Raw genomic sequence first — 57,671 nt, 5'->3', positions numbered from 1 at the left:
TATCTGCCCTGTCGTCCAGATGTTCATGCGATGTGTCGTGTGCTGCGCCTATCCAGTGGAGCAGGTCATGGACCGTATGGTCCTCGAGACGGTAGCTGACCAACCGGCCAACTCGCGTGGAGGTGACCCAACCCTGCTCACGTAGCACCCGAAGCGCCTGCGAGACAGCATTTTCCGAACGACCGAGCGCGGCGGCCAGGTCCCCGACGCAAATCCCGGGTGCCCGGTGCAGCCCCAGCAGGATTTCCAGACGGTTCGGGTCCGACAGCAGATCGAAACGCTGCGTCCACCCCCTGATGTCGACATCGGACAGCGCAGAGGAGGCCTTGTCGACCTTGCCCTCGTCCCCTTGACTGTCCATACCCAGAAATCTAGTGCAGCGGTGGCGCACCCACCGGCACGATCGGCGTCGGCGTTTCCGAGATGCTGGTTGCCGGCGCTTCCTGCCCCAGGGGCAACACGATGGGAGTCGGGGCCGTGGACGGCGAAGCAGCGGCCCCACCGCCGGAACCGCCGTCAGACCCCGAATCGGCGCCGGGCGGCCAGTCCACCGCGGTCGGAGGCCAGCTGTCACCGCCGCCGGAGTCCGACGAGCCACCCGGAGGCGGGCAGCCGGAACCGGCACCGAAATCACCGGCGACCGTGCAGTCCGCCCGGGCGAGGCCCGCTGGCAACAGCGCGAAGCACGCCGCCGCGACCAGCACCGACACCATCCACCGCCACGTCATAACGTCAGGATGTCGCCGTAGGTGTTGACGCTGTCGTCGGATTTGTCGGTGTCGATCTTGGCGGTGGTGAACATCCGGATGGACACCGGACCGCCGCACGCATCGACCTTGACGTGCGCGTCGTGGACCGAGATCTCGCCGGTACGGCCCTTCAAAGATTTGGTGCCGAGTCCCACGTTGGTGATGGTCCCGGGCAGGAGGTTCACCGAGACGTTTCCGTTGATCTCGGCGTACGGACCGGTGGTGTCGTTGGTGACGACATTGCCCAGCCCGAGCCCGATGCCGGCGTCGCCACCGCCGCTGATGCTGCCGCCCTCGCTGAGGTCGATCTGACAGCCCAGCTGCAATCCGAAGACCAGCAGCCCCGAATTCACCGGGATGGCGCCGTTGCCGTCGATGGTCGCGATCGCCTTACCGCTGACGAAGCCCTCCCTGGTGAACGCGGTCGCCGCCATATTGGGCACGGAGTTGATCGTCATACTGGTCAGCGCGGCGCTCAGGTGCCAGCCGTCATCGGTGTCAGCCGACTGGCTGACGTCGGCCACGGGGAGCGGATCAGCTCCTGCCGAACCGACTCCAATGGGCAGCAACGCCAAGACCAGGGCGCCAGCCTTGAGAAGGATGCCCACGCGCCGAATGCTATTGCCGGATGCTGGAAATTCCCTGCCAGTGGCTTCAGTCGAGGAACCCGTGCAGCAGTGCGGCCGAGCCTGCGACATGCGCACGCATCGCCGCGGCGGCGGCATCGCCGTCACCGGCCAGAATGGCCATCACAATCGCCTCGTGTTGTTCGTCGGAGTGGGCGATATTGCGCGACAACAGCGGGATCTGGTCCAACAGGCTGTTGAGCCGCATCCGGTTCTCGGCGACCAGCGGCACCAGTGACGGGCAGCCGGCCGCCTCGGCGATGGCCAGATGCAGCCGAGAATCGAGGCGGCGGTAGTCGTCGAGCTTGGCATCGCGCACATCGCCCAGCCTCGACCACAGTTCCTCCCGCTCGGCGGCGGCCAACGTCCGGGTGGCCGCCATCCGTGCCGCACCGACTTCGAGGATTTCCCGTAACCGCAGCGAGTCGTCGATGGTTTCTCGACTGACCCCCTCGGCACCGTGGGTGTGCGCCGGTAGCTCCTCGGCCAGGAACGTTCCGCCGTAGCGGCCGCGACGCGCCACCAGATAGCCCGCGTCGGCCAACGACCTGATGGCCTCGCGGACAGTGTCACGACTGACCCCGAGCCGGGTGGCGAGTTCGCGTTCGGGCGGCAGAGACTCCCCGGGCCGGATCACCCCGAGCCGGATCGTCTGCAGCAACCGCTCGACGGTGTCCTCGAAGGCGTTGCCGGGCCGCACCGGACGCAGCAGGGCCGAGCTGGCTTCCGCTGAAGAAACATCGTCCGGATCGGCCGACATCGAGACCCCTTACAGCGGTGTCACGTAGGCAGAGCTGATACCGCCGTCGACCAGGAACGTCGATCCGGTGATGAACGACGAATCGTCGCTGGCCAGGAAGGCGACGCTCGCCGCCAATTCTTCGGGGTGTGCGAACCGTCCCAGCGGGATGTGCACCAGTCGTCTGGCCGCCCGCTCCGGGTCCTTGGCAAACAGTTCCTGTAGCAGCGGAGTGTTGACCGGCCCGGGGCACAGCGCGTTGACCCGGATGCCCTGGCGCGCGAACTGCACACCCAATTCCCGCGACATCGCCAGCACCCCACCTTTGGAGGCGGTGTAGGAGATCTGGGATGTCGCCGACCCCATGACCGCGACGAACGACGCGGTGTTGATGATCGACCCCTTCTGGGCGGGCACCATGTGCCGAAGCGCCGCGCGGCAGCACAGGTAGACGGACTTGAGGTTGATGTCCTGCACCCGCTGCCACGCCGGCAGTTCGGTGTTTTCGATCAGGTCGTCATCCGGAGGCGAAATGCCCGCGTTGTTGAACGCGATGTCGACCTTGCCGTAACTCTGTGCCGCCGTGTCGAACAGGTTGTCAACGGCATCCTGGTCGGATACGTCGACGGGCACGAACAACCCCTCGAGCTCCTCGGCGACAGTCTTGCCGGTGGCGGGGTCAATGTCGCCGATGACGATGGTCGCGCCCTCGGCTCGCATCCGCTTGGCCGTTGCCAGCCCGATCCCGCTGGCGCCGCCGGTGATCACCGCGACCCTGCCTGCGAGCCGCTGCGTCAGATCTACCTTGTCCACCTAATTTCCTTCCGAGATTGCAAAGAACACGTTCTTGGTTTCCGTGAAATGCAGGGGTGCATCCGGACCGAGCTCGCGCCCGAGGCCCGATTGTTTGAACCCGCCGAACGGCGTGCTGTAACGCACCGAGGAATGCGAATTCACGCTGAGGTTGCCCGATTCCACGGCCCGCGAGACCCGAAGGGCACGCGAGAGGTTGTCGGTCCAGATGGAACCGGACAGACCGTACTCGCTGTCGTTGGCCAACGTGATCGCATCAGCTTCGTCATCGAACGGCAGCACCGTCACGACGGGTCCGAAGATCTCTTCGGTGACGGTGCGATCGGTGCGCGACGGGGTCAGGACGGTGGGCGGGAACCAGTAGCCGGGGCCCGACGGCGCCGAACCGCGGAACGCGACTGGCGCGTCGTCGGGCACGTAGGACGAGACGGAATCGAAATGTCCTTTGGATACCAACGGGCCCATTTCGGTCTCGCGCGCGCCCGGGTCGCCAACCACGACGCCCTTGACGGCGGGTTCGAACAGCTCCATGAACCTGTCATAGACGTTGCGCTGCACCAGGATCCGGCTGCGTGAACAGCAATCCTGGCCGGCGTTGTCGAACACTCCGTACGGAGCCGTCGCGGCAGCCTTCTCCAGATCGCAATCGTCGAAGATGATGTTGGCGCTCTTGCCGCCGAGCTCCAGGGTGACGCGCTTGATGTTGGCGGCGGCGCCGGCCATCACCTTGATACCGACCTCGGTTGACCCGGTGAAGACGATCTTGCGGATGTCGGGATGGGTGATGAAGCGCTCCCCCACCACCGATCCCTTACCGGGCAGCACCTGGAACAGGCCGTCGGGCAGGCCGGCTGCAAGCCCGAGTTCGGCCAGGCGCATCGTCGTCAGTGGGGTGATCTCGGCCGGCTTGACCAGCACGGCGTTGCCGGCGGCCAGCGCGGGCACAAAGCCCCACGACGCGATCGTCATAGGGAAGTTCCACGGGGCGATGACCCCGACGACGCCCATCGGCTCGTTGAATGTCACGTCCAAGCCACCGGCCACCGGAATCTGCTTGCCGGACAGGCGTTCCGGGCTGGCCGAATAGTACTGCAGCACGTCGCGGACGTGCCCGGCCTCCCATTCCGCGTTGCCGATCACATGCCCGGAGTTGGCGACCTCCAGCGCTGCGAGTTCGTCGATATGGGCGTCCACCTCGGCGGCGAACGCCCGCAGTCCGGCGGCGCGTTCGGCCGGAGTCAATGCGGCCCACGCCTTCTGCGCGCCACGGGCACGAACCACCGCGTCGTCGACTGCCGGCACGTCGAGTAGCTCGACGGTCCGCAGTGTTTCCTCGGTGGCGGGATTGATGAGGGTTGAAGTACTCAAGCGTGAACCTTTCCTGATGTGTACGCCGAGGCGGCCTGCACCACGGCCGCGAACAGTCGCAGATCGTCGAGTCTTTCCTCGGGATGCCACTGCACCGCGAGAACGAACTGGTCGCCGGATTTCTCTGAGATCTTCTCGATGGCTTCGACCACACCGTCGTGGTCCCAGGCGCTGGCGATCAGCCCCTGCCCCAACTCGGCGATGGCCTGGTGGTGATAGCACTGCGCATCGGTCGACTCACCGATCAGCGACGCCAGCCGCGTGCCGGGAACCGTCTGGATGGCCGACGTGTTGAACACGGCGTTGCCGGCCTGGTGCCAGCCGTGGCCCACGATATCGGGCAGGTGCTGATGCAGTGTGCCACCCAGTGCGACGTTGAGAATCTGTGCACCACGGCAGATTCCGAGGATCGGCAACCCACGCTGCAGCGCTTCCTTGACCAGGGCGAACTCCCAGGCGTCGCGATCGCGCGCCGGTTCGTCGGTGGTCGGCAGCGCCTCCTGGCCGTAGCTGGCCGGGTCGACGTCGCGCCCGCCGGTGAGCACCAACGCATCGACGCTGCCGAGCACCCTCGCTGCGATCTCGGCATCGACAGGCTGGGGCGGCAGCAGTAGCGGAATGCCGCCGGCCAGCGTCACACCTTCGAGGTAGATCGCCGGCAGAAAACTGGCACGTACGTTCCAGACCCCGGTTTGCGCGGGCTGAAGGTAAGTGGTGAGGCCCACAACGGGCCGCCCCTGGGGGGGGAAATCAGAGCCGCTCAAAACCGCGCATCCTCTCCCAATCGGTGACCGTCGAGTTGTAGGCCGCGAGCTCGACTCGCGCATTGTTGAGGTAGTGCGCGACGACCTCGTCGCCGAAAGCTTCGCGCGCAACACTCGACGCCGCGAACAGCTCGGCCGCTTCGCCGAGGGTGGTCGGAAGGCGATCGGCGCCGCTGACATATGCGTTACCGGTGCAGGGTTCGGGCAATTCGAGTTGCTGGTCGATGCCGTGCAGGCCGCCGGCGATCAGCGCGGCGACGGCCAGATACTGGTTGACGTCACCTCCCGGCGCGCGGCACTCCATTCGCATCCCGTGACCGTGCCCGACCACCCGCAGCGCACACGTCCGATTGTCCAGCCCCCACGCCACCGCGGTCGGGGCGAAGCTACCTTCGACAAAACGCTTGTAGGAGTTGATGTTCGGGGCGTAGAACAGCGTCAGCTCGCGCAGCGTCGCCACTTGGCCCGCCACAAAGTGCTGGAACATCTTCGACATACCGAATGGCTCGCCGGAGTCGGCGAACACCGCCGAGCCGTCGGTGCCGCGGAAAGAAATGTGGATATGGCAGCTGTTGCCCTCGCGCTCATCGTATTTCGCCATGAACGTCAGGCTCTTGCCGTGTTTGTCGGCGATCTCTTTGGCGCCGTTCTTGTAAATCGAATGGTTGTCGGCGGTGACCAGTGCGTCGGCGTAGCGGAACCCGATCTCCTGCTGGCCGAGATTGCACTCGCCCTTGACCCCCTCGCAGTACATGCCGGCGCCTTCCATGCCGACACGGATATCGCGCAGCAGGGGCTCCATCCTGGTCGACGCCAACATCGCGTAGTCGATGTTGTAGTCGGTGGCCGGGGTCAGATCGCGGTATCTCTTGGCCCACGCGTCGCGGTAGCCGGTGTCGAAGACCATGAACTCGAGTTCGGTGGCGGCGACAGCGCCCATTCCACGGTCGGCCAGTCGGTCCAACTGGGTGCGCAGGATGCTGCGCGGCGCGGGTACCACGGGCCGACCGTCGTCCCAGCCGAGATCGGCCGTCACCATCGCGGTACCGGGCAGCCACGGCAGCAGGCGCAGCGTGGAGAAGTCGGGCGTCATGACCATATCGCCATAACCGGCTTCCCAGCTGGACATGGCGTAGCCGTCGACGGTGTTCATATCGACGTCGACGGCGAGCAAATAGTTACAGCACTCGGCGCCGTGTGACGCGGTGTCCTCGACGAACAGCCTGGCCGAGATCCGCTTGCCCGTGAGCCGACCCTGCATATCGGTGAACGCCACGATGACGGTGTCGATGTCGCCGGTGGCGACCAGCTGTTCGAGCTCGGACAGAGATAACATCCCGCGATTCTTACTCGGTGTCATGCGCACTCCCTCGTGGACCGATAGACGAGAAGTCAACCATTGGATATCGCACGACGGCGTCTCCCCAGGACAGATTTACACAACCGTCACTCCAAAGGTAGGACACCAGACCAATAGCACTCTATTGTCCCTATGCAGTAGGCGGCCCGTCGGTGGGGGCACCGGTTTGGGCTTTGACGGCCTTGCAGGCCCTGAAAAGAAGGGAACTACCGTGCCCGAGGGTCACGAAATTCTGGATGACGACGAGGCACATCTCGCGTCGCTCGGTTATACGCAGGAGCTGCACCGCTCCTGGTCAGGCTTCTCCAACTTCGCCATCTCGTTCTCGATCATCTCGATCCTGGCCGGCTGCTTCACCTCGTTCGGGCTGGGCTGGAACAACGGCGGCCCGGCGGCGATCGCCTGGGGCTGGCCCATCATCTCGGCCTTCATCCTGGTCATCGGGCTCTGTATGTCCGAGTTGGTCTCGGCGTTCCCGACCTCCGGCGGAATCTATTGGTGGGCAGCCAAACTCGGCGGCCCGAAGGCCGGCTTCTACACCGGCTGGCTGAACCTGGTCGGCCTGATCGCCATCCTGGCCTCCGTCGCCTACGGCAGCGCCACGTTCCTGGACCTGACGCTGGGCACCTTCAGCGAAAGCTGGCTGGCCGGCTACAGCCTGACCCGCACCTTCATCTTGTTCCTGATCATCCTGGTGATCGTCGCGGTCATCAACATCTTCTCCTCGCATCTGCTGGCCGTGATCAACAACATCTCGGTGTGGTGGCACGTCGCCGGTGCGGCAGCGGTCATCGTGATCCTGTGGGCCATCCCCGCACAGCACGCCAGCTTCTCGACGGTGTTCGCGACCACGGTCAACAACACCGGCTTTTTCGGCGGTTCGACGTCGGGCCTGACCTTCCTGCTGTTCGTTCTCCCGATGTCGGCGATTCTGACGCAGTACACGATCACCGGCTACGACGCCTCGGCGCACCTGTCCGAGGAGACCAAGAGCGCGGCCGACGGCGCCGCCAAGGGCATCTGGCGCTCGATCTTCTACTCCGCGATCGGTGGCTGGATCCTGCTGCTGACCTTCCTGTTCGCCGTCCAGGACGTCGACGGGGTGACCGCAGGCGGCGGCGCGGTGGCCACGATCTTCACTCAGGCGATGGACTCGAAGTGGGTCGCCATCGTGCTGCTGATCTCGACCGCCGGTCAGCTGTTCTGCACCACCGCATGCCAGACCAGCGCGTCGCGCATGCTGTTCGCCTTCAGCCGCGACCGCGCGGTGCCCGGCCATCAACTGTGGTCGAAGCTCAGCGCCAAACGGGTGCCGGCCAACGCGGTCATCGTGACCGCGACGATCGCCGCGATCATCACGCTGCCGGCATTGGTCGAGGTCGACATCAACGGTGCCCCGGTGCCGGTCGCCTTCTTCGCGGTTGTCTCCATCGGCGTGGTGGGCCTCTACCTGTGCTTCGCGGTACCGATCTACTACCGCTGGAAGGCCGGCGACGCGTTCCCGGTCGGCAAGTGGAACCTGCGCGGTCATCACAAGTGGATGGCCCCGGTCGCACTGATCGAGATCATCGTGACGTCGATCATCGCGATGTTCCCGACGTCGATCAGCGGCGCACCCTGGGATCCCAGTTTCGAATGGAAGTACGTGAACTACACGCCGCTGCTGGTCGGCGCCGTGTTGATCCTGCTCTTCATCTACTGGCACGTGTCGGTGAAGAACTGGTTCACGGGCCCGATCAAGCAGGTGGACGCGTCGGGCGAATCACTGGAGGGCGTCTCCTAACTCCGCCGGCTACAGGTATCAGCTATAGGTATAGGCCCGCCGCAAGGCTGGGTCCCGCGCCCCTCGTGCCCTCCGGCCGAGGGGCGCGGTCTTTTCTGTCATCAGGACTGTGACGGGCATCTCTGAACCGGCCGAAGGGTTTGACCTCTCCGCCCACGGGTAATTAACGACGGCAAAAGTCCGAACTGTCGTCGAGGGTAGGGTCGAAAACGTGTGTGGAGCTACCGGCGAGGTACGCCTCGACGGCCGAATGCCCGACGTCACCGCGGTAGCGGCGATGGTTGACGTGATGGTCCCGCGCGGGCCCGACGGTGCCGGGGTGTGGTCGCAGGGCCGGGTGGCGCTGGGGCACCGGCGGCTCAAGATCATCGATCTGTCCGAAGCAGGCTCGCAGCCGATGATCGACGCCGAGCTCGGCCTTGCGGTCTGCTGGAACGGCTGCATCTACAACTACGAAGACCTCCGCTCCGAACTGATCACCCACGGGTACCGCTTCTTCTCCCACAGCGATACCGAGGTGCTGCTCAAGGCCTATCACCGCTGGGGTGACCGATTCGTCGATCGCCTCCACGGGATGTTCGCCTTCGCCATCGTCGAGCGCGACAGCGGCCGCGTGCTGCTCGGCCGCGACCGGCTCGGCATCAAACCGCTGTACCTGACCGAGGATGCGAACCGGGTCCGCTTCGCCTCGTCGCTGCCCGCGCTGCTCGCCGGCGGAGGCGTCGATACCCGCATCGACCCAATCGCCCTCAACCATTACCTCAGCTTCCATTCGGTCGTGCCGCCGCCGCAGACCATCCTGCGCGGGGTCAAGAAGGTGCCGCCGGGTTCACTCATCGCCTTCGAACCGGATGGCCGACGCACCGAGATCACCTACTGGGCGCCGGAGTTCACCCGGCACGACGAGCGCACCGACTGGACCGAGAGCGACTGGGAGGATGCGGTTCTCGACTCGCTTCGGCGCGCGGTCGAACGTCGCCTGGTGGCCGACGTGCCCGTCGGCTGCCTTCTTTCGGGCGGCGTCGACTCCAGCCTGATCGTCGGCCTGCTCGCCGAAGCCGGACAGAGCGACCTCAAAACCTTCTCCATCGGCTTCGAGTCGGTGGGCGGCGTCGCCGGTGACGAGTTCGTTTGGTCGGACATCGTCGCCAAGGAGTTCGGCACCGATCACCATCAGATCCGCATCGACACCGCCCGCATGCTGCCTGCGCTCGACGGCGCGATCGGGGCGATGAGCGAACCCATGGTCAGCCACGATTGCGTCGCCTTCTACCTGCTCAGTGAGGAAGTCGCCAGGCACGTCAAGGTGGTGCAGTCCGGGCAGGGCGCCGACGAGGTGTTCGCCGGTTACCACTGGTATCCCCCGATGGGTGAACCGGCGGCCGCGAGCCTCGACGGCTCGGTAGCGGCATATCGCTCGGCGTTCTTCGATCGCGACCAGTCCGGTGTCGGCGCGCTCACCGGTTACGGCGCCGCCGACGACCCGAGCGGCCGCTTCGTCACCGAGCATTTCGCCCGCGCCGGCGCCGAAACCGGGGTGGACCGGGCGTTACGCCTGGACACCACGGTGATGCTGGTGGACGACCCCGTCAAACGTGTCGACAACATGACGATGGCCTGGGGCCTGGAAGGTCGCGTGCCGTTCCTCGATCACGAACTGGTGGAACTGGCCGCCACCTGCCCACCCGGGCTGAAAACCGCCTACGACGGCAAGGGTGTCCTGAAACAGGCTGCGCGCAGGGTGATTCCGTCGTCCGTCATCGACCGCCCGAAGGGCTACTTCCCGGTGCCGGCCCTGACTCACCTCGAGGGCCCCTACCTCGAACTCGTCCGCGACGCGCTGTACGCACCCGCGGCCAAGGAACGCGGCCTGTTCCGGCCGCAAGCGGTCGAGCAGCTGCTGGACGATCCGAACGGACGCCTGACCCCGTTACGCGGTAACGAACTGTGGCAGATCGCGCTGCTGGAGTTGTGGCTGCAGCGGCACGGCATCACCGGGCCGGCCGCGTGAGCGAACCGACGGAGGCCATCACCCTCAGCCTGCATGACGCGTCGCCGCAGCACCTCGTCGATGCCATGGCCAACAACGTCGAACTCGAACTCGGTTGGGGCCGACTGATTTTCGGCCAGACCTTCGCCGACCCCGTAGAGCTGGCCGAAGCCCTGCGCCGGGAGGGACCGGGCCGCCGCGATATCTGCATCTACGCCCGCGAGTCGCATGTGCTGGTCGCCATGGCACCACACGAGTTGTTCATCGACCCCAGCCACACCTACCGGCTGCGATTCACCGATGACCAGCCGCAACCGGCCAAGGCGCCGGTCGGCTTCGAGGTCCGGACCCTCAACAGTGCCGGCGACGCCGACGCCATGAACCGCGTCTACGTCCGCTGCGGGATGGTTCCCGCGCCCAGCGACGTCATCTGGGACAACCACACCACCGCCGGCGCCGTCGACTATCTGGTCGCGACCCGCGTCGATGACGGCACCGTCATCGGCACCGTCACCGGCGTCGACCACGAACTGCTCTTCGCCGATCCCGAGCAGGGCTCCAGCCTTTGGACACTCGCCGTCGACCCGGCGGCCAACCTGCCCGGTGTCGGCGAAAGCCTCACCCGGACGCTCGGTGACATCTACCGCGAGCGCGGCCGTGCCTACCTGGATCTGTCTGTCGCGCATGACAATGCGGCAGCCATCGCGCTCTACGAGAAGCTCGGCTTCGCCCGTGTCCCGGTGCTCGCGGTCAAGCGCAAGAACGCCATCAACGAGTCGCTGTTCACCCCGGTCCCCGAGACGGTCGACGATCTCAACCCGTATTCGCGGATCATCGCCGACGAGGCCCTGCGCCGCGGCATCCGGGTCGAGGTGATCGACGCCGAGACGGGTGAGATGCGGCTGTCCAACGGCGGCCGCAGCGTCATCACCCGCGAGTCGCTGTCCGAATACACCTCGGCCGTGGCGATGAGTCGCTGCGACGACAAGCGCCTGACCCGCCGCATCGTCAGCGAGGCGGGTGTCGTGGTCCCGCGCGGCCGGTTGGCCACGTTCGACGAGGGCGACCACGAATTCCTGGCCGAGGTGGGCGATGTCGTGGTCAAACCCACCCGCGGCGAACAGGGGAAGGGCATCACCGTCGGGATATCTGGGCCCGACGAGCTCGACGCCGCACTGGCCCGGGCTCGCGAGCAACACCCCCAGGTGCTGATCGAACAGCGAGCCGCCGGTGAGGATCTGCGACTGGTCGTTATCGACGGCAAGGTGGTCGCTGCCGCGCTGCGCCTGCCCGCCGAAGTCATCGGCACCGGTAAGCACACCGTCCTGGAACTCATCGAAGCCCAGAGCCGGCGCCGCTCGGCAGCCACCGGTGGTGAGTCGGTCATCCCCCTCGACGAGGTCACCGAGGGCACCGTCAAGGACGGCGGCTGGTCCTACGACGACGTGCTTCCCGAAGGTGTCCGGCTGCGCGTGCGCCGGACCGCGAATCTGCACCAGGGTGGCACCATCCACGATGTCACCGCCGATGTGAACCCTGAGTTGTGCCGGGTGGCGGTCACCGCCGCCGAGGCCATCGGGATCCCGGTGACGGGGATCGACCTACTGGTACCGGACGTTGCCGGCGAGGAGTACGTATTCATCGAGGCCAACGAACGTCCCGGCCTGGCGAATCACGAACCGCAGCCGACCGCGGCGGCCTTCGTCGATTTCCTGTTCCCCGGCCAGCCCGGCCTGGCACCTGCCTGGACTCCCGCGCAGGCGCAGGACTAGCGCAGAGCTACCAGGTGCTGGTGCGCAGCACGATCTCGCTGGCCAGCTGCGCCGTCGATTCCGCAGCGTTGCGCCGGCCGAGCAGATCCACCAACCGGAAATCACCGTAGACATACCGCTGGCTTGCTTGAGCGACCGTCCGCGCCGCCGGACTGCTGACCAGCGCGGTGGTGTTCATCTCCACCGGCGGGCAGTGCTCATCACGAACGGCGCCGTTCTGGTCGGGCACCTTCGGGTGGCCGCGGTCGACCACCACCAGCCCGGTGAACCGGTCGAGTCGGGTGGCGGCCAGGTCCCAAGCCAGCTCGGCGCCCCCGCGGTCGCCCACCAGCACCGCCCAACGCACTCCCACCGCGTCGAGCACACCGATCACCGATTTAGCGGTCAACTTGCGATCGGGCGCGATCACCACCGTCCGCAGTGACGCGGTGTGGAGCCGCTGGCATACGGACTCATACGACGCGACCGCTTGTTGTGCGGCGCCGAGCAGAACCACGGCAGGCCCCTTCTCCGGACCGGTGACGTCAATCTGGATCGGGAACCCGTCGACAGTCATCAACGTCGAAGGCATTTGGCCACGCTACAGGCATTCCCTCTGATCTCGGGGCGTGTTCGCTCAGGACGATCGAATCCGGTCGGTCTGTTTGCGAACCGTATCCAGAAAGGTTTGCGGCAGTGCCCCTTTGACTGGGATCGTCGGATTCTCGGTGGGCAACGCGATGCCGAAGACTGCCATCGTGCCCACGTTGGCGAACGACATGAAAATGCTGTTGTCCTGCTTGCCGATCGTCATCGTCTGCTGGTAGACCAGCTCCCCGTCACCGGACGGAAGTTTGGTGGTGACGATCGGGATGCCGGGCGACATCGGATCGAAGTATGTCTTGAAGGTCTCGCACCGCGCGGCCGTCGCCGCCAGTTGGTCGAGGTCGAGATGCCAGGACAGCACGGTCATCAACATCCTGGCTCCGTCATAGCTGACGCTGTATTTGGCCGCGCTGCCCGGCCCGCGCTCCGCGGATCCGGCGATGACGTCGGTGAAACCGTTGGAGCACCCTTCGGGTTTGGACAACATCGCAGGCGGTCCGGCCGCTCCGTCGGGCACGCCGGGATCTTCGGTGATCCGGTCGTACTGCACACCGGCGGGGAAATCGGCCTGCGTCAGCAGCACCTTCTCGAGGCGGGCACCCGGCCAGGTGGGAGTCCCGGAGACGATCGTCGAACACCCGGACAGGCCGAGCACAGCAACGGCGGCCAAGGCGGCAAGGACGGTGCTCTTCACTGGTCCAGGCTACCGAGCAGACCCGTGGTCACCGTCGGCCTCGACGGCGCACCATTGTCGATCAGGCCCGAAATAGCCGCCATGTCCAGGTGCGCTGCGAGCAGATCCGCCATCGCGTCGAGCTGGGTGTCGCGCCGGCGCGGGACGTCGGTGTCGGGTGCGACGACGAAACCCGCCCGGCCCGCCGCGGCGGCGGCCGCGGTCAGCCAGTCGCGGCGGAATCCGTTGTTGTCGAGCAGCCCGTGCCAATGGGTGCCGAAGCTGCTGCCGCGCACCAGACCCACCCCAGACCAGTCGCTCTCGGCGCTGCGCCGGACCTGTCCGTGGTGGATCTCATAGCCCGACAGCGGGGTTTCCCAGTGGCACAGCGTCTTTGCCGGTGCGAATTCGATATCCGCGTCGAGCATGGCAAGCCCCGCGACGCGGGCCGGACCCGCCCCGTGCTCGACAGCGTCCTCGATCTGGCGGCACATCATCTGGAATCCCCCGCAGATCCCGAGGACGGGTTTGCCCGCCTCGGCATGCGCGACGATGCCGGCGTCCAGTCCGCGATCACGCAGCCAACCGAGATCAGACACGGTCGCTTTGGTGCCGGGGATAACGACGATGTCGACGTCGGAGAGTTCGGCGGCGTCCTCGACCCAGCGCACCAACACACCCGGCTCACAGGCCAGTGCCTCGATGTCGGTGGAGTTTGAGATCCTCGGCAGCCGTACGGCGGCGACCCGCAACCACTGTTCTCCGATCGGCGGCCGGGGCACGCCGACCACCCGGTTGGCCAACACCGACACGGAATCCTCGGTGTCGAGCCACAGTTCGTCGGCGTAGGGCACCACTCCGTAGGTGGGCCGGCCCGTCAACGCTTCCAACTGTTCCAGGCCCGGTGCCAGCAGTGCGGGGTCTCCGCGGAACTTGTTCACCACGAAGCCCGCAATGAGCGCCTGGTCAGCGGGTTCTAGCACTGCCACAGTCCCGAACAGATGCGCCAGCAGACCCCCGCGGTCGATGTCCCCGACGACGATCACCGGCAGATCCGCCGCGCGGGCCAGCCCCATATTGGCCAGATCGGTTGCACGCAGGTTGATTTCGGCAGGCGAACCCGCGCCCTCGCAGACGACCACGTCGAATTCGGCACGCAGCCCGGCTAATTCGTCAGCCACCACCGCCGACAGATGCGCCCGGTGCTGCATGTAATCGGCCGCCCGGACCGTTCCGGCAACCACACCCCGCACGACGAGCTGCGAGCTGCGGTCACTGCCCGGCTTCAGCAGAATCGGGTTGAACCGGACACTGGGCGCCAGGCCGGCCGCACGCGCCTGCATTGCCTGCGCGCGCCCGATCTCACCACCATCAGCGGTCACCATCGAGTTGTTGGACATGTTCTGCGCTTTGAACGGCGCCACCCGAATTCCCTTGCGCACCAGCAGTCGGCACAAGCCGGCCACCACCATCGATTTGCCGGCGTCCGAGGTGGTCCCGGCAACCAGCAATGCACCGCCGCTCACACCAGTGTGAGGATTTCCGCACCGCTGTCGGTCACGACCAGCGTGTGCTCGAACTGCGCGGTCCACTTACGGTCCTTGGTGACGACGGTCCAGCCGTCGTCCCAGATCTGATAGTCCAGCGAGCCCAGGTTGATCATCGGCTCGATGGTGAACGTCATCCCTGGCTCGATGATGGTGTCGACCGCGGGCTGGTCGTAATGCAACACGACCAGGCCGTTGTGGAACGTAGTGCCGATGCCGTGGCCGGTGAAGTCGCGAACCACGGTGTAGCCGAACCGGTTTGCGTACGCCTCGATGACGCGGCCGACCACCGACAGGGCCCGGCCAGGCTTGACCGCCTTGATCGCGCGCATCGTGGCCTCGTGTGTGCGCTCAACGAGCAGCCGGTGCTCCTCAGAGACGTCACCTGCCAGGAACGTCGCGTTGGTGTCGCCGTGCACGCCGTCGATATAGGCCGTCACGTCGATGTTGACGATGTCTCCGTCCTGCACCACGGTCGAGTCCGGGATGCCGTGGCAGATGACCTCGTTGAGCGACGTGCAGCACGACTTCGGGAAGCCCTTGTATCCCAGTGTCGACGGGTAGGCGCCGTGGTCGAGCATGTACTCGTGCGCGACGCGGTCCAGGTGATCCGTCGTCACGCCGGGTGCCACGGCTTTACCGGCCTCTGCGAGCGCACCCGCCGCGATCCGGCCGGCGACGCGCATCTTCTCGATTACCTCGGGTGTCTGCACCCACGGTTCGGAACCTTCGGCGACCGTCGGCTTCCACGCATATTCGGGGCGGGGAATGGACTTGGGAACCGGCAGCGTCGGCGACAGCTCACCGGCGCGCAGGGCGGTGCGAACAGACATGCAGCCAGCGTAACGGGAACGTCGAGTCGTCGACGCGGCCGAGTCGACGACTCGGCCCGGGCTACTTGCTAAACCTTTTTGAGCCAGGGCTTTCGCTGCCCGCGGATTTCCACCGACCCGCACACCACCTTGCCGGTCAGGATCACGTGCGGGGTGCCTTCGGCGGGCGCATTCTTGCGGTGGTCTCGAGCGCTGCCGACGATGACCTCGACATCGTCGATGGACGCACTGGCTCCCTCGGGCAGCCGCAGCTCCAGCCCGCCGACGCGAAGATCCAGTTCGATCACGACGATCGGACCGGCGAAGCGGGCCTTCGTGAGATCCAGCTCGACCGACCCCATTCGTCGGACCAGGGCCAGCCGGGTCGGCACGATCCATTCACCGTGCCGTTTGAGTGAGCCGAGCACGCCACGCAGTTCCACCCGGTCGGTGGCTGAGGTGACGATCGCGCCTGGCCCCGGCAGGTCGCCGACCAGCGTGTCGAGCTCGGAATGCAGTCGCGCCTGCGAGACCCGCGCCGAGCGCTCCTCGAACTCGCCGATATCGATCAGACCGAGCGCGACGGCGTTATGCAGCCGGCGCAGGGTTCCGTTGCGGTCGGCATCAGATACCCGCATCGCGGCGGTCTCATCGATTCCGGTCATGGCGCTTCTCAATTTACCGCCAGGCGCGCCAATCCAGCGCCGTCAGGCGAGGTACGCGTCGGGCATGCTGTCCATCATCTGCTTGGTCATCCGGACTGCATACTCGGAACTACCGCCCCCGACGATGAGCGCGGCGAACGCCATGTCGCCGCGATAGCCGGCGAACCAGGCGTGTGAACCACCCTCGAACTCGGCCTCACCGGTCTTTCCGTGCACGTCGCCCTCGCTGGCGATGTCCTTGGCGGTGCCGTTGGTGACCACCAGCCGCATCATCGACCGGAGCCCGTCGAGCATGTCGGGGCTGATCTGCGGGCGATCACCGGTGACACCGGTCGGCTTACCGATGATGAGCTCAGGTGTCGGCGTCTTTCCCGCTGCCACCGTCGCCGCCGCCAGCGCCATGCCGAACGGACTGACCAGGACCTTGCCCTGTCCGAAGCCGTCCTCGGTGCGTTCGGCGAGGTTCACGGTAGGCGGCACCGAACCGGAGATCGTGGAGATCCCGTCGATCTGGTAGTCCGGCCCGATTCCGTACTGGGAAGCCGCGACCGTCAGCGCGGTCGGCGGCATCCGGCTGGCCAGCTCGGCAAACGTGGTGTTGCACGAATTGGCGAACGCCTTGGACATCGGGACGGTGCCCAGGTCGAAGTTGTCGTAGTTCGGGATGGTCCGCTGACCGATGTCGATGGTGCCCGGGCAGGGCAGCAGGGTGTTGGGTGATGCCATCGCGCGATCGATCGCCGCGCCTGCGGTGATGATCTTGAACGTCGACCCCGGCGGGTAGAGACCGTTGGTGGCCACCGGTCCGTCGGCATCGGCGGCCGCGTTCTGCGCGACGGCCAGGATCTCGCCGGTCGATGGCTTGATGACCACCATCATCGCCTTGCGGCCCTGGCCGTTGACTGCCATCTGAGCGGCGTTTTGCACCGTGCGGTCCAACGTGATGGACACCGATGGCGCCGCGGACGGCGCGACCTCGTTGAGGATGTCGACCTCGGCGCCGTTCTGGTTGACGCTGAGCACCCGCCAGCCAGCCTCGCCGTCCAGATCGTTGATGACCGCCTTCTTGACCTCGTTGATGATGGCGGGCGCGAAATGGTCGTCGGTGGGCAGCAGATCGGCCTGTGGGGTGACGACGACGCCGGGCAGCTCACCGATGGCGGGTGCGACGCGGTCGTTGTCGTCCTTGCGCAACGTGATGAGGTTCAGGCGCCCGTTGGCCGAACTGGCCTCCTCCGCCAGCCGTTGCGGATCGAGGGTGTCGTCGAACGGCCGCAGTGCGTCGACCACGGCCCGCGCGGTCGGCATCAGGTTCTGACCGGCCCGCGCCGCGTCGAGTTCGTAGTGGTACAGATTGCCCGGTACCAGCACGTCGCTGCCGCCCACTTCGTTCACCGATGCCCGTCGCGGCGCGTCGGCCCGCAACACCAGGGTCTGATGTTCGCCGAGGCGTGGGTGCAATCCCGTTGCGCTCCAACGGACTTCCCAATGTCCTTCCTGGCGGATCATGTTCAGCGCACCGTCGTAGGTCCAGGTGCGGTTCTTGGGCAGATGCCAGGTGTACCGATAGGCGATCGTCCCGGTGTCCTCGGCGTAGCGCGACGAGAGGATCGTCGCGTCCAGATGAGTGGCCTGCAACCCGGCCCAGGACGCGTTGAGTGCGTTGCGGGCATCCTCGGGGCGGTCGGTCAGCAGCGAAGCCGCCGACGTGTCACCGACAGTGAGGGCGGCGAAGAATTGCTCGGCCGCGGGTCCGGGGCCGTCGGGCCTGGGGGTACATGCGGAGAGGCCGACGATCAGGCTCGCGGAGGCGAGCAGAGCCGTGGCCCGTGTGACTAGTGATGCTTTTGTGACCATTGAGGCTGATGTTAGAACTGCGCCTCTTGATAACGGTTTAGGCACACCGGGATTACTACGGGTTCAGTCGAGCAGGACCGTGGCGAACGTCCCCACCTGTGAAAAGCCCACCGCCGCATAGGCAGCGCGGGCGACGGTGTTGAAACTGTTCACGTACAGGCTGGCGATCCGCCCGCTCGCGACCACCGCGGCGGACAGCGTCGCGGTACCCGCCTCGCCCAGACCGTGGCCGCGGCGCTCGGGATGCACCCAGACGCCCTGGATCTGACCCGCCAACGGCGACTGCGAACCGACCTCGGCCTTGAACACCACTTCGCCGTGTTCGAAACGCGCCCATGCCCGGCCGGCGGCGATCAGACCCGCAACGCGACGCCGATACCCGCGACCGCCGTCCCCGACTCGGGGATCGATCCCGACCTCCCCGATGAACATATCGATCGCGGCTACCAAGTAGGCGTCGAGTTCATCCACTCGGACGCGTCGAACGGCAGGGTCGATCGGACACAGCGGCGCGCTACTCAGGGCCAGCAGCGGTTGGTTCTCGCGGACGTCACGGGCGGGACCCCAACCTGTCTCGAGTCGCTGCCACAGCGGGAGCACCAGATCAGCGCGGCCGACCAGCGACGAACACCGGCGGGCCGAACTCATCGCCTTGTCGGCGAAGGCATGCAGATCCGACGTCGTGCCGCGCAGCGGAATCAGGTTGGCCCCGGCGTAACACAGGGATTCCTCGGCACGCCGGCGCGTCCACAGTTCACCACCGATGGCGTTGGGATCGATCCCGTGATCGGCAACGCGGGCCGCGACCATGCAGGACCCCACCGGGTCAGCAGCGAGCACCCGACCGACCGCGGCGCCGTCACGCACCACAGACACCCGCCGCTCGTCGACAAGACGGAAAAGTGGTGGAGCCGACATGGGGAGATCTTTCTGCGTGCTCTACCAGGAGAGCAGCCGGTGTTACCGCATATCAGCTTACGGTCACGATGGGCGAACCGCTTGCACTTGCTTCCGACACGTCGTCCAGGCCCATCTCGCTGGCGATCTTCATCGCTTCTTCGATCAGCGTCTCGACGATCATGGCCTCGGGGACGGTCTTGATGACCTCGCCCTTGACGAAGATCTGACCCTTGCCGTTACCTGAGGCGACACCGAGATCGGCCTCACGAGCTTCACCGGGACCGTTGACCACACAGCCCATGACAGCCACCCGCAGTGGCACGTCCAGGCCGTCCAGGCCCGCGCTGACCGCATTGGCCAGCGTGTAGACGTCGACCTGCGCCCGGCCGCAGGACGGGCAGGAAACGATCTCCAGACCACGCGGCCGCAGGTTGAGCGATTCCAGGATCTGGGTACCGACCTTGATCTCCTCCGCCGGGGGCGCCGACAGCGACACGCGAATGGTGTCGCCGATGCCCTTGGCCAGCAGCGCGCCGAACGCGACAGCGGATTTGATGGTGCCCTGGAACGCCGGACCGGCCTCGGTCACGCCGAGGTGCAGCGGATAGTCGCACTTCTCGGCGAGCAGTTCGTAGGCGGCCACCATCACCACGGGATCGTTGTGCTTGACGCTGATCTTGATATCGCCGAACCCGTGCTCCTCGAACAGCGAGGCCTCCCACAGCGCCGATTCGACGAGCGCCTCCGGAGTGGCCTTGCCGTACTTCTGCATCATCCGGGCATCAAGGGACCCCGCGTTGACTCCGATGCGGATCGGGATACCCGCGGCACCGGCGGCCTTCGCGACCTCTTTGACCCGGCCGTCGAACTCCTTGATATTGCCCGGGTTCACCCGGACCGCGGCGCAGCCGGCGTCGATGGCCGCGAAGATGTACTTGGGCTGGAAATGGATATCGGCGATGACCGGGATGTTCGCCTTCTTGGCGATGATCGGCAACGCGTCGGCATCCTCCTGCCGGGGGCACGCCACCCGGACGATGTCGCAACCCGACGCCGTCAGCTCCGCGATCTGCTGCAGCGTCGCGTTGATGTCGTGGGTTTTGGTGGTGCACATGGACTGCACCGAGATAGGCGAATCACTGCCTACCCCAACGTCCCCCACCTTGAGCTGGCGCGTCTTGCGCCGAGGGGAAAGCGTGGGTGGCGGCGGTGCCGGCATACCCAGACCGATGGCTGCGCTCATGATGATCTCCTACTGGAAAAGTCTGATGGGGTTGACCAGATCGGCGGTCACCGTCAGCAGCATGTACCCGCCCACGACGATCAGGATCACGTACGTGGCGGGCATCAGCTTCATGTAGTTGACGGGTGCCGCGGCCACTTTGCCGCGGGCCAACCGGAACATGTTGCGGACCTTCTCGAAGAGCGCGATGGCGATGTGGCCGCCGTCGAAGGGCAGCAGCGGCACCAAGTTGATCGCACCGAGCACGAAGTTCAGCTGGGCGAGGAAGAACCAGAACGCCACCCACAAGCCGTGGTCGACGGTGTCGCCGCCGATGATGCTGGCCCCGACGACGCTGATCGGTGTGTTCGGGTCACGCTCGCCGCCGCCGATCGAGTGCAGCAACGCCGGGACCTTCGTCGGGATCGTGGCCAGTGACTTGCCGAGCTGAACGGCGAGATCCCCCGTGAACGCGAAGGTCGCGGGCACCGCGGACAGCGGGTTGTACTGCGTCGGGCCGAAATACGCCGCCGCGACGCCGATGGCGCCGACGTTGCTCGGCTCGGTCTCGTCCTTGCCGGTGAAACGCTGGGTCTGCTCGACGTCCACGATGCTCAGGAACGTGCTGGTCTTGCCGTCCTCGGTGCGCTCCACGACGAACTGGGTGGGGCCCGAGGCCTTGCGGACGGCGGCCACCATCTCTTCGAATGTCGCCACCGAGGTGTCACCGACCTTGGTGACGACATCGCCGGGCTTGAGTCCGGCCAAGGCGGCCGGGCCGGGGCCGGCGCAGTCGCCCATCTTGTCCTTCGCCACTTGTGCTTGCACACAACTGGTTTCGCCGACCATCGCGGTGGTCGGTTGATGCAGGTTGGGCAGCCCCCACAGGATGGCGATGCCGTAGATCAGCACCAGGCCGATGACGAAGTTCATGGCGGGGCCGGCGAACAGCACCGCGACGCGCTTCCACGTCTTCTGCCGGAACATCGCATACGGGCGATCCTCCGGCGCGATTTCGTCCACCGACGTCATCCCGGCGATATCGCAGAACCCGCCGGCCGGGATCGCCTTAAGGCCGTACTCGGTGGAACCAAGCCGGTTGGGGCGACGTGTCGACCACAACGTGGGCCCGAAGCCGACGAAGTACCGGCGCACCTTCATTCCGGTGGCGCGGGCCACCCACATATGGCCGCATTCGTGCAGGGCCACCGATACGAGGATGGCCAGGGCGAACAGCGCAATACCCACTGCGAACATCATCGGGCTGGCAGAACCTCCTGTGAAACGGCAACTCCGGCCCTGTCCCGGGCCCAGCGCTGCGCGTCAAGTACATCGTCCACGGTAGCCGGTTGCGCCGCCCACTGGTCGGCGGCGTGCAGCACGTCGGCGACGGTGCGGACGATTGCGGGAAAAGAGATACGCCCGGCCAGGAAAGCCTCGGCGGCTTCTTCGTTGGCCGCGTTGTAGACGGCGGTCATGCAACCGCCGGTGGATCCCGCATACCTGGCCAAGTCCACCGCAGGGAAGACCGAGTCGTCCAGCGGCTCGAATTCCCAGGTCGAGGCGGTGGTCCAATCGCAGGCTGCGGCGGCACCAGGAACTCGGGCAGGCCAGCCGAGGGCGAGCGCAATCGGCAGTTTCATATCGGGCGGGCTGGCCTGGGCGATGGTCGACCCGTCGGTGAAGGTGACCATCGAGTGAACAATCGACTGCGGGTGGACCACCACGTCGATCCGGTCGTACGGGATGCCGAACAGCAGGTGGGTTTCGATGAGCTCCAGGCCCTTGTTGACCAGCGATGCCGAATTCAGTGTGTTCATCGGCCCCATCGACCAGGTGGGATGGGCACCCGCCTGCTCAGGGGTGACGCTTTCCAGGGCATCGGCGGTCCAGCCGCGGAATGGTCCCCCCGACGCCGTCAGCACCAGCCGGGCCACTTCGTCGGCGCTGCCGCTGCGCAGGCACTGGGCCAGTGCGGAGTGTTCGGAGTCCACCGGGACGATCTGACCCGGTGCCGCCGCCTTGAGCACGAGCGGTCCGCCGGCGATCAGCGACTCCTTGTTGGCCAGGGCCAGGCGCGCGCCGCTGTCCAGCGCCGCCAGCGTGGGTTTCAAGCCCAACGCTCCGACCAGGGCGTTGAGCACGACATCGGCCTCGGTGTCCTGAACGATCCGGGTCGCGGCCTCCGGGCCGCGGTAGCGCACGCGGCCGACCCGATCGGCGCCGGCCGGGTCGGCGACTGCGACGTTGGCGACCCCGGTGTCGGCACACTGCCGGGCCAGCAACTCGGGGTTACCGCCACCAGCGGCCAAGCCGACGACCTCGAACCGGTCAGGGTTGGCCGCGATCACCTCGAGCGCCTGGGTGCCGATCGAACCGGTGCTGCCCAGGATCAGGACCTTCAGTCGCCGGTCGGCGTTCGGTACTGCCACCTGACCATTGTGCCGCGCCCATCGGTGCGCGAATGCCAGCAACGGCAAGTCGGCCGCAAAAATGACGCAAATGTGACGTGAGCCGGCCCCGGCCAGTCCGTATCGGTCCCGAGCGCGAATCCCAGGCGCAATGACCGCGGAAGACAAAGGAGTCACCCCAGCATGAAGCCTCTTCACACCAGAGTCGTGACGGCCGGCTTTGCCACCCTTGCCGTTCTCGGCATGGCCGCCTGCTCGAAAGAGGAAGCCGCCTCCACAGCGTCCTCTGCCACGTCAGCGGTCTCCTCCGCTGTCGAGAGCGCCACCTCGACGACCACCGCTGCCGCTGCCCCCGCGTCGGACCTGATCGGAACGGGATGCGCGGCATACGCCCAGCAGGTGCCGTCCGGACCCGGGTCGGTCGCCGGAATGGCCCAGGATCCGGTGACCGTCGCCGCGTCCAACAATCCGATGCTCAAGACGCTGACCCAGGCGCTGTCCGGTCAGCTCAATCCGAACGTCAACTTGGTTGACACCCTCAACAGCGGGCAGTTCACCGTGTTCGCGCCCACCGACGACGCATTCGCCAAGCTCGACCCCGCCACCGTGGAGAAGCTCAAGACGGACGCGCCGCTGTTGAAGAGCATCTTGACCTACCACGTGGTGCCCGGCCAGGCCAGCCCTGCTCAGGTGGTCGGCGAGCACAAGACCGTCCAGGGCGGCACCGTCTCGGTGACCGGCGCAGGCAATGACCTCAAGATCAACGATGCCGGGCTGGTCTGCGGCGGGGTGCACACGGCCAACGCCACCGTGTACATGATCGACACCGTGTTGATGCCGCCAGCCGCCTGACAACCGGCCACCAAGACCGACAGGGCAGCCCGGATCCCCCGACTCCGGGCTGCCCTGTCTTTTCCTCACCAGCGCTGTGGGACAACATATTTCGCGGCCCGTAGCAGCCAATCTCAGCAACAGCACTGCCACATCGCCGATTTGCCGATCTACACCGCAGAATTCGTTTTCCGACAACGGAAATCGGCACCGGAGTTGAATTACCGCGCCAAGAGTGTTTACCTGGAGACCGGTGGCACCGCCCATGAGCGCCGTGACCTGCAGCCAATCAAGGACTGCAAGCCTTTTCATTCACCTACGGCCGACGGTATTTCGCGGCTTCGCGAGCTCTCGGAATAACTGCCAATCCGAAACTCAATCAGCACCGAATAGTTATCTGAACGACCGGGACTACCACCGCGTCCCGTCCGCACAACGAAAGTCGATAATTCCCATGAAAACTCACACCCTTTCCAGAACCTTCACCGTCACCGGCCTCACCGGACTCGCCGCAGGAGCACTGCTGGCGGGCTCGATGACCGTCGCCAATGCCGCTCCCCCGGTCGCCGCGGAAAGCCTTGTCGGTCCGGCGTGTGCAAGCTACGCCGCCCAGGTACCGACCGGACCCGGCTCCGTCGCCGGCATGGCCATGGATCCGGTCGCGGTTGCCGCGTCGAACAATCCGATGCTGACCACGCTGACCTCCGCGATCTCCGGCAAGCTGAACCCCGACGTCAATCTCGTGGACACCCTGAACAGCGGTGACTACACCGTGTTCGCCCCGACCGACGCGGCATTCGCGAAGCTCGATCCCGCCACCGTCGACAAGCTCAAGACCGACGCGCCGCTGCTGACCAGCATCTTGACCTACCACGTGGTGCCCGGTCAGTTGAGCCCGTCGCAGGTCGTCGGCACACACAAGACCGTCGAGGGCCAGGACGTGACCGTCACCGGGATGGCCAACGACCTCAAGGTCGATAACTCCTCGGTGTCCTGCGGGGGCGTTCAGACCGCCAACGCGACCGTGTACATGGTCGACACCGTCCTGATGCCGCCGGCCGGTATGTGATCTCACGTCGACGGCGGGGCGGTTCCCACACCGTGGGGACCGCCCCGCCATCCGCTACCAGGTCCGCCCCCACCACCGACGCCCCCATCAGACACCAAAAAGGCGACCACATCGGCGATTTCGTGGGGCAGAGCCGGACGCCCGAGCGGGAGGCGACCCAGCGCTGCCATCACACCCTGCAACGCAGCCGGCCGTTCGATACCACCCCGATTCAGCGATCCGGTCGATCAGCCGTTCGACTGCCGAGGTCTGGATGAACCCGGGTGACCCGGTACTGACCCGGATTCCCTTGGGCACCAGTTCATTTGCCAAGCCCTTGCGGTAGGCGCGCAGTGCGGCCTTGGCCGCTGGATAGCCCGGCGTGCGTTCGGCGCCCAGTTTCGTTCTGCTCCAGGTGGATGTCGCCCTAACGCCGAGCTCAGGCAGAAATTGGCGCACGCTGCGACAATCCGCCGCGTGCGCGCAAGCCGTCAGATACCGTGTCGACCGGACAATCCAGGCACAATCGGGGGTAACGGTGGCGGCGAAGACGAATCGATCGGGCACACGAAGCGGGTCGTCGCGGGCGGAGCGCTTCGCCGTCCGGCGCTGGCTGCAGGTAGGCGCAGCCTCTGCCGGTATGGGTGCGGCGTTGGTGGGCTGGTCACTGATCGGACCCCAGACCGGGATAGCTGCCGCGGACAGTACCGGTCAATCGTCAACATCGGCGGGTCCGGCAACCCACAGCAGCCACGCCGGCCGCTCCGGCGCTGCATCACCGAAGAGTATCCAAAAGACGGCAGCCCCGGCTACCGCCCGACCCGCCTCGACCCTCCGCAGCCGCGCCGCCATAACTGAAACACCCACGGCAACAGCGACTCTCATCCGCACCAGGACATCGTCGGGGGCCAGCTCCGGTTCGACCGCGGCGTCCGGCAGAACCACTGTGTCATCGACAACTCCCACAGTCGACCCCGACGTCAGACGTCAAGCCGTCGCCAAGGAGATCGCCGACTTCATGTCGGCTGCGCAGACCACCATCGCCGGGCTACCCGTGGACAACGGAGTCAAGGAGTTCCTGAACAGCGGACTGGTGCTGGTCCGCAACACCTTCCTCAACCAAGCCCCCACCGTCAAGCCCGTGCAGGTGACCGGAAAGATCAGCGGCCTGATCGTCGGCACCATCGGGGCCGTCGACCCCGACGGTGACAGGATCGTCTACACGCTAACCAAAGCCCCCAAAACCGGTACCGTGCAGCTCAATCCGGACGGCACCTACACCTATACGCCCGGCGCAGGCTTCACCGGCGTCGACACCTTCACCGTCTCCGCCGCCGACCCCGGACTGCACATCAACGTCCTCGACCTCTTCCGCGCCCCGAGCACCGCGGCCACCTCCGTCATCAACCAGGGCGCCATCACATTCGACTTCCGGTACGGCGACGGCTCGGAATACTGGACCCCGGAGCGCCGGCAAGCGCTCAAAGATGCGGCCAACGATCTGGTGCAGTACTTCACCGTCACCACGCCGGTCACACTCAGCTACAACATCATCGGGTTGTACGGCACCGGCTTTGCCTCGGGCGGTAGTCCGACCATCAGTTCGGCAGCCGGCTTCTACCCCACGGTAGTGCAGAACAAACTGCTCACCGGTGTCGATTCCAACGGGGCGGCAGTAGACGGCACGATCGACGTCAACTGGGCCGAGGATTGGGCGATCGGAAACACCGTGGGTGAAGATCAGTACGACTTCACCTCGACGATGATGCACGAGATCTTGCATACCTTCGGCTTCGAAACCCTGATGGATCCACCCCCGGCGGACCAAGGCGACAACTGGCCACTGTTCGCTAAACTCATCGTGACTGCCGACGGTACAAAGGTTTTCAACACCAACGGCAGCTGGAATCCCAAGTACAACTCCCTTCTGACCGGGGGCGTCGGCAGCCTGTTCTTCGGCGGGGCCAACGCAACCGCCGCCTACGGCAAGCCGGTGCCGCTGTACACACCCAAGGTCTGGTCTGGAGGTAGCTCGGTCACCCACTTGGACGACGACACGTTCACCGGCGATCAGCAGAAGCTGATGAATGCCAATACAGGTACGGGTCCGGGTGTCCGGACGCTGAGCCCGATCGAGATCGGCATCCTCACCGACCTGGGCTACACAGTGGCCGCGCCGCAGTCGCTGGCACCGGCCGCAGTCCCGCCGTCCGTCACCGCAAGCCTGATCGCCGCCTGAGCTACCGCGGCGGAAAGTGCTCCACCCAGTGTCGGGCGATGTCGACTCGACGGGTGATCCACACCTTGTCGTGTGACTGCACGTGGTCCAGGAAGCGTTCCAGGGCGGCGACGCGGGCGGGGCGCCCGACCAGTCGGCAGTGCAGACCGACGGACAGCATCTTCGGCGCGCCCGCGGCGCCCTCGGCGTAGAGGACGTCGAATGCATCCCGCAGGTAGGTGAAAAACTCTGCCCCGCTGGGAAATCCGCTGGCCGACACGTACTTCATATCGTTGGTGTCCAGCGTGTAAGGCACCACCAAGTGGTCACGGCCGCCGACAACAGTCCAGTACGGCAGGTCGTCTGCGTAGGAGTCCGAGTCGTACAGGAAGCCGCCATGCTCCACCACCAGGGCGCGGGTGTGTGGTGAATCGCGGCCGGTGTACCAGCCCAACGGCGCCGACCCGGTCAATTGGGTCAGCATCTGCACCGCCTCGGCCATGTGCTCGCGTTCGATCTGCTCGTCGACCAGCTGGTAGCTCCACCAGCGCAACCCATGGCAGGCGATCTCGTCGCCGCGTTCGAGGAATGCGTGGACGGCCTCGGGGTTGCGGGCCAGCGCCAGCGCCACCCCGAAGATGGTCAGCGGCAGTTCGCGGCGGTCGAAGACCCGCAGTACCCGCCACAGCCCGGCTCGCGAACCGTACTCGTAGAGCGATTCCATACTCAGGTGACGGTTCGGATATGGCTGCGCACCAACGATTTCCGAGAGGAAGGTCTCCGAGGCCGGATCGCCGTGCAGGACGTTGTTCTCACCACCCTCTTCGTAGTTCAGGACGAATTGCACGGCGACGTTGGCTCCCCCGGGCCAGTTCGGATGCGGCGGGTTGGGCCCGTAGCCGATCATGTCCCGCGGGTAATCCCCTGCTGTGTGGCCGAGCGTCATGGCAGGCATTGTTTCAGTCGGCGCGGAACAGGGCAGCATGGAAGCCATGACTACGGTGCTGTGGTTTCGCCGCGATCTGCGTACTGCAGACCTCCCCGCCCTGATCGACGCTGCTTCGGCTGACGGCGAGGTGCTCGGCTGTTACGTGCTCGACCCACGGTTGAAAGCCTCCTCGGGGCCGCGACGGCTGCAGTTCCTCTACGACTCGCTGCGCGAACTACGCGACGCTCTCGACGGCAGACTGCTGGTCAGCCAAGGCAGGCCGGAGACCCGGATCCCGGCGATGGCGCGGGCCATCGAGGCCACGGCCGTGCACATCTCGGCCGATTTCTCCCCGTTCGGCCGCCGCCGCGACGAGGCGGTACGAGCGGCGTTGGGCGACATCCCGCTCAATGCCACGGGCTCGGCCTACTTGGTGTCCCCTGGCCGGCTGACCAAGGACGACGGCACCCCTTACAAAGTCTTCACCCCGTACTTCCGCCGCTGGCGCGATCACGGCTGGCGCTCACCCGCGAAATCGGGGCCGGCATCGGCACGATGGATCGACCCCGCCGACGCCGCGTCGGCAGGCGCGGGCAAGAACTGGGACATCCCCGACCCCGGCACCGAACTGAGCCTGCGCGCCGGCGAGGCGGCGGCACGGCAGCGCTGGTCGGACTACGTCGACGCCGACCTGGCCGGCTACGCCGACGACCGCGACCGACCCGACCTGGACACCACTAGTCGGATGTCGGCCTACCTGCATTTCGGCAACATCCACCCGCGCACGATGGCGACCGCCCTCACCGGCGGCGACGGCCCGCAGGCGTATCTGCGCGAGCTCGCGTTCCGCGATTTCTACGCCACCGTGCTCGCCGAATGGCCCCGTAGCGCGTGGCAGAACTGGAATGACAGCTTCGACGCCATCCGGGTCGACGACGACAATGACGCCCTACAGCGGTTCGACCTGTGGAAGGCGGGTAAGACCGGTTACCCCATCGTCGACGCGGGGATGCGCCAGTTGAGCGAGACCGGTTTCATGCACAACCGGGTCCGGATGATCACCGCCTCATTCCTGGTCAAGGATCTGCACCTGCCGTGGCAGTGGGGCGCGCGGTGGTTTCTGGAGCAGCTTGTCGACGGCGATATGGCCAGCAACCAGCACGGCTGGCAGTGGGCCGCGGGCTGCGGCACCGACGCCGCCCCGTACTTCCGGGTGTTCAATCCCGACACGCAGGCCAAGAAGTTCGACCCGGACGGCGACTATGTCCGGCGCTGGGTCACCGACCTCGGCACTCCCGAATACCCGGACCCGGTCGTCGATCACCGCAGCGAACGCGAAGAGGCGTTGCGGCGCTACGGCGAGATCGGCTGAGAGCCGTATGTCAGAATTGGCGTGCATTACCCGCAGATTTCAGTCCTACCGTGAGGAGTCGCCGTGGTCAGCACCGAGGTGGAGCGCTACGACGGCGTCGACCCCGCCGACGTCCCGTCGGCCAAGTGGGGCTGGAGCAAGATCAACTACCGCACCTGGCATATCACCGGGTTCTTCGGCATCGTCTTCCTGCTCTGCATGCTCCGCGGTAACCACGTCGGGCACGTCGAGGACGTTTTCCTGATCGTGTTCGCCATCCTGGCCGCCATCGTGCTGATCCGGGACATGTGGGGCCGCAAGCGCGGCTGGATCAGGCAGTAACCGAACCCGCTAGCCTTTCTCGGCAGCCAGCTGTCCGCACGCGGCGGCCAAATCGCGTGCACTCCAGCTACCTGCCTCCTTCGTCGGCAGCCAGCTGTCCGCACGCGGCGGCGATCTCCCGCCCGCGCGTATCCCGCACCGTGCACGACACACCCTTGGCCTTGACGCGCCGGACGAATTCCCGCTCCACGGGTTTGGGACTGGCGTCCCACTCGCTGCCCGGTGTCGGGTTCAGCGGGATCAGGTTGACGTGCACAAGGGCTCCGAACGCGCCATGGAGTTTCTTGCCCAGCAGGTCCGCCCGCCACGGCTGGTCGTTGACGTCGCGGATAAGGGCGTACTCCACGGACACCCGCCGACCGGTGGTGTCGGCGTAATACCTGGCGGCGTCGAGAACTTCGGCGATATCCCATCGGTTGTTGACCGGGACCAGGGTGTTACGCAGCTCGTCGTCGGGGGCGTGCAGCGACAGTGCCAACGTGACACCGAGTCGCTCGTCGGCCAGCTTGCGGATCGCCGGGGCCAGTCCGACCGTGGACACAGTCACCGATCGCGCCGAGATGCCGAAACCGTGCGGCGGCGGTTCGATGATCCGCCGGACTGCGGCCAGCACCCGGTTGTAGTTGGCCAGCGGTTCGCCCATGCCCATGAACACCACGTTCGACAGCCGGTCATCGAAATCGTCGCGCAGTGCCGCCGCCGTGGTGCGTACCTGTTCGACGATCTCGGCCGTCGACAGATTGCGGGTCAGCCCGCCCTGGCCGGTCGCACAGAACGGGCAGGCCATACCGCAGCCGGCCTGCGACGAGACGCAGACGGTGTTGCGCTGTGGGTAGCGCATCATCACCGATTCGAACGTCGTGCCGTCCATCGCACGCCACAATGTCTTTCGCGTCTCCCCCGCATCACACTGGATCTGATGGGCGACTGTGAGCAAAGGCGGGAACAGCGCGGCGGCGACCTGCTCACGCACCGCAGCGGGCAGATCGGTCATCAGGGCCGGGTCGGCGATCAGCCGACCGTAGTACTGGTTGGCCAGCTGTTTGGCACGGAACGCCGGCAACCCCAGCTCGATGACCGCGGCGGACCGGGCCACCTCGTCGAGGTCGGCGAGGTGCCGCGGCGGCAGGCCCCGTTTCGGGGCTTCGAAAACCAGCTCTTGTTTCATGCGGACACCTTTTCGGCCGACGTTTCGGCGTTGAGCACTTCGCGGACGGCAGCGTCGACGGTGGCCAGCACCTGATCGTCCACCCCGCTGCGACCGCGGACGAAAACCGACGCCCGGTTGGCGGCGGGTAGGCCTTCGGCCAGACATAACCCATCCGGTAGCCGCCCGATCATCGGCAGCAACGCAACACCGAGACCGGAACGCACGGCTGAGATCAGACCCGACAGATCCGAGCACTCGGTGACGATCCGGTAGTCCGTCCCGAGTTTGTCCAGCGCCGCGAATGTCGGCTCACGCAGAGTGCACGGCTCGGAGTAGATCACCACGGGCAGCGGCTCAGCTGCCGACAACGCCAACCCGCGCGATGAAATCCATTTCAGCGCAACCATTCCCGAAGCATGGGAGCGATCCCAGCCGGATCCGTCGATCATCACCGCCAGGTCGATGGCGCCGTGCTCGATGGCACCGGCCAGCGCGACATTTCGGTCGAGGCGGAACCTGATCCGCCACTCGGGCAACCGCTGGCCCAACGCATCGGTCAAGCCGGGCAGCATCACGTCGGCACCGTGCTCGGTGGCACCGACCAGCAGCATTTTCTCCTCGGCAGCCCCGAGATCGGCCAGCGCGCCGTCATGGACGGCCAGGATCTTCCTGGCGTGTACCACCACTCGGTGGCCGAGTTCGGTGAACACCATGCCGCGACCGGAGCGCTCGACGATCGGCGCGCCCACCACCGCCTCGATGCGTCGCACATGTTGACTGACAGCCGACTGGGTCAGATGCAGAACCGCGGCAGCACGGTGAAATCCACCACAGTCCGCGACCGCGACCACACTGCGCAGCGGGGAGATGTCCAGCACCTGACTCACGGCGCCAACATACTCTGATCAGCAGATGGGATCAATTTCCATGCTCATCGGGCCGCGGTGCGTGCCGATCGATCGTCTTTCGTGATCAATCGATCCGACGGTTAATCGTTGGACAGCACCAGCGCACGGACGTGAGCATGGACGTCATGCAGCTGACCCGGATGCCCCTGCGGACCGCCTCGGCAGTGACGTTCTTCTATGCGCTGGGCTATCCGATCGGCAATCTCGCGGTCGGTGCCATGACGCCGATGGCCGTCCTGGTGTTCCGTTTCTCGTTGGCGGGCTTGCTGCTCGGCGCCTGGGCCGCCATCAGTCGGGTGCCATGGCCCCGCGGTCGCAAGCTCGCGCATGTGGCCGTCACCGGGCTGCTGATGCAAGCTGTCCAGTTCTGCTGCCTGTACTTGGCCGTCCAGCGCGGGGCGCCCGCGGTGCTGTGCGCCGTCGTCATCGCGATGAATCCGGTCGCTACCGCCGTACTGGGCGCACTGTTTCTGCGAGAGCGGCTGGGGCCAGCCCGAATTCTCGCGCTGGGACTCGGCGTCGCTGCGGTGCTCGCGGCCTGCGCGAGCCGGCTGGTTCACGAACACGGCGTCGACCCGGTGTTCGTGCTGCTGCTCGTCGCGCTGCTCGGGCTCGCCGCCGGCGGGGTGTATCAGCAGCGCTTCTGCGCCGACGTCGACTTCCGGGCGTCGGTCGCGGTGCAGAACACCGTGGCGCTCATCCCCGCGGCCGTGCTCGCCACCCTCACGCCGTTCGCGATCCACGATCACCTCAAGGCCGGGCTGGCGGTGGCCGCCGTGGTGCTGCTCAACGCCGGTGTCGGGGTGTCGCTCTACGTGCGCGCCATCAACCGACACGGCGCGGCCGCTGTTGCGATGTTGTTCTGTCTGATCCCCGCCGTCGCGGGAGTGCTGTCCTGGCTGATGTTGGGTGAACATCCCGATATCGGCATCGGGGTCGGTCTGGTGCTGGGAGCGTTCGCCTGCTGGCTGAACGCGCGAGCCTCACGCCAGAAGCGTCAGGACGATCCAGGTCGCGACGGCCGAGGGCAGAACCGAGTCGAGACGGTCCATGATCCCGCCGTGGCCGGGTAGCAGCGTGCCCATGTCCTTGATCCCGAGATCGCGCTTGACCTGAGATTCGATCAGGTCGCCCAGCGTGCCGGTAACGACCAGCATCAGGCCCAGTGGAACCCCGACCCACGGTGGCTTGTCCAGCAGGAACGTCACCGCCAGCACAGCTGCAGTGGTGCCGGCGATCAACGACCCGGCAAACCCTTCCCAGGACTTCTTCGGGCTGATCGCCGGGACCATCGGGTGCTTGCCGAACAACACTCCGGCCGCATAGCCGCCGATATCGGAGAACACCACACCCAACATCAGGCACAGCACCCGCCAGCCGCCGTCGGTGGGATAGACCAGCAGCACCCCGAATGCGCCGAACAGTGGGATCCAGGCCGCCAGGAAGACCGTCGTCGACACATCGCGCAGATAGTTCACCGGCGCGTCTTTGAGACCACCGGACAGCAGCCGCCAGATCATGCAGACGACGACGGTTCCCCCGAACCCGCCCAGGGCGCCGGCTGTACCGAACGGCCAGGTCAGCCAGATCATCGCCTGCCCGCCCACCAGCAATGGCACGACCGGAATCGCGAAACCTGCGGTGCGTAGCCGGCGTACCACCTCGTGGGTGGCCACGGCGATCGCCAGTGCGACGACTGGGATCCACAGATGGGGCGCGAAGACCAGGATGGCGATCACGCCGAAGCCGAGGAATGCGCCGACCGCAATGGCCGCGGGCAGGTTACGGCCTGCGCGCGACGCCTTCTTCTCGGTGTCGGCCACGGGGGTGGGTCGCTTGATGGTCACGGAGGGCGATGGGTGGATTCGCCTTCTTCCTCAGACCTCGAGCAACTCGCCTTCCTTGTGTTTGACCAATTCATCGATCTGCGTCACGTACTGCGAGGTGGTCTTGTCGAGGTCTTTCTCCGCCCGGCCGACCTCGTCCTCGCCTGCTTCGCCGTCCTTCTTGATCCGGGACAGCTCTTCCATCGCCTTGCGACGGATGTTGCGGACCGTGATCTTGGCGTCCTCGCCCTTTCCCCTGGCTTGTTTGGCCAGTTCGCGGCGGCGCTCCTCGGTCAGCTGCGGAATGGAGATCCGGATGATGTTGCCGTCGTTGGACGGGTTGACCCCGAGGTCGGAGTTACGGATGGCGTTCTCGATGGGGCCGAGCTGAGACTGCTCGTAGGGCTTGATGACCACCATGCGCGCCTCGGGGACGTTGATGCTCGACAGCTGCGTGATCGGAGTCGCAGAGCCGTAGTAGTCGATGACGATGCGGGAGAACATGCCCGGGTTCGCCCTACCGGTGCGGATGGACGACAAATCGTCACGTGCCACCGACACGGCCTTTTCCATCTTCTCTTCGGCTTCGAAGAGAGCCTCGTCGATCACGGTGTTCTTCTCCCGTCGCTCTTTACTCGCTCTGACACCCCCGTCAGGTGGTGACCAGTGTTCCGATCTTCTCACCTGCGACGGCCCGCGCGATATTCCCGTCGGTCAACAGGTTGAACACCAGGATCGGCATGCCGTTGTCCATACACAAACTGAAGGCAGTCGCATCGGCGACCCGCAGCCCCCGTTCGAGGACCTCGCGGTGAGTGATCGCGGTGAGCAACTCGGCATCGGGATTGGTCTTCGGGTCGTCGGTGAACACCCCGTCGACAGCCTTGGCCATCAACACCACCTCGGCGCCGATCTCCAGCGCCCGCTGCGCGGCGGTGGTGTCGGTCGAGAAGTACGGCAGGCCCATGCCTGCCCCGAAGATCACCACGCGCCCCTTCTCCAGGTGCCGCCGGGCGCGCAGCGGGATGTACGGCTCGGCTACCTGACCCATGGTGATGGCGGTCTGCACCCGGGTCTGGATGCCCTCTTTCTCCAGAAAGTCTTGCAGCGCAAGACTGTTCATCACGGTGCCGAGCATGCCCATGTAATCCGAGCGGGTGCGTTCCATCCCGCGTTGCTGCAACTGGGCGCCGCGGAAGAAGTTACCCCCGCCGATCACCACGGCGATCTGCGCGCCACCACGCACCACCTCGGCGATTTGGCGGGCCACCAAGGCCACCACGTCCGGATCGAGGCCGACCTGCCCTCCCCCGAACATCTCACCCCCGAGTTTCAGTAATACCCGGGTGTACCCCGGCAAACTCGTCGCGGTCCGGATGCTGGTCGGCTCCGCCATCAGACTCCTCAGACTCCTCGATCACCAGGACGGCCGCTCTCATCCTGCCTCATGACCGACCTCGGGGCGAAAACGGGGATCAGGCGTCGCTCACGCCTTGCGTACCGGCGGCGGCGCCCACTGTCCGTCCAACACCGACTTGTGCGGCGCATAGAGTCGCATCGTCACGCCGAGAGGGCCCTGCGGCGCCGGCAACCAGTTCGACAGCCGCTCAGGGCCCGGGTTGCTGTGCTGCAGGTAGAGATCCAGCGAACCGTCCGCGTTGTAGATCAGCGGGTCGCGGTCACCGATCGCGAAGCGGTCTATCTCGTTGACGACCTGGAAGCCCTCGGAGTCGTACATCGTCACCGACCAGAATGCGGATGCCGGCGGAAGTTTGTCGGCATCGAAGTGGATGACGTAGTCGTGCTCACCGGTGGTCGGGTCGCCGTCGGCGTCGACGTTGAGTAGCGGGTAAACCGCGTCTTCTGGCGGGTTGGCGCCCAGACCGACCAATGTCACCACGGCACGCTCGAAGTAGGCGTTGCCGTAGACACCGATGTTGCTGGTCATCATCGTCCAGCCGTTGGCGCTGGTCCCCAGCGTAGGCAGCGACGACAGCATGGCGGCGAGGGCATCATCCTTTCCCGCCTCGATCTCGGCCTGCTGGTCGGCACTGAATCGCCCGGCGTCGAAGGGTTTACCCGCTTCGATCCCCAGTGGCGCGATCCGGGCCAGCTGGTCGAAGTCGGTCTGATGCGGCGGGTTGACCGCCAGCAGTTCGGCTGCGAAGCCCAAGAATTCGAGCGCGGCCATACCGTTGACGATTTTCACCGGTTCGGTCTTGATATCGCGATTCGGGTCGACGTGGTAGTCGGGCTCTGCGCCAAGAGGCGTGATGACGTAGCCGTCCTGGACCTCGTGCACAGCCGGATAGTCGGCGACGCCGTTGGTCTGGGTGCGCCCGATGATCCACACGTGCGGAGTCGGCGCCACGATGACGGGCAGACCCGCGGGCAGCGTTCCGTCGTAACCAGGCCCGACGATCACCCATTCGCCTGCCGCTGTACCGGTGGTGCGCTTGCCGGGGTTGGCAAAGACGTCGGTCCACATGTCGAGTAGCGGCAGCATGTAGTAGCGGTCGTCGGTGTCCGGCGCGGTGAGTTTCACCGGTCCCGCGGTCAGGTCGAGCCACGCGCTGGAATAGAGAGTGTCGAAGTTCGGCCGCACCACGGCCCGGAAGTCCGCGGCCGGGAAGGCACGCATATGCGAAAAGCGGTTCGGCGGACCGGAGCCCGGGGCGGTGCCGGCCGGCATGTTGGCCACCTGCAGCCGCGTGACCTCCATCGTCACCATCGGATAGAAGTAGAGATACGCCTCGTAACTGAGGGTGCGCAGATCGGTGGACAAGACAGCCATCCGGCCTCTTTCGGTGGGGCCCTGTTCGCTCAAGGCCAAGGCCCCGAAGGTTACCCGACGCAGCAAAAGGCGACGGCTTGTCGCCGCCGCCCCTTGCGCAGACGTGTCGAGCTGGGACCAGCTAGGACTCCCGCGCCCTGGTTGCCACCGGTAGACCGGCGTGATGCGCCGAGTGGCACGCCTTCGGCGGGGTCGGCGGGATGTCGAGTGCCGGGTTCCCGTCGAAGAATCCGATCGGTTTCAGATGGAATCCGGCGTAAGCGCACGGCATCACCGGCCAGTCCTCGGGCCGGACGATGTGATGGGCACCCAGCGTGTACCAGAGCACGACGTCGGTGTCCTCCAGCGGAGCGTCGTCGGCGATGAACTCCGGCAAGCCCTGAGCGTCCGCGGACTGGTACATGTAGTCGCCTGCGGCGAACTTCTCACCCGGCTCGTACTTGGTCACCCACAGGTTGTGCTGGACGAACTTCGCCCGGTCGTAGATGTATGAGCCTTCCTGCACCATCACCGGAACGATCTCGCGGGGCACCAGCTTGTAGGCCACCGGGCTGCCGAGCTCGTTCTTCTTGGACGGGTTGGTCACCTTCCAGTACCGGCCGGTGTTCCAATTCCAGTCCCTGGCTCCGACGGCCTCCGATCCGACCAGCGTGTCCTGGGTGATCCAGGCATTCTTGTGCGGGTTCCGCTCCGGGTCGGGCTCAGGAATCGAATCCACCTCGTACACACTGTTCTTCGCCCCGTCGACACTCATGTCGAGGCGGAAGTTGAAGAAGTGCTGGTGATTCGGGCCGTAGATGCCCGGCGCCACCAGCTTGCCCCAACGGGGCAGCTCTCCTTCCTCGACCGCACCCGTGGTGAGCACACCTGAGAGCTTCACCTCGACCTCGATCGAGGCGTCGTTGTAGAAGTACCAGAAGAACCCGTACTCGTAGTTGCCGACGGTGCAGATCATCGAGACGACCAACCGGCGCGAGCGCCGTACTTCCACCTCATCGGTACGGAAATCCGTGTGCTTCCAGGAGATTCCGTAGTCCTCCTCGTGCATGCAGATGGCATTGGGAATCACCACTGCATTACCGTTGGAGTCGTTGACCGTGCCGTCGAAGTAGTGGATCTCCCCCAAGCAGTCACACCCCAGGGTCAGCGGGTTCGCGGAGAACCCCATCCCCACTTCACCCATGTCGAACACGTTCTTGTTCCAGTGCGTCGGCGAGGTGTCACCGTAGGGCACCACCATCTCCGAGAGCGAGCCGCGGTAGAGGATCGGCCGGGTCTCTCCGCGGTCGGTGTAGCTCACCTCGTGGATGGTGACACCTTCACGCGGGTTGAAACCGATACGCAGCGACCACTTCTGCCACTGCACATTCCAACCGTCGACGGTGAAGCTCGGCCCGTCGGGCTGGGTGATCTCGATCGGTTTGACGCCATCCCGGAACTCGGTGAACGCCGGCCGGTTGTCCTCGTCGAACATGAACCGAGGGTCGTAGTTTCCACTTTTCGGCGGCAACGGCACCACACCGTGATCTTCGATCTCGATGACCTCCATCGCGTCGAGATCGAAGGTGACGATCAAGCCTTCCACCGGACGCGCATAGCCGTGCTCCGAACGCGCAGCCCGCATGAAGGTCAGCGGGCGGCAGATCAGTGCCGAGTTGTCGTAATGATCCTGCGCGCCGTAATAGCCGGCCGGCCACGGATCGACCATGGCGAGATCGAAATCGGTGACGCCGCGTTTGCGCATCGCCTCCTGCCATCTGGGGTCGGCACGGACCTTCTCCTCGACGCCGGTCATGTGCTCGACCAGATACGACGGAAACCGGCCGGGGACAGGCTGCCACGACTCGATGACACCGGCGACGATGTCGACTGTCGCTTCGTAGACCATCTTGGCGGCACCGTCGTACATCGTGGCGAACGCCTGCCGGGGCACCGGGATGGACGGGTCGAACGTGAGCGACGGCGTCTTCTCGGGCTCCGCCAGGTGAATCATCACGAACTTCATTGTCGGAGTGCCATATTCGGACTCCGTGATGATCCGTGCCGCCGACTCGATTTCCGAGCCGGACAGCGGATCAAGCGGATAGCGGATACCGTCACCAGTTCCCGAACTACTCAGAACAGTGCTGTCCAATGTCATCGGTTAGACCGCCTCTGTTTCGTTCTTCTTGGTGAGATCGAGCACGGCGAGGTGAGCCAATGCGTCTTCGCTGCTGGTCTTGTGCGCGGCACGGCGGCCGAACACGTAGACGGCCACACCGAGGGCGACGATGCCGATCGAGATGCCGCCGGTCCAGGTCATCCAGGTGCTGTCCGGGACATCCTTGATCCAGGATTTGGCGAACGAGTAGTACACGCCCCCGATAGTGCCGATCGTGCCGACGATGACAGTGACCCAGACTCCGACACTGCCGCCGGGAATCCGCCAGAACTGTTCGTTGGCATAACGATCCGCATACTTCTTGCGGGCGATGATGACCGGGAAGAGAAAGAACACGCCGGAAACCAGCCAGACGGTGGACAGCCCACCCTGGATGAAGATGGTGACATTGGCCATGCTGCTCTGCGAGTACAACCCCACCAGGATCAGCGACGAGAGCACACCCTGGATCAGTACGGCCGTCACCGGGTTACGGGTGCGCGGGTTGAGGTGGGTGAAAATCCGCGGCAGGTGCCGCTCGAGGCCGGAAACGAAGATCAGGCGCGAGTACGCGATCTGGTAGGCAACCAACGCCACGAAGATGATCCCGGCCAAGACGACGGCCGCGACTTCCATCACACCCTTGGGGGCGGCAACGCCCAGCATGCCGATGACACCGGTGACCGGATCGATCTGGTCACTGGGCAATGCGAGCATCGTTCCCACCGTGGTCATCAAGTAGATGACGACCAGCGCAGCTGAGCCCAAGATGACCATCTTCGGTCCACTCTTACGCACCGAGAGGAACTCCGCCCCCATGTTGTACGGAGTCTCCACACCGAGCAGGTACAGCAGCACGGTGCCGTAAAGGAAGCCGGCGCCGGCGAAGTCGGGCACCATCACGTCGCGCAGAGCGAACGGGGTAGCCGAACCGTTATTGACGGCGTAAACGAGGCCGGAAACGAAGATGACCGCCGTAAGCACGCCGTAGATGATGAAAACGGTGTTCATCACTCGCTGGTTGGCGGCGAGTTTCGCCAAGGCCAAACCGATCACAGCCCAGAGGATGACCAACTGCAAAATGATGCTGACGGTCAGACCGAGTTCGGCGTGGAAGGCCAGCAGCAGGAACTGGACCACCACCGCAGGTGACGAAGCGGCGTTGAGGATGACCGGTATCCAGGACAGGTAACCGCCGATGAAGCCCCAGGTCTCACCCATCGTGCGGGTCGCCCAGATGTACACGCCGCCCTGACCTGGCCACAGGTTGCCAAGTTCGGCGACAGCCATACCGGCCGGCACGAGGAAGGTGAGGATACCGAGGATCCACATCGGGATGGCGGTCCAGCCACCGGATGCGATGACCGATGAGCCGGTGATCCAACAGATGATGAACACATACGTGGCGACCAGCCCGAAGGTGGTCATCACTTTGGGGAGAATCTGTTCAGGGACAAGCTCAGTGGTGAGGAGCTTGTCGCGGTGCGCCGAGGCCGAAGTCTCGAGTTCTTGGGTCATACGTGTTTACTCCCAATCCCGTTGGATCAGTTGAATTTCCGGCTTGCTCAATTGATGATTTGTCCATCTTTCATCCGGACGACACGGCTCGCTTCGTCGGCCACCGTGGGATCATGGGTGCTGGCAACAACTGTGACGCCGAGCGTCGAACACAGGTCGCGCAACATGCGGACCACCGTCTCTCCAGTCCGGTGATCGAGATTGGCTGTCGGCTCATCGGCGAGAACGAGCGTCGGATTACTGATCAGCGAGCGCGCTATCGCGGTGCGCTGCTGCTCACCTCCCGACATCTTGGTCGGCTGGTGGTCCACCCGGTGGCTGAGTCCGACGAGGTCGAGAAGCTCCAAGGCGCGCTTGCGCAACGACTTCCGGTCGTAGGGTTCGAACATCAGTGGTAACTCGACGTTCTCGACCGCCGACAGGAACGGGATCAGGTTGTAGCTCTGGAAGATGAAGCCGACCGTCTCATGCCGCAGCGCCGCGAACTGGCTCTCGGTGAGCTTGCCGGTATCGCGGCCGGCGACGATGATCGACCCCTTCGTGGGTCGGTCGAGACCGCCGATCATGTTGAGAAGTGTCGACTTCCCGCTGCCGCTGGGACCCATCAGGCAGACGAACTCGCCGGGCAGCACCGTCAAATCCACCGAGATGAGAGCTTTGACCACCTCATCGCCGAGCTTGTGCAGCTTCCACACGTCACTGATCTCGATGACGGGCGTCTTCGACAGTTCCACCGGTGCCCCCACCGTCGGCTCTGCCGACGTGGTCGCCGTGGTGTCGTTTATCGCGGTCATGGTTTTCTAGCCTCCGCTGGATAGGGATCGGATGGGGGGACGCGACGCCGCGTTCCACGTGGGCACAATGCTGGTGGCGACCGCGGCCACGATGCTGACGCCGATCGCAATGAGAGAGCCAACCGCCAGTCCGCCGGAGGAGACCCCGGCGGGCGCAAATCCCGTTGCACCTAAGGCTATTCCGCTGATAACTGCCAGTACCGCACCTAGTACTGCGCCAAGGACAGCCGCTACGACCGGCTCCACGAGCAGAGCGGTTACCACCGGTTTGCGAGGAACACCGTTGGCGCCGAGCACACCGAGTTCACGAGTGCGATGCGCGACTGTGCGCGTGGTCGCGACCGCCACCTCCACAACGCCGACCAACAAGACGGTCACCGAGATCAGTATCACGGCTCGGTTGATCTCGTCGGCGTGGCCCAGCGTTGCGGATTGGGCCTGAATTCCCGCAGACATCCCGAAGACCAGAACGACGAGGAAGGCGCCGGTGGCGGTGGTCACCACGGGCAGGATCATCTCTTTGATGCGGCGGCGCGCCGACATGTAGCCATAGGACAGGCCGTAACGGATCATCAGCGGTCTCCCAGCAGATCTACGGGGCGCTGCTGTAGCAGCCGGTGAACAGGAACCAGCGCGCCGACGATCGCCATCGCAGGCACGAAAGCCAGGACCATGCCGCACGCCTGCAACCACGCCGCCGGGGTGGCAATACCCGGAATAACCAGTGCTACAGCAACTCCCGCACCTAACACGCCTAACACGTAGGACGCAACGAACACGATGAAGGATTCGACGAGGAAGAAGTACAGCACTTCATCGGCCAGCCCGATGCTCGACATGATGCCGAACTCCCGCTTTCGCTCCTGTACCGCGGCCAGAAATGACGACACCGCGATGACGAAACCGAGCACCAGACCGATCGTCGAGATCAGTCCGAGCGTGGAGCTGGTCACCTTGCCCGAGAACAATGCCGAGAACTTCTGGTCGAAGGTCAACGGCCCAGAGCCGCCGACGGTGTCATAGACCAGCCCTTGGCCACCGGCTTCCGGTTGGATCGAGGGGTCCGCGGTCGCCGGCAGGCCGACGGCTGTCCCGAAGATCTGGGCGATATCGCGGCGCTTCTCCTCTCCGGCCGGCGCATAGACGGTCCACCATCCCTTGTCACCGACCACGGACTGCGCCAGAGCCGATGACACCGTTGCCGATTGCCCGCTGCCGTCGACCGCGACGGTCACCCGCTGGCCGCCGATGCTGATGGCGTCGCCAGCGTTCACCAGGAGGCGTTCGGCCAGTGCAGAACCGAAAACAGCTTGGCCCGATGGTATTTCGTCGGTTCCGCGCAGCGATACCGGGTTGCCGTTGATCTCGGTCAACCCGGAGATCGTGCGGACACCGCGCCAGCCATCGGGAATCGCGATGTCCGGGGCAGCCCCGTCGGCGATAAGCGCTTGCGCCCCTTGATCGAAGTGCACGCCGGCCGCGGGGACGGCCCACAGCTGCGCCTCACCCAGGACGTCGGTCACCGAATCCGCGCCGGTGATAGCGAAACTCGACGATATCGTGCGCACGACGCAGACACAGGCGAGTGCGAGGGCGATGCCGAGCACGGACAGCACGAACCGTTCGGGGCGTCGCCGGATGTTGGCGAACGCGAACCGCACCAGACACATGAAGGTGTTCCCGGTACTGAGTTCGATCGCCGGCGGTCGCGGTGATGTCGCTGTAGTCGTTGAGGTCTCCATATCAAGTGCGATGTTCGGATCGAGTTGTTTCGCCGGTTGGCGCGTGCAGTGTCCGGCGCGTTAACTCGGCCGGATCCCGGTTACGTCGGTGTATCGCGGGCACAACGGATTTCGTTGCCGAATCCACTTGGTGCGGTGGCTTTGATCAGCGGCCACGGGTGGGCAGCTTCGCGTTCGTCGGCGCGAAGCGCCAGTCTGACCTCATTCCCAGATTTGGGCGGCGAATTCATTTCCTGTCGATGGACAGGCTGCGGAATCAGCGGTCGTGGCCCTGATGCGCCGGGCGGCGCCCGCGGCATCTCGGCGTCGACTCCGCGCCCTGGCCCGCCGTGGGCGCCATTACCTGGGCCGATGCGCGAAAGGTAGCCCACCATTTTCCTCCGCGTCGATTTAGCATCCCCCGTTGGCGGTGACCGACTTTTGCTCGGCTCCGTCCGGTTCTGACGAAGGGTGCAACACAGATCGTGAATACCGTCGACTCGTTGACGCAGGCCGGCTCCGGTACCGACGGGGCCCATCAGTGGCGTCGGCAGCTCAGTGCCTACCAGCGTGATCTCTGGATGATCACCGAGCTGTTCCCTGGACAGACCTGTTATGTCTCGGGGTTGCAGGCTCACCTCGTCGGTGATATCGATATCGACCTGCTGATCGAATGCTACGAGCGCGCGTGGCAACACCATGACGCGATGCGCGTACGGTTCGGCGTTTCCGACGGCGTGCCGTATCAAGAATGGGCGCAGCAGATGCCGCCGATCGACCATCGCGATCTGTCGGCACATCCCGATCCGGCCGCCGCGGCACAAGCGGTCATCCGCGCCGAGATGAACTCCCCCATCGACCTGCGCGACGGCCGTGTCCCGCTGCAGCTGATCTTGCTTCGCGAGAGCGCAGAAGCGTACTCGGTGCTGCTGCGCTCGCATCACGTCGCGACCGACGCCACCGGGCTGTTCACCCTCGCCGCCTACGTGCTGACCGACTACACCAGCGTGGTGGCCACCGGCGAACCTGCTGCATTGCCCGCGACCTCATTCCGTGACGCAGTGGACAGCGCCCATGAGTATCGGAATTCGCCGCAGTGGCGCGACGACCGTGACTTCCTGGTCGACCGGACTCGTACGGCGGCGGCGGCCCTGTTCGACCGGCCGGGGGTGACACTCGCGCCGGTACAGAGATACGTCTGCGAGCTGCCGCGCGAGTTCGCGAACCGGGTACGGTCCCTGGGCCTGCCGTTCTTTCCCTATCTGTGCACCATGGTCGGCACCTACCTGGGCGCGGTACTGCGTAGTGACGACGTCACGGTCGGCATCCCGCTGAACAACCGCACCACCCCCGCCGAGATGGGTCTGGTGGGTGGCCATCTGGCGAATACGCTGCCGCTGCGCATTGATCTGCGCACACACTCCGCTCTGCGCGACGTCGTCGCCGATGTCAAACAACGGGTGCAGAACACCAAGGCACGCCAGCGTTTTGCGCTCGGCGACCTGATGAGCGAGTTGCGTCGCGAAGGCCGTCCACCGGGACCGCTGTTCGATGTCACCGTCAACTACCTTCGGCTGCCCCAGGCCGGGGGGCTGTCGGACATCGTGGAGAGCGTCGAGGGCCTGCCCCAGGGATCTGATGTGCTCACCCTCGCGGTGCACATCCACGAGCTCGACCAGGACGGTCCGATGGAGCTGATCTTCGACTACGCCACCGATGTGTTCGACGAGGACTATCCCATCGAAGCGGTCGAGCGTCAGCTGAAGACGTTGCTCTACGCCGGGCTCGACGCGCTCGACGCGGATCCGACGACGCTGTCGATGCTCTCGGCGCAGGAGTACGACACGCTGACCGACCGCGCGTGCAGCACGGCAGTGCCCAGTGACGACACGTCCAGCGTCATCGACCGGATCATGGCGCAGGCAGCGGCCACGCCGGATGCGGTCGCCGTGCTGTCCGACGCCACACCACCGGTAACCTATGCCGAGCTCGCCACGCGCACCGCCGAACTCGGCGAGACATTGCGTGCCCGCGGCATCACCACCGGGGACCGTGTCGGAGTGATCGTCGAGCGCAGCCCCGAACTGGTGACTTCGGTGTTCGCGGCCCTGCATGCCGGTGCCGCGTACGTGCCGGTCGACCCACGCCATCCCGCCGAGCGCATCGGCTACGTCCTGAGCGACAGCGCCGCAGCCGTCGCGCTCGCCGACGAAGCGGTACCGCTGCCTGCCGACACGCCGGTCATCCATCCGGCGGCGCCGACCGGCGGACCGAGGTCCACAGAGCCAGTGCCATCAGGGCGTGACCTCGCCTACGTCATCTACACCTCCGGTTCGACGGGAAGACCCAAAGGGGTTGCAGTCGAACATCATTCCGTACTGAACCGGTTGGACTGGATGCAGCGCCGCTATCCGATCGGGCCGGGTGACGTCATCCTGCAGAAGACGTCGATCTCGTTTGACGTCTCGGTGTGGGAGCTGTTCTGGTGGGCGATGCAGGGCGCGGCCGTCGCGCTGTTGGCACCCGGCGACGAGAAGGATCCGCGGGCCATCCTGGAGGCCGTCGCGGCGTCACGAGTCACCGTCATGCATTTCGTCCCGTCGATGCTGACCCCGTTTCTCGACGCCCTCGAGGAGTCGGACCGTGCACTCGGGGATGCCGACAGTCTGCGGCTGGTGTTCTGCAGTGGTGAGGCGCTGCGCCCAAGCCAGGTGCTGCGCTTCAACCGCGCCTTCGCCCATCGTGCTGCCGCGGCGCCGCGTCTGGTCAACCTCTACGGGCCGACCGAGGCAACGGTCGATGTGTCGTGGTTCGACTGCCCGACCGACACCGACGAACCGCCGCGGCGCATCCCGATCGGCAGGCCGATCGACAACACTCGCCTCTATGTCCTCTCTCCCGCGGGCCAGCCGCAACCGGTCGGCATCGGTGGCGAATTGTGCATCGCCGGCGCCGGCGTCGCGCGCGGCTACCTGAACCGCGGCGATCTCGACACACAGTCCTTCGTCGACGACCCGTTCCACCCGGGGCAACGCATGTACCGGACCGGTGATCTGGCCCGGTGGCTGGCCGACGGTCAGCTCGAATATCTCGGGCGTATCGACCGTCAGGTCAAGATCCGCGGTAACCGCGTCGAGCCCGGCGAAGTCGAGCAGGCCATCTCCCGCATACCAGGAGTCACCGACGCCGTCGTCGTCGCTGAGCACACACCCAGCCGCGGAACCCATCTCGCGGCCTTCTACGTTGCCCCGGCTGGACCGGACACACCCGGCCTACGGGCTTCTCTCGCCCAGCTGGTTCCGGATTTCATGGTGCCCGCGCAGTTCTGGCACGTCGACGAGATCCCGGTGACCTCCAGCGGGAAGGCCGACCGGACCGCGTTGATGGCCTTGCGGCAGTACACACCACCCGCGGTGCACACCGCCCCACGCGATGATGTCGAAGCGGCCCTGGCGGCGGTGTGGCAGGAAGTCCTCGACGTCCCCTCGGTGTCGGTGCACGACAATTTCTACGACCTGGGGGGCGACTCCATCCTCACGCTGCGGGTCCGGGCGCTGGCCGAGCAGCGCGGGCTGACGTTAGACACCCGCGATATCGCCCGGTACCCGACGGTCGCCGAACTCGCCCAGCACACGTTCGGCGGCTCAGAGCCGGTGCCACCGGTCGAGCCGTTCCAACTCATCAGCGCCATCGATCGCACCCGACTGGCCGACGCGGAAGACGCCTACCCGCTGACCACGCTGCAGCTGGGCATGTTGTTCCACGCCACTGCACACGCGAATTCCTCCACGTATCACGATGTCTTCCGGTACCGACTGCACATGCCGTGGCACGAGACGAACTGGCGGATCGCACTGGGCCGGCTGATCGCGCGGCACCCCGCGTTGCGCACCTCGTTTCATCTGGCCGGGTTCAGCGAACCCCTGCAGGTGGTGCATCCGGGTATCGAGGCGCCGCTGTCCGTCGTGGACCTGCGTGCTGCCGAGTCAGCGGAAGCCGAAGCCGTTGTCCGCGAACATATCACCGACCGGAGGCACCGTGGCTACCAGCTCGACGAACCGGGCCTGCACCATCTCGGTGTTTTCCTGCTTCCCGACCGCCGGCGCGACACCGAGGACCTGGTGGACGTGGTATTCGCCTTCCACCACGCCATCCTCGACGGTTGGAGCGTATCGACCATCCTCGCTGAACTGCTCCAGGATTACCGACACCTGGACCGCCCGGCGATCAGCGCCGTTGCCGCCGCTGCGCTGCCGTCTTTCGCGGAGTACGTTCGCGCCGAACGTCTTTCCCGAAGTGACCCGAGCGATGCCACCTATTGGTCCGAACTCCTTGCCGGGGCACCGACGATCCGCATCCCGGGCTGGCGGCACTGCTCCGCCCGTACTGGCGGCGCGGCATCGCCCCCGAGCGCACGCCTGCGGCACACCGTGGCGATGCCGGCGCAGATGGGTGCAAACGCAAACCGGATCGCCGCCACCGAGCATGTCCCCGTCAAATCGGTCTACCTGGCCGCCCACCTGCTCACCGTCGGCCTGCTCTGCGACCAGACCGATGTAACCTCAGGCGTGGTGGCCCACGGCCGGCCGCAGCGCGCACATGCGGAGCGCACCGCCGGGCTGTTCCTCAATACGGTGCCGGTCCGGGTGGATACAGCTGAGATGACATGGCGCTCGGTGGTTCACGCGGCATTCGGCCAGGAACTGGCCTCCGCGCGCCATGCCCACTACCCGGTCGCCGACATCCAGCGCGATACCGACCTGGCGTTCGACGTGGCATTCAACTACGTGAACTTCCACCAGGCAGGTGCAGCGGTGCGCGCCCTCGGTATCGAATTGCTCGACGTAGAGGTCAATGAGGACACCAATTTTGCTCTGCTGGTGAATATTTCGCGCGATCCCCGCGACGGCACAGTGCAGATCCGGCTCGATGGCGACGCTGCCAGCTTCACCGGCGCGCAGCTCGAACACATCGGAGCCACCTACCTGAGCGTGCTGGAAAGGATCTGCACCGATCCGGCAGCAGCGGTCGACTTCCACGTCGCCGCCCCGGCGTTGCCGGATCCGGACGCCGCACGGGTGGCCAGTGTCGTCGAACTGTTCGTCGACCGGGCAGCGCGGCACCCGCAGGCCGTCGCTCTGGAATTCGGAACGCGGGCGGTCACCTATGGTGAACTCGAGTCGATGTCGGCACGGATCGCAGCCGGCTTGATCGAACGTGGTGTCGCCGCCGGCGACAGAGTGGCGCTGGCGGCCGGCCGCAGCCCGGAACAGATCGCGGCCGTCCTGGGTATCGCACGCAGCGGCGGCGCGTGTGTGCCACTGGACCCTGCGCAGCCGGTAGCCCGGCACCATGCGGTGCTCGAACAGGCCAACCCGGTGACGATGATCTCCGACGATTCTCTGGCCGAATTACTGCACACCGCAGAACAATCGGCGCTGCCCACAGTGCGGCTGGAGGACCCGGCCTACCTGCTGTTCACGTCGGGCTCGACCGGGCAACCGAAGGGTGTGGTGATGCCGCACCGCGCACTGGCCAACCTGGTCGGCTGGCAATTGTCGGTGCCGAGCGGACGGTGCGTCGATACGGGCCGGGCACCGGACACCTTGGCGTTCGCGCCGCTGACGTTCGACGTCTCGTTCCAGGAGATCTACTCGACACTGTGCGGTGGTGGCCGGCTGGTCCTGGTGTCCGAACAGGATCGCCGTGACCTGCCAGCCCTCCTGGACATCGTCGATGCCACCCGAACCGAGCGGGTCATCCTGCCGTACGTGGCGTTGCAGGCACTCGCCGAACTCACCGCCGCCCGCGAGTCGGTTCCTACGGCGTTGCAGATCATCATCTCCTCCGGCGAGCAACTGCGCGTGACCGACGCGATCCGTGCGCTGTGCCGCGCCGGGATCCTTTTGGAGAATCAATACGGGCCCACCGAAACTCACGTCGTCACGCACTTCACCATGACCGGGGATCCAGCGGCGTTCCCCGAGCTGCCGCCGATCGGTGAGCCGATCGCGGGCGTCAACGTCCTCGTGCTGGACACGCACGGGCGCCCTGTTCCCGACGGCGCGCCCGGCGAGATCTGGGTCGCCGGAGCTGCCCTTGCCGACGGCTATCTGGGTGACACCGAACTGACCGCCACGATGTTCAGCCGCCTGCCCGCATTCGGCGGTCACCGGTGCTACCGAACCGGCGATCTGGGACGTCGGCTGCCCGGCGGCGGGCTGGTCCTCGACGGCCGCCGCGGCAGCCAGGTCAAGGTGCGCGGACATCGCGTTGAGCCGATGGAGGCCGAACTGGCGCTGACCCGGCTCGCTGCCGACTATGACGCCGTTGCCGAAGTCGCCGTCATTCCCCGGTCCGTCGCCGGTAGATCCAGTGCTGCAACACAACTCGTCGCCTACCTGGTCGGCGGCGGTGACGATACGGTGCCGGCTCGGCTCGACCGCGCCATGCGCGATCGGCTGCCCGACTACCTGGTGCCCACCCGGTACGAGTGGATCGAGGCGCTGCCCCGCACCTCCAGCGGTAAGCGGGCCGACGCCGTCCTCGCGGCGCTGCCGCTGCCGCTGCGCGAGATCACCTACGTGGCGCCCCGCACCGAGGACGAACTGGTGATCGCCGGGCTGATGGCCGATGCGCTGGGGCTGCCACGCGTCGGGGTGCTGGACCAATTCACCTCGCTCGGTGGGGATTCGCTTTCGGCGGTCCGGCTGATCATCGGCATCGAGCAGCGCTACGGTATCGGCATTCCGATGTCGGCGTTCGGCGCCAACCCCACCGTGGCGGAGCTGGCCGAGCGGGTCCGCGACACCAACCCGACGACGTTCGACCCGCTGGTGGCGCTCAAGCCGACCGGAGACCGCCCGCCCTTATTCCTGGTGCACCCGATCGGCGGCACAGTGCTGTGTTACGGCGCCCTCGCCACCATGCTGCCTGCCGAGCAACCGCTGTACGTCCTGCAGGCGTCCGGTATCGAGCCGGGCACCGTCCCAGCCGATTCCCTGCCGCAGATGGCTGCCGACTATGTCGATGCCATCCGGCGGGTCCACCCCGAGGGGCCATATCACCTCGGCGGCTGGTCGCTGGGCGGGCTGGTCGCCTACGAGATGGCCCGCCAACTGGCCGAGCAGGGCGCCGAGATCGGGTCACTGACGCTACTGGACACCATGACCGTGCGCCCCGGTGCACGCGCCGAGCTGGCACCGGCCCGACTGCACTCGTATTTTCTGTGGGAGTTGTTGTACGCCAAGCTCGGCGCTGACACCCCGGTCGACCCGGTACCGGAGCACATCGCCGCCGATGACGCCGTCCTGGATCACATCCTCGCCGTCGCCATCGCACATGGCGTGCTTCCCGGCATCGGATCCAGGGAACTGGTGCGTCGCCTACTCAACGTCTTCCAGGCGTCGTGGCGGGCCGCCGCACTGTACGAGATGCCGCGCACCGACCTCGACGTAACGCTGCTCAAGGCCGTCGAACCATTGCCCGAGGTACTGCGCACGGCCCACGACGAGATCGGATCCGACTACGGTGACCCGACCAACGGGTGGGGCGCCGCCGTCGACGGGCGCCTCGACGTCGTCGACATCTCCGGTGACCACCTGACGATGATGAACCACCCGCATGTCGGCGCGCTGGCACTGCACCTCGCCGATCGTGTTGCGCTGCAACGCGTCAACCGCTAGGAGTGAGAATGAGTAACCTACGCACCCGCTCGGCCATCATCGTCGGGGCCGGCATCGGCGGCCTGACCGCCGCGACCGCACTACGGCAAGCGGGTGTCGACGTCACCCTGTGCGAAAAGGCCCCCCAACACCGCGCCGCCGGATTCGGCTTGGCCGTCCAGAGCAACGCGATGAATGCGCTGCGCACCCTGGACCTCGGTCTCGACGAGGCCCTTGTCCGCGCGGGTGGTCCCGTCACCACCTTCAGCTTCCGCCGCTCGGACGGCTCGGAATTACGCCGTATCGACGTCACGCCCGTCGACGCCACGCTCGGTGCGCCATCAGTGGTACTGGCTCGCAAAGATATTCACGAGATACTGCTGGCCTCGGCGGGCCCCGATCTCCGCGTCGTGACCGGAGCAGAGGCGATCCGGTTCACCGAGAGCGCCGACGGCGTCGCGCTGGACCTCGCCGACGGCCGTCGCCTGGAGGCTGATGTCCTGATCGGAGCCGACGGAATCAACTCGACGATCCGCGCCCAACTGCACGGTGCCGCCGACCCGCGCCCCGGCGGTTTCGTGTGCTGGCTGGCGCTGGCATCGTTTCGGCCGCCGTCACTGGCGGACGGAGAGTCGGTCCACTTCTGGGGCCGGGGCCTGCGCTTCGGCCTACACGACTGCGGCCACGGGATGGTCTACTGGTGGGCCGCCCAATCCTGCGCGCCCGCCCTGGCCGCGAACTGGCCGCACGGTAAAAGCGATCTGCTGCGTCGCTTTGCGGACTGGGGACCAGAGATCAGCGAGATCATCTCCGCCACAGACGAATCCGACATCATCGCCGTGCCCGCGCTGGACCGCCCCCCGTTGGCCGCGTGGGGTTCCGGACGGGTGACGCTGCTCGGCGACGCCGCCCACCCCATGCTGCCCAGCCTCGGCCAGGGCGCCAACTCCGCCATCGAAGACGCGGTGGTGCTGGCCCACGCACTCTCGACCCATGCCAACCCGCAGGCCGCGCTGCGCGCCTACGAGCAACAACGCGTGCCCCGGACCACCGAACTGGTCAACGGTTCGTGGTCGCTGGGCCGTATCGAACAAGGCACCAGCCGCACGGTGGCCGCGACCCGCGAGCGCCTGGTTCGGCACGCCCCCGACAGCAAGATCAGCGACTTCATCTCCAAGCCGATGACCTGGCCTGGATTCGGAGATATCGACGGCGCACTGCCGCGCCGCCTGTCGGCGTTGGAGAGCTGGCACTGGGCGGCCGACCGCATTGCGCCGCTGCATGTCTGTGCGCGGGTGAGCCTCGACGGGCGGATCGACACCGATGCCATCCAGGCCGCACTCAACGCCCTGGTACGCCAGCATCCGCAGCTGCGGGCCGGGATTCGCCGCGCCGGGACCGGTTGGGTGTTCGTCCCGACCGCAGCCAGGTCCATTCCACTTCGATTGGTGGACAGCGGATCCTGGCTCGACGAGATCGACCGCGAGCTCGACGACGGATTCGACGCCGACGGCCCTCTGCTGCGGGCCACCCTGATCAAGGTCGGCGCGGACTCGCACGAGCTGGTACTGACCTCGACCTATGCGGTCGCCGACGGGATCACCATGGTCACGCTATGCCGGCAGCTGCTGGCCTTGGCATACGACGGCAGACCCGACGAATGGCGCCCAGAAACACCCGCGCCGCTGGCACCGGAACAGTTGATGCCGAAGGGCTTTCGTGGCGCACGCGGGAAGCTGCGCGCACTGGGCCGAATGGTCGCCGACGCCACCGGCGGGCGCGGTGGGCCACCGCTGCGCCGACTGCCCTCCGAGCAGGCGGTGGCGCCGACCGAGCGGCGCACCCGCCTCGTCCATCGCACCATCGGGGCAGATCTGAGCCGGGACCTGTTGGCCGAGTGCGACGCCCGGGGAATCAAACCCGAAGCGGCGATCGCGACCGCACTCGCCGAGGCTGCCGCCATCGACAGCGAGTGCGCGCGAGCGACCTTCGCGGTGAGCGTGTCGGTACCGTTCCGTTCGCACCTGGCACGGCCCCCCGCCGCCGACACGACCGGCAGCTATCAGGCGATGGTGGCGGTCCCGGTGGCGTGCGGACCAGGGCTGTCGCTCTGGGAGTCGGCCCTCGCCTTCGACAGCCGCCTTCGCACCGGTGTCGAGCAGCGACACCACCTCGCCAACCTCGGTCTGCTGGGCGTGATGGCGGCCGCCACCCGGCCGTTCACCAACCAGGTCGTCACGATGTTCGACGACCGGGGCCCCGGCAACCTGTGCGTGAGCCTCGTCGATACCTGCGACTTCCCTGCTCGGTTCGGGGCAGTGACGGCGTCGGGAGTTCAGGTGGTCTCCGGCATGTCGATCAGCGGTTACGTGATGTTATACGGCACCGTGGGGCGGGACGGCCTGGCGTTGAACCTCGGCTTCGTCGACGGCATCATCTCACCTGCCCGCGCCGGGACACTGTTGGAGAACACTGCCGGTGCGCTGGTAGACGCCCTCGATTCAGCTGCCCGGGATCTGCCGGAACGGTTGGGCCGCTTCGAGTTCGAAGGCCAACTCTAACAACCGGGCGTCGTGACCCATCGCGGCGCCGAACATCATGCCCGCCGGCAGCCCCGTTGTCGATTCCGCCAGAGGAAGCGAGATCGCCGGCTCACCGGTGACGTTCTGCAACGGGGTGAACGCCACCCACTCGATCAGCCGGTCCATGATCTGGTGGTAGTCGGCGGTCGGGTCGAGGTGACCGACCGGCACCGTCGTGTCGGCCAGCGTCGGCATCAGCACCACGTCGTAGGTGCGGTAGATACGCGCGGTGGAGCGGCGCAGGGTGGCCAACCGGGCGATGGCCAGCGGGACCCGGTGCAGGTTGCGGACCGCATGCTGCTCCAACCCCAGAGTCAGGTTGTCCAGGCGGGTCCGGTCGAACGAGGGCCCGAATGCACGCGCCCCCATCCGGACCTGCGCCATCGCCAAAAACGCCCAGTACAAGACAAAGTCGCCGACGAAGTACTTCGGGATCGGCGGCTCATCGAGGTGTTCGACATGATGCCCGAGCCCGTCGAGCAGAGCGGCTGTCTTGAGAGTGAGCGCTTTCATCTCCGGGCTGCAGTCACGCATCACCGAGCGAGTCAGCACGGCGACGCGCAGCCGCTCCCGGCCGGGGCCCCTGACATCGCCGATCGCGGGGAGTTTGGTGTTACGCCAGGTCTTCTCGACTTCGCGGTAGAACGCTGCGGTATCGCGGACGGTCCTGGTGAGCACCCCGTTGGCCACGATGCGTACCGGCATCTGCCGGTGCCCGGCGTCCAGCGGAATCCGGCCGCGCGTCGGCTTGAGTCCGACAAGGCCGTTGCAGGAGGCAGGGATTCGGATCGAGCCCCCGCCGTCGTTGGCGTGAGCGATCGGAACCACACCGGCCGCTACGAACGCACCCGAACCCGACGAGGAGGCGCCCGCGGTGTAGTCGGTGTTCCACGGGTTGCGCACCGGACCCAGTCGGGGATGTTCGGCGGCCGCGCTGAAGCCGAACTCCGACATCTGTGTCTTGCCCAGCGGGAGCAGGCCGGTCGCCAGGTACGCCTTCGCGAAATCCCCGTCGGCGGACTCCACGCGAGGCTCCCAGGCGTCGGTGCCCTGCATCGTCGGCATCCCCGCCACCGACACGTTGTCTTTGATGAAACTGGGCACACCGTCGAAGAAGCCGCCGTACGGCTGCCGGGCGCCGGCCCGTCCGCGCGCCCGCTCGAAAGCTTGATGCACCAGTCCGTTGAGCACCGGGTTGACCTTCTCCGTCCGGGCGATCGCCGCCTCGACAACCTCCACCCGTGAGATTTCGCCGGCCCGCAGTGCATCGGCGACACCGACCGCGTCGAGGTCACCGAGGGCATCGTCTGTGAAGCTGGAAATCTGCATCACTGAACAATAAAGAGTCCGCGGCGCAACAAAAGAGACCCCACGCCACCGGGATCACCGGTAGTGGCGCGGGGCCTCGTGTGAGCGGTTGGTGCGCCGCCCAGGATTGTGGAATTAGACCGAAGTCAGGCTTCTGATCCAACAGGCCTAGCTTCTCTCCCCGGGCTCGTCCCTCGCCCGAGTCGGAACTAGGCCTGATCTAACGGCCTAGCTTCTCTCCCCGGGCTCGTCCCTCGCCCGAGTCGGAACTAGGCCTGGCCGACCTCGAACCGGACGAACCGTGTCACGGTCACGCCGGCCTCGTCGAGCAGAGCCTTGACGGTCTTCTTGTTGTCGGACACCGACGGCTGATCCAGCAGCACGACGTCCTTGTAGAAACCGGTGACGCGGCCTTCGACGATCTTGGGCAGCGCGGCTTCGGGCTTGCCCTCGGCCTTGGCTGTCTCCTCGGCGATGTGACGCTCGTTGGCGACGATGTCGGCGGGGACGTCCTCACGGGTGAGGTACTTGGCCTTGAGCGCGGCGATCTGCAGAGCAACCGCGTGGGCGGCTTCTTTGTCAGAACCGGTGTACTCGACCAGAACGCCCACGGCGGGCGGCAGGTCAGCCGAGCGCTTGTGCAGGTAGGTCTCGACGGTGCCGTCGAAGTACACCGCGCGCCGCAGTTCGAGCTTCTCGCCGATCTTCGCCGACAGGTCTGCGATGGCTTGCTCGACCGTGGAATCGCCGGATTTGGCCGCCTTGAGGGCGTCGACGTCGGTCGCCTTGGCGGCGACGGCGGCGGCGACGATCTCGTCGGCCAGCTTCTGGAATTCGGCGTTCTTGGCGACGAAGTCCGTCTCGCTGTTGAGCTCGATCAGTGCGCCGTCTTTGGCGGCGACCAGACCTTCGGCAGTCGCGCGCTCAGCGCGCTTGCCGACGTCCTTGGCGCCCTTGATACGCAGCTCTTCGACGGCCTTGTCGAAATCGCCGTCCGCCTCGGCCAGCGCGTTCTTGCATGCGAGCATGCCTGCGCCGGTCAGCTCCCGAAGTTTTTTGACATCGGCAGCGGTGTAGTTAGCCATAATTCAGGATTTCCTTCGAAAGAATCAGGAAGCGTCAGTGGTCGTTTCGGCAGCTGCCGGGGCGGCGGTGGCCGTGGCGGACGCCAGCAGCTCCTGCTCCCACTCGGCCAGCGGCTCATTGGCCTCGGCCTTGCCATCGGCACTTCCGCCGCCCGAGCGGGCCTTGAGGCCTTCGGCGACGGCCGAGGCGATCACCTTGGTCAGCAGCGCTGCCGACCGGATGGCGTCGTCGTTGCCCGGGATCGGGTAGTTCACGACATCGGGATCGCAGTTGGTGTCCAGGATCGCGATGACGGGGATGCCGAGCTTGATGGCCTCGCTGACAGCCAGGTGCTCCTTGTTGGTGTCGACGACCCAGATCGCCGACGGCACCTTGGCCATGTCGCGGATACCACCGAGGCTGCGCTCGAGCTTGTTCTTCTCGCGGGTCAGCATCAAGATTTCCTTCTTGGTGCGACCCTCGAAGCCACCGGTCTGCTCCATGCTTTCCAGTTCCTTCATCCGCTGAAGGCGCTTGTGCACGGTCGAGAAGTTGGTGAGCATGCCGCCGAGCCAGCGCTGGTTCACGTAGGGCATGCCCACGCGGGTAGCTTCCTCGGCGATGGATTCCTGGGCCTGCTTCTTGGTGCCGACGAACATCACGCTGCCACCGTGGGCGACAGTCTCTTTGACGAACTCGTACGCCTGATCGATATAGGTCAGCGTCTGCTGCAGGTCGATGATGTAGATGCCGTTGCGGTCGGTGAAGATGAACCGCTTCATCTTGGGGTTCCAGCGCCGGGTCTGATGCCCGAAGTGGGTGCCGCTGTCAAGCAGCTGCTTCATGGTTACAACAGCCATAGTGATTAGCTGGCTTTCTATTTGTCGGTTGTCGTCCGGCGTCGGGTGATGCCGAACCCTGGCGTCCGCCGCGATACCGGACCCGGCCTCTGATGAGGTCCGGGACCGCCCGGCATGCTGGTGCGACCTTCACAAACAGGGCCGCGGGGCAGACGCGCGAAGTCAACCCGCTTTTACACGAGTTGCGATCATGAGTTTACACCCTGGAAATAGGTGCTTTATCCACACCGAAGCGCCCATCCACAATGCCCCTGAGTCGGGCTGGCGGGACCGCCGATACTGAGCTGAGCTGCGCTGATGCGCTTTCTCATCAGTCTAGTGGCGGTGCCCCTGCTACTCGCCGGCCCCGCACAGGCCGACTCGGGGCGACTGCAGTGGCCGCTGCGGCCCCGGCCAGCCGTCGTCGGCGCCTACAACGCACCGGCACCGGACTGGAATCGCGGCCACCGAGGTGTCGACCTGGCCGGTGCGCTCGGTCAACCGGTGTACGCGGCCGCTCCCGCGACGGTCATCTTCGCCGGCGTTCTGGCCGGGCGGCCAGTGGTGTCGCTGGCGCACCCGGGCGGTCTACACACCAGCTACGAGCCCGTGGTCGCCGCCGTGCGGGTGGGTCAGCTGGTCGACGCGGGCACTGCGATCGGAACCCTGGCGGCGGGGCACCGCGGCTGTTCCGCGGCATGTTTGCACTGGGGGGCGATGTGGGGGCCCGCGGCCCGTGCCGATTACGTCAACCCGCTCGGACTGCTGGCCTCGACGCCGATCCGGCTCAAACCGCTGCACCCGTGACCGCTCAGGCCCGGGGATGCGCCTGATCGTGCACGGCGCGCAGCCGGGCCACCGTGACGTGGGTATAGAGCTGCGTCGTCGCCAGCGAGGAGTGCCCCAGCATCTCCTGCACGATGCGCAGGTCCGCGCCGCCCTCGAGAAGGTGCGTGGCCGCGCTGTGCCGCAGCCCGTGCGGACCGATATCCGGGGCACCCTCGACCGCACTCATCGTCTCGTGCACGACAGTGCGCGCCTGCCGAGCATCGAGGCGACCGCCACGAGCACCGAGCAGCAGGGCCGGGCCCGACGTCGAGGTCGCCACCGCGGGCCGGCCGTCGGCCAGCCAGCGCCGTAACGCGTCCTCCGCGGGTTCACCGAACGGCGCAGTCCGTTGTTTGTTGCCCTTGCCGAGTACCCGCAACACGCGACGCCCGATATCGACATCATCGATATCGAGCCCGCACAGCTCGCTGACCCGAATACCCGTCGCGTACAGAAGCTCGACGATCAGCCTGTCCCGCAGCGCCAGCGGATCACCTTGCTGCGCGCCCGAACTGGCAGCGTTCATCGCGGCGAGCGCCTGGTCCTGGCGTAGTACGGCGGGCAGGGTGCGACGCGCCTTCGGGACCCGCAGCCGGGTGCCCGGATCGGCGCTGAGCAGTCCGCGCCGCGTCGCCCACGCGGTGAACGTCTTCACCGATGAGGTGCGGCGTGCCAGCGTCGTGCGCGCGACACCCGCCCCGGCCTGCGCTGCCAGCCAGGATCGCAGCAGCGGTAGTGAGAGCGCGGACAAGTCGCCGCCGGGAACCCGCTGTTCCAGGAACTCGAACAGCGATCGGAGATCGCCCAGGTAAGCCCGCTGGGTGTGCGCGGACCGACCACGCTCGAGTTCAAGGAAGGCCGCGAACTCGTCGAGGACGGCCGGCAGGGACGGCGACACGTCCCCACCGTCGCAGACTGGCCCGCTATTGCGAAGCTTCAGCCTCGGCGAGTTCCCGTTTCCACTGTCGGAACGTCTCCTCGGTGCGGCCACGGCGCCAATACCCGGAAATCGATGCCCATTTCGCGTCGACACCCCGTTCGTTGCGAATGTAGGGACGCAGGTTGTGCATGACGGCCTGCGCCTCGCCATGGATGAAGACCTGGACCTGGCCGGGCAGCCAGTTGGTCTCCTTGACCGCAGCGATGAGCGGCGCGAAATCACCCGCCTGCTCCTCGGGCA

49 protein-coding genes (2 of these 49 cut by a window edge) are annotated in these 57,671 nt (G+C 66.0%); 12 read left to right on the top strand and 37 right to left on the bottom strand.

The genetic code is table 11. From position 1 onward, the window contains the following. The 8 genes from H7J73_RS22450 to H7J73_RS22415 form a co-directional block, all read right to left on the bottom strand. Positions 1 to 361 carry the 5' portion of an ArsR/SmtB family transcription factor gene (locus tag H7J73_RS22450; protein ID WP_264069879.1) on the bottom strand. The gene continues 17 nt to the left of window position 1, outside the view, so 361 of the gene's 378 nt are visible here — the first part of the coding sequence; the start codon lies at positions 359 to 361; the stop codon falls past the left edge of the window. Between the two features lie 10 nt (positions 362 to 371). Next, positions 372 to 728: a hypothetical protein gene (locus tag H7J73_RS22445; protein ID WP_264069878.1), complete on the bottom strand. Its 357-nt coding sequence runs from the start codon at positions 726 to 728 to the stop codon at positions 372 to 374. After that, positions 725 to 1,309 (bottom strand): MspA family porin, encoded by a 585-nt coding sequence (locus tag H7J73_RS22440; RefSeq protein WP_264069930.1) that lies wholly within the window; start codon positions 1,307 to 1,309, stop codon positions 725 to 727. The genes H7J73_RS22445 and H7J73_RS22440 overlap by 4 nt, the downstream gene beginning before the upstream one ends. Positions 1,310 to 1,403: 94 nt before the next feature. Next, entirely contained in the window at positions 1,404 to 2,135 is a 732-nt protein-coding gene (locus tag H7J73_RS22435; protein WP_264069877.1) for a FadR/GntR family transcriptional regulator, read from the bottom strand. Positions 2,136 to 2,144: 9 nt separating this feature from the next. Continuing rightward, positions 2,145 to 2,927 (bottom strand): 3-oxoacyl-ACP reductase, encoded by a 783-nt coding sequence (locus tag H7J73_RS22430; RefSeq protein ID WP_264069876.1) that lies wholly within the window; start codon positions 2,925 to 2,927, stop codon positions 2,145 to 2,147. Further along, the gene (locus tag H7J73_RS22425) at positions 2,928 to 4,295 is read right to left on the bottom strand and encodes an aldehyde dehydrogenase family protein (protein ID WP_264069875.1); all 1,368 of its coding nucleotides are present in this window, start codon (positions 4,293 to 4,295) and stop codon (positions 2,928 to 2,930) included. Further along, positions 4,292 to 5,059 (bottom strand): gamma-glutamyl-gamma-aminobutyrate hydrolase family protein, encoded by a 768-nt coding sequence (locus tag H7J73_RS22420; protein ID WP_264069874.1) that lies wholly within the window; start codon positions 5,057 to 5,059, stop codon positions 4,292 to 4,294. The genes H7J73_RS22425 and H7J73_RS22420 overlap by 4 nt, the downstream gene beginning before the upstream one ends. Beyond that, positions 5,046 to 6,419 (bottom strand): glutamine synthetase family protein, encoded by a 1,374-nt coding sequence (locus tag H7J73_RS22415; protein ID WP_264069873.1) that lies wholly within the window; start codon positions 6,417 to 6,419, stop codon positions 5,046 to 5,048. Before H7J73_RS22415 ends, H7J73_RS22420 begins: the two co-directional genes overlap by 14 nt. A 211-nt stretch (positions 6,420 to 6,630) precedes the next feature. On the opposite strand from H7J73_RS22415, the gene H7J73_RS22410 reads away from it, so the two are divergent. The 3 genes from H7J73_RS22410 (at position 6,631) to ngg (ending at position 11,964) form a co-directional block, all read left to right on the top strand. Then, positions 6,631 to 8,202 (top strand): amino acid permease, encoded by a 1,572-nt coding sequence (locus H7J73_RS22410; protein WP_264069872.1) that lies wholly within the window; start codon positions 6,631 to 6,633, stop codon positions 8,200 to 8,202. Between the two features lie 211 nt (positions 8,203 to 8,413). Beyond that, positions 8,414 to 10,213, top strand: a complete 1,800-nt coding sequence (locus H7J73_RS22405) for an N-acetylglutaminylglutamine amidotransferase (RefSeq protein WP_264069871.1) — start codon at positions 8,414 to 8,416, stop codon at positions 10,211 to 10,213. Continuing rightward, positions 10,210 to 11,964 carry an N-acetylglutaminylglutamine synthetase gene (ngg, locus tag H7J73_RS22400; RefSeq protein WP_264069870.1) on the top strand — a complete coding sequence of 585 codons (1,755 nt, stop codon included), beginning with the start codon at positions 10,210 to 10,212 and terminating at the stop codon, positions 11,962 to 11,964. Before H7J73_RS22405 ends, ngg begins: the two co-directional genes overlap by 4 nt. A 7-nt stretch (positions 11,965 to 11,971) precedes the next feature. Here the strand turns inward: ngg and H7J73_RS22395 are convergent, their stop codons facing one another. The 10 genes from H7J73_RS22395 to dxr all read right to left on the bottom strand — a co-directional run bounded on the left by H7J73_RS22395 (position 11,972) and on the right by dxr (position 22,657). Continuing rightward, positions 11,972 to 12,535: an alpha/beta fold hydrolase gene (locus H7J73_RS22395; RefSeq protein ID WP_264069869.1), complete on the bottom strand. Its 564-nt coding sequence runs from the start codon at positions 12,533 to 12,535 to the stop codon at positions 11,972 to 11,974. 45 nt (positions 12,536 to 12,580) lie between these two features. Next, complete coding sequence (locus tag H7J73_RS22390; RefSeq protein WP_264069868.1) at positions 12,581 to 13,243, bottom strand: hypothetical protein; 663 nt, start codon at positions 13,241 to 13,243, stop codon at positions 12,581 to 12,583. After that, a complete protein-coding gene (locus tag H7J73_RS22385) occupies positions 13,240 to 14,748 on the bottom strand; it encodes a cobyric acid synthase (RefSeq protein ID WP_264069867.1) in 1,509 nt (502 codons plus the stop codon). The genes H7J73_RS22390 and H7J73_RS22385 overlap by 4 nt, the downstream gene beginning before the upstream one ends. Next, positions 14,745 to 15,602, bottom strand: a complete 858-nt coding sequence (map, locus tag H7J73_RS22380) for a type I methionyl aminopeptidase (RefSeq protein WP_264069865.1) — start codon at positions 15,600 to 15,602, stop codon at positions 14,745 to 14,747. The genes H7J73_RS22385 and map overlap by 4 nt, the downstream gene beginning before the upstream one ends. Positions 15,603 to 15,670: 68 nt before the next feature. After that, positions 15,671 to 16,246: a DUF1707 SHOCT-like domain-containing protein gene (locus H7J73_RS22375; protein WP_264069864.1), complete on the bottom strand. Its 576-nt coding sequence runs from the start codon at positions 16,244 to 16,246 to the stop codon at positions 15,671 to 15,673. A 42-nt stretch (positions 16,247 to 16,288) separates the two neighbouring features. Continuing rightward, a complete protein-coding gene (locus tag H7J73_RS22370) occupies positions 16,289 to 18,103 on the bottom strand; it encodes a penicillin-binding transpeptidase domain-containing protein (RefSeq protein ID WP_264069863.1) in 1,815 nt (604 codons plus the stop codon). Positions 18,104 to 18,166: 63 nt separating this feature from the next. After that, positions 18,167 to 19,021, bottom strand: coding sequence for a GNAT family N-acetyltransferase (locus H7J73_RS22365; protein WP_264069862.1), 855 nt, complete (start codon positions 19,019 to 19,021; stop codon positions 18,167 to 18,169). Between the two features lie 52 nt (positions 19,022 to 19,073). Then, entirely contained in the window at positions 19,074 to 20,246 is a 1,173-nt protein-coding gene (ispG, locus tag H7J73_RS22360) for a flavodoxin-dependent (E)-4-hydroxy-3-methylbut-2-enyl-diphosphate synthase (RefSeq protein WP_264069861.1), read from the bottom strand. Between the two features lie 9 nt (positions 20,247 to 20,255). Further along, a complete protein-coding gene (locus H7J73_RS22355; RefSeq protein WP_264069860.1) occupies positions 20,256 to 21,485 on the bottom strand; it encodes a M50 family metallopeptidase in 1,230 nt (409 codons plus the stop codon). Next, a complete protein-coding gene (dxr, locus tag H7J73_RS22350) occupies positions 21,482 to 22,657 on the bottom strand; it encodes a 1-deoxy-D-xylulose-5-phosphate reductoisomerase (RefSeq protein ID WP_264069859.1) in 1,176 nt (391 codons plus the stop codon). Before dxr ends, H7J73_RS22355 begins: the two co-directional genes overlap by 4 nt. Before the next feature lie 162 nt (positions 22,658 to 22,819). On the opposite strand from dxr, the gene H7J73_RS22345 reads away from it, so the two are divergent. After that, positions 22,820 to 23,488 carry a fasciclin domain-containing protein gene (locus tag H7J73_RS22345; RefSeq protein WP_264069858.1) on the top strand — a complete coding sequence of 223 codons (669 nt, stop codon included), beginning with the start codon at positions 22,820 to 22,822 and terminating at the stop codon, positions 23,486 to 23,488. A 433-nt stretch (positions 23,489 to 23,921) separates the two neighbouring features. Next, the gene (locus tag H7J73_RS22340) at positions 23,922 to 24,536 is read left to right on the top strand and encodes a fasciclin domain-containing protein (RefSeq protein ID WP_435405556.1); all 615 of its coding nucleotides are present in this window, start codon (positions 23,922 to 23,924) and stop codon (positions 24,534 to 24,536) included. An 87-nt stretch (positions 24,537 to 24,623) separates the two neighbouring features. Here the strand turns inward: H7J73_RS22340 and H7J73_RS22335 are convergent, their stop codons facing one another. Next, entirely contained in the window at positions 24,624 to 24,974 is a 351-nt protein-coding gene (locus H7J73_RS22335) for an SDR family oxidoreductase (protein WP_264069857.1), read from the bottom strand. Between the two features lie 252 nt (positions 24,975 to 25,226). After that, positions 25,227 to 25,460 carry a hypothetical protein gene (locus H7J73_RS22330; RefSeq protein WP_264069856.1) on the bottom strand — a complete coding sequence of 78 codons (234 nt, stop codon included), beginning with the start codon at positions 25,458 to 25,460 and terminating at the stop codon, positions 25,227 to 25,229. Between the two features lies 1 nt (position 25,461). Between H7J73_RS22330 and H7J73_RS22325 the strand changes: the two genes are divergently transcribed. Next, on the top strand, positions 25,462 to 26,754 hold the full coding sequence (locus H7J73_RS22325) for an Ig-like domain-containing protein (RefSeq protein WP_264069855.1): 1,293 nt from the start codon (positions 25,462 to 25,464) through the stop codon (positions 26,752 to 26,754). A gap of 1 nt (position 26,755) precedes the next feature. On the opposite strand, the gene puuE is transcribed toward H7J73_RS22325, so the two are convergent. Further along, positions 26,756 to 27,679, bottom strand: coding sequence for an allantoinase PuuE (gene puuE / locus H7J73_RS22320; RefSeq protein WP_264069854.1), 924 nt, complete (start codon positions 27,677 to 27,679; stop codon positions 26,756 to 26,758). A gap of 46 nt (positions 27,680 to 27,725) precedes the next feature. Between puuE and H7J73_RS22315 the strand changes: the two genes are divergently transcribed. Further along, positions 27,726 to 29,033 (top strand): cryptochrome/photolyase family protein, encoded by a 1,308-nt coding sequence (locus H7J73_RS22315; protein WP_264069853.1) that lies wholly within the window; start codon positions 27,726 to 27,728, stop codon positions 29,031 to 29,033. 63 nt (positions 29,034 to 29,096) lie between these two features. Next, positions 29,097 to 29,354: a DUF2631 domain-containing protein gene (locus H7J73_RS22310; protein ID WP_264069852.1), complete on the top strand. Its 258-nt coding sequence runs from the start codon at positions 29,097 to 29,099 to the stop codon at positions 29,352 to 29,354. A 67-nt stretch (positions 29,355 to 29,421) separates the two neighbouring features. On the opposite strand, the gene rlmN is transcribed toward H7J73_RS22310, so the two are convergent. Further along, positions 29,422 to 30,522 carry a dual-specificity RNA methyltransferase RlmN gene (gene rlmN / locus H7J73_RS22305; protein WP_264069851.1) on the bottom strand — a complete coding sequence of 367 codons (1,101 nt, stop codon included), beginning with the start codon at positions 30,520 to 30,522 and terminating at the stop codon, positions 29,422 to 29,424. Then, on the bottom strand, positions 30,519 to 31,391 hold the full coding sequence (locus H7J73_RS22300) for a LysR family transcriptional regulator (RefSeq protein ID WP_264069850.1): 873 nt from the start codon (positions 31,389 to 31,391) through the stop codon (positions 30,519 to 30,521). Before H7J73_RS22300 ends, rlmN begins: the two co-directional genes overlap by 4 nt. Positions 31,392 to 31,537: 146 nt before the next feature. On the opposite strand from H7J73_RS22300, the gene H7J73_RS22295 reads away from it, so the two are divergent. Continuing rightward, a complete protein-coding gene (locus H7J73_RS22295; protein WP_264069927.1) occupies positions 31,538 to 32,485 on the top strand; it encodes a DMT family transporter in 948 nt (315 codons plus the stop codon). Here H7J73_RS22295 and H7J73_RS22290 read toward each other — a convergent pair. The 9 genes from H7J73_RS22290 to H7J73_RS22250 all read right to left on the bottom strand — a co-directional run bounded on the left by H7J73_RS22290 (position 32,396) and on the right by H7J73_RS22250 (position 42,226). Then, complete coding sequence (locus H7J73_RS22290; RefSeq protein ID WP_264069849.1) at positions 32,396 to 33,259, bottom strand: phosphatidate cytidylyltransferase; 864 nt, start codon at positions 33,257 to 33,259, stop codon at positions 32,396 to 32,398. The two genes, H7J73_RS22295 and H7J73_RS22290, sit on opposite strands and share 90 nt — an antisense overlap. Positions 33,260 to 33,289: 30 nt before the next feature. Further along, positions 33,290 to 33,847 carry a ribosome recycling factor gene (frr, locus tag H7J73_RS22285; RefSeq protein ID WP_264069848.1) on the bottom strand — a complete coding sequence of 186 codons (558 nt, stop codon included), beginning with the start codon at positions 33,845 to 33,847 and terminating at the stop codon, positions 33,290 to 33,292. 43 nt (positions 33,848 to 33,890) lie between these two features. After that, entirely contained in the window at positions 33,891 to 34,634 is a 744-nt protein-coding gene (gene pyrH / locus H7J73_RS22280; protein WP_264069847.1) for a UMP kinase, read from the bottom strand. A 90-nt stretch (positions 34,635 to 34,724) separates the two neighbouring features. Next, positions 34,725 to 36,032 carry a DUF1254 domain-containing protein gene (locus H7J73_RS22275; RefSeq protein WP_264069846.1) on the bottom strand — a complete coding sequence of 436 codons (1,308 nt, stop codon included), beginning with the start codon at positions 36,030 to 36,032 and terminating at the stop codon, positions 34,725 to 34,727. Between the two features lie 121 nt (positions 36,033 to 36,153). Further along, positions 36,154 to 38,172: a primary-amine oxidase gene (locus H7J73_RS22270; protein ID WP_264069845.1), complete on the bottom strand. Its 2,019-nt coding sequence runs from the start codon at positions 38,170 to 38,172 to the stop codon at positions 36,154 to 36,156. Between the two features lie 3 nt (positions 38,173 to 38,175). Next, complete coding sequence (locus H7J73_RS22265) at positions 38,176 to 39,690, bottom strand: APC family permease (RefSeq protein WP_264069844.1); 1,515 nt, start codon at positions 39,688 to 39,690, stop codon at positions 38,176 to 38,178. A gap of 47 nt (positions 39,691 to 39,737) precedes the next feature. Further along, the gene (locus H7J73_RS22260; RefSeq protein ID WP_264069843.1) at positions 39,738 to 40,484 is read right to left on the bottom strand and encodes an ABC transporter ATP-binding protein; all 747 of its coding nucleotides are present in this window, start codon (positions 40,482 to 40,484) and stop codon (positions 39,738 to 39,740) included. 6 nt (positions 40,485 to 40,490) lie between these two features. Beyond that, the gene (locus H7J73_RS22255; RefSeq protein ID WP_264069842.1) at positions 40,491 to 41,057 is read right to left on the bottom strand and encodes an ABC transporter permease; all 567 of its coding nucleotides are present in this window, start codon (positions 41,055 to 41,057) and stop codon (positions 40,491 to 40,493) included. Next, on the bottom strand, positions 41,057 to 42,226 hold the full coding sequence (locus tag H7J73_RS22250; RefSeq protein ID WP_264069841.1) for an FtsX-like permease family protein: 1,170 nt from the start codon (positions 42,224 to 42,226) through the stop codon (positions 41,057 to 41,059). The genes H7J73_RS22255 and H7J73_RS22250 overlap by 1 nt, the downstream gene beginning before the upstream one ends. Positions 42,227 to 42,690: 464 nt before the next feature. Here H7J73_RS22250 and H7J73_RS22245 point away from each other — a divergent pair, with 464 nt between their 5' ends. Both H7J73_RS22245 and H7J73_RS22240 read left to right on the top strand, forming a co-directional pair. Further along, on the top strand, positions 42,691 to 49,890 hold the full coding sequence (locus H7J73_RS22245) for a non-ribosomal peptide synthetase (RefSeq protein WP_264069840.1): 7,200 nt from the start codon (positions 42,691 to 42,693) through the stop codon (positions 49,888 to 49,890). Between the two features lie 8 nt (positions 49,891 to 49,898). Next, entirely contained in the window at positions 49,899 to 52,430 is a 2,532-nt protein-coding gene (locus H7J73_RS22240; RefSeq protein WP_264069839.1) for an FAD-dependent monooxygenase, read from the top strand. Here the strand turns inward: H7J73_RS22240 and H7J73_RS22235 are convergent. From H7J73_RS22235 to rpsB, 3 genes are all read right to left on the bottom strand, one after another. Beyond that, positions 52,371 to 53,780, bottom strand: coding sequence for an amidase (locus H7J73_RS22235; RefSeq protein WP_276031558.1), 1,410 nt, complete (start codon positions 53,778 to 53,780; stop codon positions 52,371 to 52,373). The genes H7J73_RS22240 and H7J73_RS22235 overlap by 60 nt on opposite strands. Positions 53,781 to 54,028: 248 nt before the next feature. Then, entirely contained in the window at positions 54,029 to 54,844 is an 816-nt protein-coding gene (tsf, locus tag H7J73_RS22230; RefSeq protein WP_264069837.1) for a translation elongation factor Ts, read from the bottom strand. A 24-nt stretch (positions 54,845 to 54,868) separates the two neighbouring features. Continuing rightward, on the bottom strand, positions 54,869 to 55,684 hold the full coding sequence (rpsB, locus tag H7J73_RS22225; protein ID WP_264069836.1) for a 30S ribosomal protein S2: 816 nt from the start codon (positions 55,682 to 55,684) through the stop codon (positions 54,869 to 54,871). Positions 55,685 to 55,981: 297 nt separating this feature from the next. Here rpsB and H7J73_RS22220 point away from each other — a divergent pair, with 297 nt between their 5' ends. Continuing rightward, on the top strand, positions 55,982 to 56,470 hold the full coding sequence (locus H7J73_RS22220) for a M23 family metallopeptidase (protein ID WP_264069835.1): 489 nt from the start codon (positions 55,982 to 55,984) through the stop codon (positions 56,468 to 56,470). 4 nt (positions 56,471 to 56,474) lie between these two features. On the opposite strand, the gene H7J73_RS22215 is transcribed toward H7J73_RS22220, so the two are convergent. Beyond that, on the bottom strand, positions 56,475 to 57,377 hold the full coding sequence (locus H7J73_RS22215) for a tyrosine recombinase XerC (protein WP_264069926.1): 903 nt from the start codon (positions 57,375 to 57,377) through the stop codon (positions 56,475 to 56,477). A gap of 37 nt (positions 57,378 to 57,414) precedes the next feature. Next, positions 57,415 to 57,671 carry the 3' end of a siderophore-interacting protein gene (locus tag H7J73_RS22210; RefSeq protein WP_264069834.1) on the bottom strand. 586 nt of this gene lie beyond the right edge of the window, so only the last 257 of its 843 coding nucleotides appear in the window; its start codon lies beyond the right edge, outside the window; its stop codon occupies positions 57,415 to 57,417.

The organism is Mycolicibacterium komossense, assembly GCF_025822605.1.
Lineage (GTDB): Bacteria > Actinomycetota > Actinomycetes > Mycobacteriales > Mycobacteriaceae > Mycobacterium > Mycobacterium komossense.
The sequence above is the reverse complement of the archived record's forward strand: the minus strand, read 5'-3'. Positions and strand labels throughout refer to the sequence as shown.

Bases quoted from the DNA above. Each gene is read 5' to 3' on its own strand.
- H7J73_RS22445 (WP_264069878.1), bottom strand. From the start codon at position 728: ATGACGTGGCGGTGGATGGTGTCGGTGCTGGTCGCGGCGGCGTGCTTC.
- H7J73_RS22435 (WP_264069877.1), bottom strand. From the start codon at position 2,135: ATGTCGGCCGATCCGGACGATGTTTCTTCAGCGGAAGCCAGCTCGGCC.
- H7J73_RS22415 (WP_264069873.1), bottom strand. From the start codon at position 6,419: ATGACACCGAGTAAGAATCGCGGGATGTTATCTCTGTCCGAGCTCGAA.
- H7J73_RS22395 (WP_264069869.1), bottom strand. From the start codon at position 12,535: ATGCCTTCGACGTTGATGACTGTCGACGGGTTCCCGATCCAGATTGAC.
- map (WP_264069865.1), bottom strand. From the start codon at position 15,602: ATGTCTGTTCGCACCGCCCTGCGCGCCGGTGAGCTGTCGCCGACGCTG.
- H7J73_RS22375 (WP_264069864.1), bottom strand. From the start codon at position 16,246: ATGACCGGAATCGATGAGACCGCCGCGATGCGGGTATCTGATGCCGAC.
- H7J73_RS22370 (WP_264069863.1), bottom strand. From the start codon at position 18,103: ATGGTCACAAAAGCATCACTAGTCACACGGGCCACGGCTCTGCTCGCC.
- H7J73_RS22365 (WP_264069862.1), bottom strand. From the start codon at position 19,021: ATGTCGGCTCCACCACTTTTCCGTCTTGTCGACGAGCGGCGGGTGTCT.
- ispG (WP_264069861.1), bottom strand. From the start codon at position 20,246: ATGAGCGCAGCCATCGGTCTGGGTATGCCGGCACCGCCGCCACCCACG.
- H7J73_RS22355 (WP_264069860.1), bottom strand. From the start codon at position 21,485: ATGATGTTCGCAGTGGGTATTGCGCTGTTCGCCCTGGCCATCCTCGTA.
- H7J73_RS22345 (WP_264069858.1), top strand. From the start codon at position 22,820: ATGAAGCCTCTTCACACCAGAGTCGTGACGGCCGGCTTTGCCACCCTT.
- H7J73_RS22340 (WP_435405556.1), top strand. From the start codon at position 23,922: ATGAAAACTCACACCCTTTCCAGAACCTTCACCGTCACCGGCCTCACC.
- puuE (WP_264069854.1), bottom strand. From the start codon at position 27,679: ATGACGCTCGGCCACACAGCAGGGGATTACCCGCGGGACATGATCGGC.
- H7J73_RS22315 (WP_264069853.1), top strand. From the start codon at position 27,726: ATGACTACGGTGCTGTGGTTTCGCCGCGATCTGCGTACTGCAGACCTC.
- rlmN (WP_264069851.1), bottom strand. From the start codon at position 30,522: ATGAAACAAGAGCTGGTTTTCGAAGCCCCGAAACGGGGCCTGCCGCCG.
- H7J73_RS22295 (WP_264069927.1), top strand. From the start codon at position 31,538: ATGCAGCTGACCCGGATGCCCCTGCGGACCGCCTCGGCAGTGACGTTC.
- pyrH (WP_264069847.1), bottom strand. From the start codon at position 34,634: ATGGCGGAGCCGACCAGCATCCGGACCGCGACGAGTTTGCCGGGGTAC.
- H7J73_RS22275 (WP_264069846.1), bottom strand. From the start codon at position 36,032: ATGGCTGTCTTGTCCACCGATCTGCGCACCCTCAGTTACGAGGCGTAT.
- H7J73_RS22270 (WP_264069845.1), bottom strand. From the start codon at position 38,172: ATGACATTGGACAGCACTGTTCTGAGTAGTTCGGGAACTGGTGACGGT.
- H7J73_RS22265 (WP_264069844.1), bottom strand. From the start codon at position 39,690: ATGACCCAAGAACTCGAGACTTCGGCCTCGGCGCACCGCGACAAGCTC.
- H7J73_RS22260 (WP_264069843.1), bottom strand. From the start codon at position 40,484: ATGACCGCGATAAACGACACCACGGCGACCACGTCGGCAGAGCCGACG.
- H7J73_RS22255 (WP_264069842.1), bottom strand. From the start codon at position 41,057: ATGATCCGTTACGGCCTGTCCTATGGCTACATGTCGGCGCGCCGCCGC.
- H7J73_RS22250 (WP_264069841.1), bottom strand. From the start codon at position 42,226: ATGGAGACCTCAACGACTACAGCGACATCACCGCGACCGCCGGCGATC.
- H7J73_RS22240 (WP_264069839.1), top strand. From the start codon at position 49,899: ATGAGTAACCTACGCACCCGCTCGGCCATCATCGTCGGGGCCGGCATC.
- H7J73_RS22235 (WP_276031558.1), bottom strand. From the start codon at position 53,780: ATGCAGATTTCCAGCTTCACAGACGATGCCCTCGGTGACCTCGACGCG.
- tsf (WP_264069837.1), bottom strand. From the start codon at position 54,844: ATGGCTAACTACACCGCTGCCGATGTCAAAAAACTTCGGGAGCTGACC.
- rpsB (WP_264069836.1), bottom strand. From the start codon at position 55,684: ATGGCTGTTGTAACCATGAAGCAGCTGCTTGACAGCGGCACCCACTTC.
- H7J73_RS22220 (WP_264069835.1), top strand. From the start codon at position 55,982: ATGCGCTTTCTCATCAGTCTAGTGGCGGTGCCCCTGCTACTCGCCGGC.